The 54,980-nt window shown below is 60.6% G+C and carries 60 protein-coding genes, 1 tRNA gene and 1 pseudogene (2 of these 62 cut by a window edge); 38 read left to right on the top strand and 24 right to left on the bottom strand.

All coding sequences use genetic code 11. From position 1 onward, the window contains the following. The 4 genes in view from JMN22_RS16260 to JMN22_RS16245 are tightly spaced (at most 55 nt apart) and all read right to left on the bottom strand, a layout consistent with a single transcriptional unit that may run on beyond the window. Positions 1-938: the 5' portion of an AbrB family transcriptional regulator gene (locus tag JMN22_RS16260; RefSeq protein WP_198797131.1), read on the bottom strand. The gene continues 106 nt to the left of window position 1, outside the view; 938 of the gene's 1,044 nt are visible here — the first part of the coding sequence; the start codon lies at positions 936-938; its stop codon lies off the left edge, out of view. Then, on the bottom strand, positions 931-2,445 hold the full coding sequence (locus tag JMN22_RS16255; protein ID WP_198797132.1) for a tripartite tricarboxylate transporter permease: 1,515 nt from the start codon (positions 2,443-2,445) through the stop codon (positions 931-933). Before JMN22_RS16255 ends, JMN22_RS16260 begins: the two co-directional genes overlap by 8 nt. Position 2,446: 1 nt before the next feature. Continuing rightward, on the bottom strand, positions 2,447-2,908 hold the full coding sequence (locus tag JMN22_RS16250; protein ID WP_039593305.1) for a tripartite tricarboxylate transporter TctB family protein: 462 nt from the start codon (positions 2,906-2,908) through the stop codon (positions 2,447-2,449). A 55-nt stretch (positions 2,909-2,963) separates the two neighbouring features. Then, positions 2,964-3,956, bottom strand: a complete 993-nt coding sequence (locus JMN22_RS16245; protein WP_198797133.1) for a Bug family tripartite tricarboxylate transporter substrate binding protein — start codon at positions 3,954-3,956, stop codon at positions 2,964-2,966. Between the two features lie 454 nt (positions 3,957-4,410). On the opposite strand from JMN22_RS16245, the gene JMN22_RS16240 reads away from it, so the two are divergent. Further along, the gene (locus tag JMN22_RS16240) at positions 4,411-5,082 is read left to right on the top strand and encodes a response regulator (RefSeq protein WP_030138298.1); all 672 of its coding nucleotides are present in this window, start codon (positions 4,411-4,413) and stop codon (positions 5,080-5,082) included. Next, a complete protein-coding gene (locus JMN22_RS16235) occupies positions 5,075-6,466 on the top strand; it encodes a sensor histidine kinase (RefSeq protein WP_030138297.1) in 1,392 nt (463 codons plus the stop codon). Before JMN22_RS16240 ends, JMN22_RS16235 begins: the two co-directional genes overlap by 8 nt. 62 nt (positions 6,467-6,528) lie before the next feature. On the opposite strand, the gene JMN22_RS16230 is transcribed toward JMN22_RS16235, so the two are convergent. Both JMN22_RS16230 and ygfZ read right to left on the bottom strand, forming a co-directional pair. Beyond that, positions 6,529-7,350 carry an HDOD domain-containing protein gene (locus JMN22_RS16230; protein ID WP_198797134.1) on the bottom strand — a complete coding sequence of 274 codons (822 nt, stop codon included), beginning with the start codon at positions 7,348-7,350 and terminating at the stop codon, positions 6,529-6,531. Between the two features lie 36 nt (positions 7,351-7,386). Next, entirely contained in the window at positions 7,387-8,328 is a 942-nt protein-coding gene (gene ygfZ, locus JMN22_RS16225) for a CAF17-like 4Fe-4S cluster assembly/insertion protein YgfZ (protein WP_198797135.1), read from the bottom strand. 149 nt (positions 8,329-8,477) lie between these two features. On the opposite strand from ygfZ, the gene JMN22_RS16220 reads away from it, so the two are divergent. Continuing rightward, a complete protein-coding gene (locus JMN22_RS16220; RefSeq protein WP_003184348.1) occupies positions 8,478-8,732 on the top strand; it encodes an FAD assembly factor SdhE in 255 nt (84 codons plus the stop codon). Next, positions 8,716-9,168, top strand: coding sequence for a protein YgfX (locus JMN22_RS16215; RefSeq protein WP_198797136.1), 453 nt, complete (start codon positions 8,716-8,718; stop codon positions 9,166-9,168). Before JMN22_RS16220 ends, JMN22_RS16215 begins: the two co-directional genes overlap by 17 nt. Here the strand turns inward: JMN22_RS16215 and nadB are convergent. Further along, positions 9,137-10,753 (bottom strand): L-aspartate oxidase, encoded by a 1,617-nt coding sequence (gene nadB, locus JMN22_RS16210; protein WP_030138293.1) that lies wholly within the window; start codon positions 10,751-10,753, stop codon positions 9,137-9,139. The genes JMN22_RS16215 and nadB overlap by 32 nt on opposite strands. A gap of 557 nt (positions 10,754-11,310) precedes the next feature. Between nadB and rpoE the strand changes: the two genes are divergently transcribed. From rpoE to JMN22_RS16190, 4 genes are all read left to right on the top strand, one after another. Further along, positions 11,311-11,892: an RNA polymerase sigma factor RpoE gene (gene rpoE / locus JMN22_RS16205; RefSeq protein ID WP_003172477.1), complete on the top strand. Its 582-nt coding sequence runs from the start codon at positions 11,311-11,313 to the stop codon at positions 11,890-11,892. 30 nt (positions 11,893-11,922) lie between these two features. Beyond that, positions 11,923-12,510: a sigma-E factor negative regulatory protein gene (locus tag JMN22_RS16200; protein ID WP_198797137.1), complete on the top strand. Its 588-nt coding sequence runs from the start codon at positions 11,923-11,925 to the stop codon at positions 12,508-12,510. Positions 12,511-12,518: 8 nt separating this feature from the next. Then, positions 12,519-13,466: a MucB/RseB C-terminal domain-containing protein gene (locus JMN22_RS16195; protein ID WP_198797138.1), complete on the top strand. Its 948-nt coding sequence runs from the start codon at positions 12,519-12,521 to the stop codon at positions 13,464-13,466. A 230-nt stretch (positions 13,467-13,696) separates the two neighbouring features. Further along, positions 13,697-15,127 carry a DegQ family serine endoprotease gene (locus JMN22_RS16190; RefSeq protein ID WP_030141216.1) on the top strand — a complete coding sequence of 477 codons (1,431 nt, stop codon included), beginning with the start codon at positions 13,697-13,699 and terminating at the stop codon, positions 15,125-15,127. 59 nt (positions 15,128-15,186) lie between these two features. On the opposite strand, the gene JMN22_RS16185 is transcribed toward JMN22_RS16190, so the two are convergent. Continuing rightward, positions 15,187-16,620: a M48 family metalloprotease gene (locus tag JMN22_RS16185; protein ID WP_198797139.1), complete on the bottom strand. Its 1,434-nt coding sequence runs from the start codon at positions 16,618-16,620 to the stop codon at positions 15,187-15,189. A 98-nt stretch (positions 16,621-16,718) separates the two neighbouring features. Between JMN22_RS16185 and JMN22_RS16180 the strand changes: the two genes are divergently transcribed. Continuing rightward, complete coding sequence (locus JMN22_RS16180) at positions 16,719-16,958, top strand: sulfurtransferase TusA family protein (protein ID WP_030141215.1); 240 nt, start codon at positions 16,719-16,721, stop codon at positions 16,956-16,958. A gap of 30 nt (positions 16,959-16,988) precedes the next feature. Further along, a complete protein-coding gene (locus JMN22_RS16175) occupies positions 16,989-18,059 on the top strand; it encodes an AI-2E family transporter (RefSeq protein WP_198797140.1) in 1,071 nt (356 codons plus the stop codon). Between the two features lie 129 nt (positions 18,060-18,188). On the opposite strand, the gene JMN22_RS16170 is transcribed toward JMN22_RS16175, so the two are convergent. Together JMN22_RS16170 and JMN22_RS16165 are read right to left on the bottom strand one after the other, a co-directional pair. Next, positions 18,189-18,662, bottom strand: a complete 474-nt coding sequence (locus JMN22_RS16170) for a peroxiredoxin (RefSeq protein WP_030141213.1) — start codon at positions 18,660-18,662, stop codon at positions 18,189-18,191. A 10-nt stretch (positions 18,663-18,672) separates the two neighbouring features. Continuing rightward, positions 18,673-19,233 (bottom strand): glycine cleavage system protein R, encoded by a 561-nt coding sequence (locus tag JMN22_RS16165; protein ID WP_030141212.1) that lies wholly within the window; start codon positions 19,231-19,233, stop codon positions 18,673-18,675. 316 nt (positions 19,234-19,549) lie between these two features. Here JMN22_RS16165 and dapA point away from each other — a divergent pair, with 316 nt between their 5' ends. From dapA to JMN22_RS16130, 7 genes are all read left to right on the top strand, one after another. Further along, positions 19,550-20,428, top strand: coding sequence for a 4-hydroxy-tetrahydrodipicolinate synthase (gene dapA, locus JMN22_RS16160; protein ID WP_198797141.1), 879 nt, complete (start codon positions 19,550-19,552; stop codon positions 20,426-20,428). Positions 20,429-20,445: 17 nt separating this feature from the next. Next, positions 20,446-21,561, top strand: a complete 1,116-nt coding sequence (gene bamC, locus JMN22_RS16155) for an outer membrane protein assembly factor BamC (RefSeq protein ID WP_030141210.1) — start codon at positions 20,446-20,448, stop codon at positions 21,559-21,561. 4 nt (positions 21,562-21,565) lie between these two features. Further along, entirely contained in the window at positions 21,566-22,324 is a 759-nt protein-coding gene (locus JMN22_RS16150) for an MBL fold metallo-hydrolase (RefSeq protein ID WP_198797142.1), read from the top strand. A gap of 28 nt (positions 22,325-22,352) precedes the next feature. Beyond that, positions 22,353-23,066 (top strand): phosphoribosylaminoimidazolesuccinocarboxamide synthase, encoded by a 714-nt coding sequence (purC, locus tag JMN22_RS16145; protein WP_198797143.1) that lies wholly within the window; start codon positions 22,353-22,355, stop codon positions 23,064-23,066. 83 nt (positions 23,067-23,149) lie between these two features. Next, positions 23,150-23,239: transfer RNA gene (locus JMN22_RS16140), tRNA-Ser, on the top strand. A gap of 466 nt (positions 23,240-23,705) precedes the next feature. Further along, positions 23,706-23,906, top strand: coding sequence for a hypothetical protein (locus JMN22_RS16135; protein ID WP_053182737.1), 201 nt, complete (start codon positions 23,706-23,708; stop codon positions 23,904-23,906). A 2-nt stretch (positions 23,907-23,908) separates the two neighbouring features. Continuing rightward, positions 23,909-24,418: a type II toxin-antitoxin system YhaV family toxin gene (locus tag JMN22_RS16130; protein WP_198797144.1), complete on the top strand. Its 510-nt coding sequence runs from the start codon at positions 23,909-23,911 to the stop codon at positions 24,416-24,418. Between the two features lie 701 nt (positions 24,419-25,119). On the opposite strand, the gene JMN22_RS26545 is transcribed toward JMN22_RS16130, so the two are convergent. After that, positions 25,120-25,386: a hypothetical protein gene (locus JMN22_RS26545; RefSeq protein WP_041475780.1), complete on the bottom strand. Its 267-nt coding sequence runs from the start codon at positions 25,384-25,386 to the stop codon at positions 25,120-25,122. A gap of 344 nt (positions 25,387-25,730) precedes the next feature. Between JMN22_RS26545 and JMN22_RS26865 the strand changes: the two are divergent. The 3 genes and pseudogenes from JMN22_RS26865 to JMN22_RS16120 form a co-directional block, all read left to right on the top strand. After that, positions 25,731-26,507, top strand: a pseudogene (locus tag JMN22_RS26865) (MCP four helix bundle domain-containing protein); the annotation flags it as partial. A 69-nt stretch (positions 26,508-26,576) separates the two neighbouring features. After that, positions 26,577-27,365 (top strand): methyl-accepting chemotaxis protein, encoded by a 789-nt coding sequence (locus JMN22_RS26860; RefSeq protein ID WP_407683930.1) that lies wholly within the window; start codon positions 26,577-26,579, stop codon positions 27,363-27,365. Between the two features lie 13 nt (positions 27,366-27,378). Then, a complete protein-coding gene (locus tag JMN22_RS16120; RefSeq protein ID WP_198797146.1) occupies positions 27,379-28,125 on the top strand; it encodes a phytanoyl-CoA dioxygenase family protein in 747 nt (248 codons plus the stop codon). 11 nt (positions 28,126-28,136) lie between these two features. Here JMN22_RS16120 and JMN22_RS16115 read toward each other — a convergent pair whose 3' ends face one another. The 3 genes from JMN22_RS16115 to JMN22_RS16105 all read right to left on the bottom strand — a co-directional run bounded on the left by JMN22_RS16115 (position 28,137) and on the right by JMN22_RS16105 (position 29,668). Next, positions 28,137-28,505: a cupin domain-containing protein gene (locus JMN22_RS16115; RefSeq protein ID WP_030141203.1), complete on the bottom strand. Its 369-nt coding sequence runs from the start codon at positions 28,503-28,505 to the stop codon at positions 28,137-28,139. Positions 28,506-28,607: 102 nt separating this feature from the next. Continuing rightward, a complete protein-coding gene (locus tag JMN22_RS16110) occupies positions 28,608-29,414 on the bottom strand; it encodes an AraC family transcriptional regulator (protein WP_198797147.1) in 807 nt (268 codons plus the stop codon). Positions 29,415-29,476: 62 nt separating this feature from the next. Beyond that, positions 29,477-29,668, bottom strand: a complete 192-nt coding sequence (locus tag JMN22_RS16105) for a YegP family protein (RefSeq protein ID WP_030141201.1) — start codon at positions 29,666-29,668, stop codon at positions 29,477-29,479. Positions 29,669-29,832: 164 nt separating this feature from the next. On the opposite strand from JMN22_RS16105, the gene JMN22_RS16100 reads away from it, so the two are divergent. Both JMN22_RS16100 and JMN22_RS16095 read left to right on the top strand, forming a co-directional pair. Beyond that, on the top strand, positions 29,833-30,768 hold the full coding sequence (locus JMN22_RS16100; RefSeq protein ID WP_198797148.1) for a LysR substrate-binding domain-containing protein: 936 nt from the start codon (positions 29,833-29,835) through the stop codon (positions 30,766-30,768). A gap of 72 nt (positions 30,769-30,840) precedes the next feature. Beyond that, the gene (locus JMN22_RS16095; protein ID WP_030141199.1) at positions 30,841-31,206 is read left to right on the top strand and encodes a 5-carboxymethyl-2-hydroxymuconate Delta-isomerase; all 366 of its coding nucleotides are present in this window, start codon (positions 30,841-30,843) and stop codon (positions 31,204-31,206) included. Between the two features lie 3 nt (positions 31,207-31,209). Here JMN22_RS16095 and JMN22_RS16090 read toward each other — a convergent pair whose 3' ends face one another. Continuing rightward, positions 31,210-32,127 carry a LysR family transcriptional regulator gene (locus tag JMN22_RS16090; RefSeq protein WP_198797149.1) on the bottom strand — a complete coding sequence of 306 codons (918 nt, stop codon included), beginning with the start codon at positions 32,125-32,127 and terminating at the stop codon, positions 31,210-31,212. Positions 32,128-32,597: 470 nt separating this feature from the next. Here JMN22_RS16090 and JMN22_RS16085 point away from each other — a divergent pair, with 470 nt between their 5' ends. From JMN22_RS16085 to JMN22_RS16060, 6 genes are all read left to right on the top strand, one after another. After that, positions 32,598-33,980 (top strand): glutamine synthetase family protein, encoded by a 1,383-nt coding sequence (locus JMN22_RS16085; protein ID WP_198797150.1) that lies wholly within the window; start codon positions 32,598-32,600, stop codon positions 33,978-33,980. A gap of 165 nt (positions 33,981-34,145) precedes the next feature. Further along, positions 34,146-35,795, top strand: coding sequence for a phosphoethanolamine transferase (locus JMN22_RS16080; protein WP_198797151.1), 1,650 nt, complete (start codon positions 34,146-34,148; stop codon positions 35,793-35,795). 69 nt (positions 35,796-35,864) lie between these two features. Next, positions 35,865-36,506 (top strand): class I SAM-dependent methyltransferase, encoded by a 642-nt coding sequence (locus tag JMN22_RS16075; protein ID WP_198797152.1) that lies wholly within the window; start codon positions 35,865-35,867, stop codon positions 36,504-36,506. A 121-nt stretch (positions 36,507-36,627) separates the two neighbouring features. Beyond that, positions 36,628-37,761 (top strand): ribonuclease D, encoded by a 1,134-nt coding sequence (rnd, locus tag JMN22_RS16070; RefSeq protein WP_030141194.1) that lies wholly within the window; start codon positions 36,628-36,630, stop codon positions 37,759-37,761. Beyond that, complete coding sequence (locus JMN22_RS16065; protein WP_030141193.1) at positions 37,758-38,051, top strand: YcgL domain-containing protein; 294 nt, start codon at positions 37,758-37,760, stop codon at positions 38,049-38,051. The genes rnd and JMN22_RS16065 overlap by 4 nt, the downstream gene beginning before the upstream one ends. A gap of 119 nt (positions 38,052-38,170) precedes the next feature. Then, on the top strand, positions 38,171-39,103 hold the full coding sequence (locus JMN22_RS16060) for a D-2-hydroxyacid dehydrogenase (RefSeq protein WP_030141192.1): 933 nt from the start codon (positions 38,171-38,173) through the stop codon (positions 39,101-39,103). Positions 39,104-39,301: 198 nt separating this feature from the next. Here JMN22_RS16060 and JMN22_RS16055 read toward each other — a convergent pair whose 3' ends face one another. Continuing rightward, positions 39,302-39,895 carry a nitroreductase family protein gene (locus JMN22_RS16055; protein ID WP_030141191.1) on the bottom strand — a complete coding sequence of 198 codons (594 nt, stop codon included), beginning with the start codon at positions 39,893-39,895 and terminating at the stop codon, positions 39,302-39,304. 159 nt (positions 39,896-40,054) lie between these two features. On the opposite strand from JMN22_RS16055, the gene JMN22_RS16050 reads away from it, so the two are divergent. After that, entirely contained in the window at positions 40,055-40,504 is a 450-nt protein-coding gene (locus JMN22_RS16050) for a YcgN family cysteine cluster protein (protein ID WP_030141190.1), read from the top strand. A gap of 31 nt (positions 40,505-40,535) precedes the next feature. Beyond that, positions 40,536-41,765, top strand: coding sequence for a hypothetical protein (locus tag JMN22_RS16045; RefSeq protein WP_198797153.1), 1,230 nt, complete (start codon positions 40,536-40,538; stop codon positions 41,763-41,765). 121 nt (positions 41,766-41,886) lie between these two features. Here the strand turns inward: JMN22_RS16045 and JMN22_RS16040 are convergent, their stop codons facing one another. Together JMN22_RS16040 and JMN22_RS16035 are read right to left on the bottom strand one after the other, a co-directional pair. Further along, positions 41,887-42,264 carry a YgaP family membrane protein gene (locus JMN22_RS16040; RefSeq protein WP_198797154.1) on the bottom strand — a complete coding sequence of 126 codons (378 nt, stop codon included), beginning with the start codon at positions 42,262-42,264 and terminating at the stop codon, positions 41,887-41,889. A gap of 77 nt (positions 42,265-42,341) precedes the next feature. Beyond that, on the bottom strand, positions 42,342-42,812 hold the full coding sequence (locus tag JMN22_RS16035; RefSeq protein WP_030141187.1) for an RNA methyltransferase: 471 nt from the start codon (positions 42,810-42,812) through the stop codon (positions 42,342-42,344). Between the two features lie 240 nt (positions 42,813-43,052). On the opposite strand from JMN22_RS16035, the gene JMN22_RS16030 reads away from it, so the two are divergent. Next, positions 43,053-43,385 (top strand): DUF2790 domain-containing protein, encoded by a 333-nt coding sequence (locus JMN22_RS16030; RefSeq protein ID WP_198797155.1) that lies wholly within the window; start codon positions 43,053-43,055, stop codon positions 43,383-43,385. Positions 43,386-43,462: 77 nt separating this feature from the next. Here JMN22_RS16030 and JMN22_RS16025 read toward each other — a convergent pair whose 3' ends face one another. The 4 genes from JMN22_RS16025 to JMN22_RS16010 form a co-directional block, all read right to left on the bottom strand. Continuing rightward, positions 43,463-45,616 carry a copper-transporting P-type ATPase gene (locus JMN22_RS16025; RefSeq protein WP_198797156.1) on the bottom strand — a complete coding sequence of 718 codons (2,154 nt, stop codon included), beginning with the start codon at positions 45,614-45,616 and terminating at the stop codon, positions 43,463-43,465. Positions 45,617-45,618: 2 nt separating this feature from the next. Then, positions 45,619-45,870 (bottom strand): DUF2933 domain-containing protein, encoded by a 252-nt coding sequence (locus JMN22_RS16020; RefSeq protein WP_198797157.1) that lies wholly within the window; start codon positions 45,868-45,870, stop codon positions 45,619-45,621. Between the two features lie 264 nt (positions 45,871-46,134). Then, a complete protein-coding gene (locus tag JMN22_RS16015) occupies positions 46,135-46,509 on the bottom strand; it encodes a YajD family HNH nuclease (protein ID WP_003184246.1) in 375 nt (124 codons plus the stop codon). Positions 46,510-46,558: 49 nt separating this feature from the next. After that, positions 46,559-47,245, bottom strand: a complete 687-nt coding sequence (locus tag JMN22_RS16010) for a spermidine synthase (protein WP_181286703.1) — start codon at positions 47,243-47,245, stop codon at positions 46,559-46,561. Positions 47,246-47,321: 76 nt separating this feature from the next. On the opposite strand from JMN22_RS16010, the gene JMN22_RS16005 reads away from it, so the two are divergent. Beyond that, the gene (locus JMN22_RS16005) at positions 47,322-47,606 is read left to right on the top strand and encodes a hypothetical protein (RefSeq protein ID WP_198797158.1); all 285 of its coding nucleotides are present in this window, start codon (positions 47,322-47,324) and stop codon (positions 47,604-47,606) included. 140 nt (positions 47,607-47,746) lie between these two features. Here the strand turns inward: JMN22_RS16005 and JMN22_RS16000 are convergent, their stop codons facing one another. Both JMN22_RS16000 and JMN22_RS15995 read right to left on the bottom strand, forming a co-directional pair. Then, on the bottom strand, positions 47,747-48,220 hold the full coding sequence (locus tag JMN22_RS16000; protein WP_030141184.1) for a cyclic nucleotide-binding domain-containing protein: 474 nt from the start codon (positions 48,218-48,220) through the stop codon (positions 47,747-47,749). A 219-nt stretch (positions 48,221-48,439) separates the two neighbouring features. After that, positions 48,440-50,494: a S9 family peptidase gene (locus JMN22_RS15995; RefSeq protein WP_198797159.1), complete on the bottom strand. Its 2,055-nt coding sequence runs from the start codon at positions 50,492-50,494 to the stop codon at positions 48,440-48,442. Positions 50,495-50,652: 158 nt separating this feature from the next. Here JMN22_RS15995 and JMN22_RS15990 point away from each other — a divergent pair, with 158 nt between their 5' ends. The 6 genes from JMN22_RS15990 to pxpB all read left to right on the top strand — a co-directional run. Continuing rightward, the gene (locus JMN22_RS15990; protein ID WP_030141182.1) at positions 50,653-51,147 is read left to right on the top strand and encodes a hypothetical protein; all 495 of its coding nucleotides are present in this window, start codon (positions 50,653-50,655) and stop codon (positions 51,145-51,147) included. 31 nt (positions 51,148-51,178) lie between these two features. Then, positions 51,179-51,955: a class II glutamine amidotransferase gene (locus JMN22_RS15985; protein ID WP_030141181.1), complete on the top strand. Its 777-nt coding sequence runs from the start codon at positions 51,179-51,181 to the stop codon at positions 51,953-51,955. A 12-nt stretch (positions 51,956-51,967) separates the two neighbouring features. Then, positions 51,968-52,510, top strand: coding sequence for a DUF2937 family protein (locus tag JMN22_RS15980; RefSeq protein WP_003184238.1), 543 nt, complete (start codon positions 51,968-51,970; stop codon positions 52,508-52,510). A 331-nt stretch (positions 52,511-52,841) separates the two neighbouring features. Beyond that, positions 52,842-54,128, top strand: a complete 1,287-nt coding sequence (locus tag JMN22_RS15975) for an MFS transporter (protein WP_198797160.1) — start codon at positions 52,842-52,844, stop codon at positions 54,126-54,128. Between the two features lie 63 nt (positions 54,129-54,191). Continuing rightward, positions 54,192-54,944, top strand: coding sequence for a 5-oxoprolinase subunit PxpA (locus tag JMN22_RS15970; protein ID WP_030141179.1), 753 nt, complete (start codon positions 54,192-54,194; stop codon positions 54,942-54,944). Further along, positions 54,941-54,980, top strand: the beginning of a protein-coding gene (pxpB, locus tag JMN22_RS15965; RefSeq protein WP_198797161.1) for a 5-oxoprolinase subunit PxpB. It continues 665 nt past the right edge of the window; 40 of the gene's 705 nt are visible here — the first part of the coding sequence; its start codon is at positions 54,941-54,943; its stop codon lies beyond the right edge, outside the window. The genes JMN22_RS15970 and pxpB overlap by 4 nt, the downstream gene beginning before the upstream one ends.

Raw genomic sequence — 54,980 nt, 5'->3', positions numbered from 1 at the left:
GACAATTGCAGCGTTTCCGCCGTCAGGCTCATTTCCGCGATGCCACCGGGCATCATGCCCAGTGTCAGCGAACGCAAGTCCAGTTGGGTCAAGGTGCTCAGGCCCAGGGCCGCAAGCGTTGCGATCAGCATCGTCAATACCGTGCCAACCAGCGTGCGCCCCATGAACGACGGTGCCCGACGGAAGAACTGCCGGTTGAAATGGCAGCCCAATCCGCTGCCGATCAACCACTGGCCGACCTGGCTGGCGCCGTGGGGCAGGCCGATGTGCAGATCCCAGCCAATGCTCACCGCCGCGCTGACCAGCAGGGGACCGAACAGCCATGGGTTGGGTTGGCGCAAGCGTTCCCAGATCCAGGCGAGCAGGGCGCCTGCCGGGAACAGGATCGCCAGCCACGACCAGTCCACCGTAGTGGCGTGTTGTACCGGGGTTCCATCGCCCAACAAGTACTTGAACGCGGCCGGCACGCACAGCACCACCACCAGGACCCGCAGGCTCTGGCCCGCGGCAACATGGCTGAGCATCGCACCGTTGCGGGCGCCGAGGTTGACCATTTCGCCGGAGCCGCCCGGCATGCTGGAGAAGAAAGCGGTGGCGCGGTCTTCGCCGGTGCGGCGCATCAGCCAGACACTCACCACGCTGGACGCGCTGGTGATCAGCGCGCCGAAGAAAATCAGGCCGAAGTGGCTCAGGACTTGTTCCATCACCACTGGCGTAAAGTGCAAACCGATGCCGATGCCCACCACCCATTGGCCGCATTTGCGGCCGCCGGGAATTTCCATCAATTGCCACGGTGTGAGGCAGCGCACCAGGATGATCGCCAACAGCGAGCCGACCATCCAGGGCAAGGGCCAGCCGATCAGGCTGGCCAGATAACCGCCGGCCAGACCGACCAGCGGTGTTCCCCACCATTGTCTGAAGGTTGTTGCCTCAGACATTGGCCAGGGCACGACGCTGGGCGCTGCGACGACGCCAGATTCGCAGCAGGGGCAGGAACAACATGATCGCCGTCAGGACCCAGCAACCGAAGGTGATCGGGCTGGACCAGAGGATTTCCAGCGCACCGTTGGAGATCGACAACGCACGACGCAGGTTCTGTTCCATCAGGCCGCCAAGGATGAAACCCAGCAGCACTGGCGAGAGCGGGAATTCCAACTTGCGCAGGATGTAGCCGAAGATCCCGATGCCGATCATCAGGAACAGGTCGAACGTGGTGGCATGCACCGCATAGACGCCGATCCCGGTGATGATTGCGATCACCGGCACCAGCGCCCAGTTCGGCACAGCCAGGATGCGGGTGAAGACGCGGATCATCGGGATGTTTAGGATCACCAGCATGACGTTGGCAATGAACAACGAGGCGATCAGGCCCCAGACGATGTCCGGTTGTTGTTGGAACAGCAGCGGGCCGGGTGTGATGTTGTACAGTGACAGCGCGCCGATCATCACCGCCGTGGTGCCCGAGCCGGGAACGCCGAGGGTCAGCATCGGCACGAGTGCGCCGCAGGCTGCGCCGCCGATGGCGGTTTCCGGCGCCGCGAGGCCGCGCTTGTCGCCCTGGCCGAACGTGCCGGTGGCACCGGCCATGCGTTTTTCAGTCATGTAGGCCACGGCACTGGCCAAGGTCGCACCGGCACCTGGCAAGACGCCCATGATGAAGCCGAGCACGCCGCAGCGCATGTTCACCCAGAACACCGAGGCCGCTTCCTTGACGTTGAACATCATCCGTCCGGTGGCTTTCACCGCTTCCTGGCCGCGGTGGGTTTTTTCCAGCAGCAACAGGATCTCGCTGATGGAGAACAGGCCCAGCACCAGCACGACGAACTGGATACCATCGGTCAAATGGATGTTGTCACCGGTGAAACGGTAGACGCCGCTGTTGGCATCAATGCCGACGCAGGACAGGAACAGGCCGATCAATGCCGCGATGAACGTCTTCAGCGGGCGATCGCCGGCCATGCCGCCCAGGCAGACGATGGCGAACACCATCAATACGAAATATTCCGCCGGTCCGAAGGCAATGGCCCATTTCGCCAGCAAGGGCGCAAACAGCACCATGCCGCAGGTGGCAATGAGCGCGCCGAGGAACGAACTCCACGCCGACAGTGACAACGCAACCCCGGCCAGGCCTTGGCGAGCCATTGGATAGCCGTCGAGCGTGGTCATTACAGTGGACGCTTCGCCCGGGATGTTGAGCAGGATCGAACTGATACGCCCGCCGTATTCACAGCCCAGGTAAACGGCCGCCAACAGGATCAACGCCGACTCCGGCGGCAGGCCCAGGGCAAAGGCAATCGGGATCAGCAGCGCCACGCCGTTGATCGGGCCCAGGCCCGGCAGCAGGCCAACGACAGTGCCGATCAGCGTGCCACTCAACGCGGTGACGAGGTTGTACGGGGTCAGTGCAACGCCAAAACCCTGGCCGAGATAATTCAGGGTATCCATATCAATTCTCCAGGACGTCGAGCAGGCCCAGGGGCAGCGGCACGTCCATCAGCTTGTCGAACAACAGATAAAGACCAATGGCCATCAGGCTGATGATCACCACGCTCGGTACCCAGCGGCCGCCATACAGGCGCGCCATCGGCACACCAGTGACAATGCTGGCGAGGATGAAGCCCAGGGGTTCGAAGGTCCCGGCGAAGACCAACAGCAACAACACGCAGATGCCGATTTTCTGCAGGGTTTCACGGTCCAGTTGCGGGTCGTCTTCACTGTGTACGACCGGCGTGGGGCGAAACAGCATGTACAGCAGCGCCAGCCCCATCAGCCCGAGTATCAGCAGGGGAAAGGCACGCGGGCCGACGGGTTCATAGGAAAAGGCTGCCTGATAAGGCCAAGCCATCAGCGCCAGGCCGATACAGGCCAGCAACAGCACTGCGGCAACAATACGTTGGATGACGAACATGACTAACTCCTGGGCGGCGCCGGCTGTGCCAGCGCCGCCGCGAGAACAGAGGCGATTACTGGATCAGGCCGAACTCTTTGGCCAGCATCTTGTAGTCGGCCACTTGTTTCTTCACGTAGGCGTCCAGCTCCGGGCCGGTCATGGCGAACGGGAACAGTTCGCGCTGATCGCGCAGCTTGGCGAACTCTTCGGAGGCCAGCAGTTTGTCGAAGGCGTTTTTCCACCAGGCGTATTCTTCATCGGTGACTTTCGGGCCGAGGTAGAAGCCACGTACCACCGGCCAGCGGATGTCGTAGCCCTGTTCCACGGCGGTCGGAATGTCTTTCATTTCCGGCTCGTCCAGGCGTTTGTCGGAGAACACGGCCAACAGACGCATGTCGCCACTCAGGATGTGTGGCATGGAGTCGGAGATGTCGGTACTGCCCACTTGGATATGACCGCCAAGCAGCGCGGTGGCGATTTCGCCGCCGCCTTCAAGGGCCACGTAGCGCAGTTTGCGCGGGTCGATACCGGCAGCCTTGGCGATCAATGCGGTCTGCATCCAGTCCTGGCTACCGACGGTGCCGCCGGAACCGATGACCACCGAGCCCGGGTCTTTCTTCAGGGCCTGTACCAAATCGTCGAGATTCTTGTAGGGCGAATCGCTTTTTACGGCGATGGCACCGTAGCTGGTGCCGACTGCAGCGAGCCAGCGCACGTTGGTTTCATCAAAACGGCCGAACTTGCCTTGCGCCAGGTTCAACAACGAACCGCTGGACCAGGCCACCAGCGTGCCGGCGTCGGCCGGACGCTGGGCCACCACCGCGTTGTAGGCCACCGCGCCGACACCGCCGGGCATGTAGGTCACACGCATCGGCTTGGTCAGCAGTTTTTCGTTGACCAGTGCGCTTTGTGCCAATTTGCAGGTCAGGTCGAAACCGCCACCCGGAGCGGCGGGTGCGATGCATTCCGGGCGCTTGGGTTCTTTGGAGGCGTCAGCGGCGAGCAACGGCCCCGCGAACACGAGGCATCCGACGGCCAGGGCTACTTTACGCAGTGATAGGTTCATTTTTGTCTCCACAGGAGTTGTTGTTGTTTGTTGCAAAAAATAGGGCCGAGGCCGGGCGAGGTTGGCCGGCACCGGTATTCACGGGTGCGGAAGATCGCGCTGCGCAGATGCATCCTGACGTCGATGAACATCGGCGCGGGCAACGGCACAGGAAAGGGTAGTCTGGTTGAGGCTGGAAAGACGGACGGGCATTGAAGCCTGAAGCTGTAGGGACAGCATGGTGGTGACTCCGCTTTATTGTTTTTATTCGGCGAAAACGCTTCGAGGCGTTTTTCGTTCGCGATCTGTTACGCGATCCACAGTCGTAACTGTTCGTTTCAGGACTCTAGCCGGCCAACCTTTCGCTAACCTTTCAATAGCTTTCAGGATGCTTTTTGGCTTCACAGTTGCGGATGCGGCTGTAAACTCCGCGCCAAAGAATGGCGTCGGCCATACCTTGAATCGAGGAAAAACCATGCGTGTTCTGCTCGTCGAAGATCATCTGCAGCTCGCCGAAAGTGTCGCCCAAGCCCTCAAGAGCACCGGTTTGACCGTGGACGTGCTGCATGACGGCGTGGCCGCCGACCTGGCGTTGGGCAGCGAGGAATACGCTGTGGTGGTCCTCGATGTCGGGCTGCCGCGCATGGACGGTTTCGAGGTGCTGGCGCGCCTGCGGGCCCGGGGCAAGACCACGCCGGTCCTGATGCTGACCGCTCGCAGCGACGTCAAGGACCGCGTCCATGGGCTGAATCTCGGGGCCGATGATTACCTGGCCAAGCCGTTCGAACTCACCGAACTGGAAGCCCGGGTCAAGGCATTGCTGCGCCGTAGCGTGTTGGGTGGCGAGCGCCAGCAGCGCTGCGGAGGATTGGTCTACGACCTGGACACCCGCCGCTTTACCCTCGACGATGAGTTGATGACGTTGACCTCTCGCGAGCAGGCTGTCCTGGAGGCTCTGATTGCCCGGCCCGGGCGGGTGATGAGCAAGGAGCAATTGGCAGCCCAGGTCTTCGGCCTGGACGAAGAGGCGAGCCCCGACGCCATCGAGATCTATGTGCATCGCTTGCGCAAGAAACTTGACGGCCACGCCGTGGCGATCGTGACATTCCGGGGGCTGGGCTACCTGTTGGAAACCCGTGATGCATAAGCCCGACAGCCTGCGCTGGCGGCTGCTGCGCAACCTGGCATCGCTGCTGGTGGTGCTGATGCTCGCCAGTGGCCTGAGCGCCTACTGGAATGGTCGCGAAGCCGCCGATACCGCCTATGACCGGACGCTGCTGGCCTCGGCCCGGACCATCGCCGCCGGTCTTTCGCAGCGAGACGGTACGCTCAGCGCGGACGTGCCTTACGTGGCCTTGGACACCTTCGCCTATGACAGCGCCGGACGTATCTACTACCAGGTCAACGACATCCACCAACAGCTGATTTCCGGTTACGAAAATCTCCCGGGTCCGCCGCCCGGCACGCCGCGCACTGACGATTATCCTGCATTGGCACGTTTCTACAACGCGCGTTACCAGGGCCAGGACGTGCGCGTGGTCAGCCTGCTGAAGGCCGTGAGCGAGCCGGAAATGAACGGCATGGCGGAGATCCGCGTGGCGGAAACCGAAGAAGCACGGATCAGCATGGCCCGGGGCCTGATGGCCGACACGCTATTGCGGCTGGGCATGCTGGCCGTCGGTGCATTATTGCTGGTGTGGTTCGCGGTCAGCGCCGCGTTGCGTCCGCTGGAGCGCCTGCGTACGGCGGTGGAAGAGCGTCAGCCAGACGACTTGCGGCCGCTTCCGTTGGTGGAGGTCCAGCATGAGTTGTGGCCCCTTGTCCGGGCGCTCAACCATTTCACCGAGCGCCTGCGTGGCCAATTCGAGCGGCAGGCGCAATTCATTGCCGATGCCGCCCATGAACTGCGCACGCCACTGGCCGCCCTCAAGGCACGCCTGGAGCTGGGCTTGCGTGCCAGCGAACCGGCGACCTGGCGTGAAACCCTGGAAACCGCGGCCCAGGGCACCGACCGCTTGACCCATCTGGCGAACCAGTTGCTGTCACTGGCGCGAGTGGAAAACGGCGCCCGGGCGATTGCCGAGGGCGGTGCGCAATTGCTCGACCTGAGCCAATTGGCCCGTGAGCTGGGCATGGCCATGGCCCCGCTGGCACATGCCCGTGGTGTCGCGTTGGCCCTGGAGGCCGACGAGCCGGTCTGGTTGCGGGGCGAGCCGACCTTATTGAACGAGCTGTTGAGCAATCTGGTGGATAACGCGCTGGCCCATACACCGTCGGGTGGCAACGTCATCCTGCGGGTCGTCGCGCCGGCGGTGCTGGAAGTCGAGGATGACGGTCCCGGTATTCCTGAGACTGAACGGGAACGAGTGTTCCAGCGCTTCTACCGGCGAAACCAGCAAGTGGCCGGCTCGGGCCTGGGGCTGGCGATCGTCGGGGAAATCTGCCGTGCGCATCTGGCGCAGATCAGCCTTCACGACGGTCAGGACGGTGGGCTGAAGGTACGGGTGAGTTTCATCCCTGGCTCAGAATAAGCCTGCGCTGAATGCTGTCGCCACGGGACTGATGCCAGGTTCAGGTTCGATGTCCGGGCTGTTCAGTAAAACATCGTCCGTGCTTCTTCAATGTCCGCGCACCGATCCTTATCGTCGAGGTCGATGCCCAGCTTCTTGATTGCCGGCACTCCAACCGCGTCGATCCGGCTCAGCGGGTGGTCGGTGTCCTTGTAGCAATACAGCGCGGCGACTTGCACCAGGTCGACATAATCGAGTTGTTTGGAGTCTCGGGTGAAATCCAGGTACAACCCCGGCAGCTTCACCAACCTTTCCGGAAATTCCCAGACACTGAGCAGCTTGTCGCCCAGCACCGGGTGAATCGTCTCGATGACGTGGTTGAGGCTGATGGGGTCCGACAGCAATTCATTATTGTCTTCGGCATACGTCAGGATCGGCAGGACGCCGATCTGATGGACCAATCCGCCCAAGGCCGCCTGATCAGGCTTGAGATGCGTGTAGCTGCGGCAGAGGGCGTAGCTGACACCCGCTATTTCCAGGCTCTTGCGCCAGACTTCGCGCATTTTCTGTTCCACGACCTCGGAGCGGGCATGGAAAATCTGCTCCATGACCAGGCCAATCGCCAGGTTGCTGCTGTAGTTGACGCCCAGCCGAGTGATTGCCGTGTGCAGGTCCGTCACTTCCTGCGTGGCGCGCAGCAACGGGCTGTTGACGACTTTTATCAGGCGCGCCGAGAGGGCGGTGTCACGGCCAATCACTTTGCTCAGGTTGCTGACGCTGATTTCCGGGTCTTCGGCGGCCCGGCGAATCTGCATGGCCACTTCCGGTAATGTTGGCAAGACCAGGTCATCATTATCGATGGCCGCCACCAAATCCCGCTGGACCTTATCCGCCAAATCGCTCATTTCGGTTCTCTAGGGTGTTGCGACAAAATGTTGCGATCAACGCTGGATTTCGCGGTCGCGGTCCAGTTCGTAAGGCAAGTCCAGCAATTGTAGCGCGGGTCCTTCCAAAGCACCGAGGTGCAAATTGCCATCTTCTGCCGCTTCGGCCTGCAATACTGCCAGCAGTTCAATGTTTCGCTCGGCACGGGCGGCAATGACGACCTCGCCGATCGAGCTGCCATGCGTAGGGGAAAACAGCGGGGTGCCAGGCTCCGGCAATTCAGCGGCGTCCAGTTCCAGGCGATACAGGCGACGCTTGAGTTTGCCGAGGTACTGCATGCGCGCGACGATTTCCTGGCCGGTGTAGCAACCTTTCTTGAAGCTCACGCCGCCTACGGCTTGCAGGTTGAGCATCTGCGGAATGAACAACTCGCGCGTGGCCGCCATGACCTGGCCGATTCCCGCGCGGACCTGACCCAGCAGCCAGCGGTTCAAGTCGCCTTCGGGCAGTTGCTCGCGCAGCTGCGTCAGCAGCGTATCGGCCTGTTCGGCGCGAACCCAGAGTTCAGCGCGGCCGGGGGAGACGCGAATAGCGATCAGCGATGGCTGGCGAACCACACTGTCGGTTTCGGCCGGCAGGTCGAGGCCCAGCCCGCTCAGCACGGTGTCCGCGTTTTCCAATCCGAAGCGAACCCATGCCGGGCTTTCATCGGTGAGTTTGGATTTGGAGAACACCGCGTATTTCTTCAGGTCCGCCAGTTGCGGCTCCAGAAGCTTCGTGGCCATGGCCATCAGTATGCCGTCGCCTTCGAGGACGATACGAAAGCTCGATTGCATCCGGCCTTTCTGGGTGCAACGGGCGCCCAGGCTGGCCTGGCTGTCGCTGAGGTAGTTGAGGTTGCAGGTCAATTGGCCTTGCAGGAATTTGCCGGCATCCACGCCGCGGACCGCGAGTACGCCTTCGTGGGACAGGGTGCAGAAAAATGCGGAATCAGCCATGGGTCATCGCAGGGTAAAAAGTCTGGTAGACATCATAAGGGGGCGCCCATGAAATGGGTAGTTCACAAAGGATTGACGGCGCCCGACCAAAGCCGTCTGTCACGCCACGGCGGGGCCTGTATACTTGCGCTCTATTTGAGGAGCGCTCCATGGTCGAAGATGTTGAACTGAATCGCCTCTACTGGCATAGCCGCCGCGGCATGCTTGAGCTTGACGTGCTGCTGGTGCCGTTCGTGAAAGAGGTCTACCCCCATCTTAACGAGGTCGATCGTGCCTGCTACGTCCGTCTGCTCGAGTGCGAGGATCAGGACATGTTCGGCTGGTTCATGGAGCGCAGTGAATCGGAAGACCCGGAACTGCAACGCATGGTCCGGATGATTCTGGATCGTGTCCAACCCAAGTAATCGCTTCGAATGCCGCTGGCAGGCCTCCGGGCAATTGCTGGCGGCGTACCTCGTGGCCCAGGCGTTCGCCCTGGGCTCGTTGCTGCTCCTGGCTGTCCCGTCCGGCTTCGCAGCCGTTGGCGTCATGCTGTGCCTGGGCCATGGCGCCTGGGTGTTGCCGCGACATTTGCTGCTGACCCATCGACAGGCCTTCCGTGGCTTGCGTCGCGATGCCGATGGTTGGCAGCTCTGGCGCGTCGATGGCGGCTGGCAGCCGGTGCAGTTGCGACCTGACAGCCTCGCATTACCGATGATCGTGGTGCTGCGCTTCCGCCTTAAGGGCGAGTGGCGGATCCGCTCGTTGTGCGTGCCCCGCGACGCGCTGGCGCCGGATGTCCACCGGCGCCTGCGGGTACGGCTGCGGTTCAGCCGGCGTAGGTGGGCGGCACCAGGATAGTATCCAGCGCCTCGGGCAGCAGGTTCGGATAATCAAGCGTGTAATGCAGGCCTCGGCTTTCCTTGCGCTCCATGGCCGAGCGAATCATCAGTTCGGCCACCTGCGCCAGGTTGCGCAGTTCAATCAGGTCGCGGCTGACTTTATAGTTGCTGTAGAACTCATCGATCTCGTCGAGCAGCAGGCGCACCCGGTGCTGCGCCCGTTGCAGGCGCTTGTTGGTGCGTACGATGCCGACGTAGTCCCACATGAAGCGCCGCAGTTCGTCCCAGTTGTGCGCGATGATCACGTCTTCGTCCGAGTCGGTGACCTGGCTGGCGTCCCACGAGGGCAGGGCGACCGGGATGGCGATCTGGGGTAATTGCTCGAGAATGTCAGCCGCCGCCGAGCGGGCATAGACGAAACATTCCAGCAGCGAGTTGCTGGCCATGCGGTTGGCGCCGTGCAGTCCGGTGAAGCTGGTTTCGCCGATGGCATACAGGCCAGGCACGTCCGTGCGGCCATGCTGGTCAACCATCACCCCGCCACAGGTATAGTGCGCTGCCGGTACCACCGGGATCGGCTGCTTGGTGATGTCGATGGAGAATTCCAGGCAGCGCTCGTAGACCGTCGGGAAATGGCTCTTGATGAACGCCTCGGGTTTATGGCTGATGTCCAGATAGACACAGTCGATGCCCAGGCGCTTCATTTCATGGTCGATGGCCCGCGCGACGATGTCCCGGGGTGCCAATTCGGCGCGAGGATCGAAGCGCTGCATGAAGCGTTCCCCGTTGGGGAGCTTCAGATGAGCACCTTCGCCACGCAGGGCTTCGGTCACCAGGAAGCTCTTGGCCTGCGGGTGATACAGGCAGGTAGGGTGGAATTGGTTGAATTCCAGGTTCGCCACCCGGCAGCCCGAGCGCCAGGCCATGGCAATGCCGTCACCACAGGCTCCGTCGGGGTTGCTGGTATAGAGATAGACTTTTGCCGCGCCACCGGAGGCCAGGATAACGAAGCGCGCACCGTAGGTGTCGACTTCTCCCGTGCCGCGGTTGAGCACATAGGCGCCCAGGCAGCGATCCCCCTCCAGGCCCAGGCGCTTCTCGGTAATCAGGTCGATCGCGACCCGTTGCTCCAGCAATTCGATGTTGGAGCGCTGCCGGGCCTGGGCCAACAGCGTCTTGAAAATGGCCGCGCCGGTTGCATCGGCGGCATGGATGATTCGCCGATGGCTGTGCCCGCCCTCGCGGGTCAGGTGGAACTCGAAGCCGCCATCTTCGGTGCCGGACTGTTCATCGCGAGTGAATGGCACGCCTTGGTCGATGAGCCACTGGATGGCTTCCTTGCTGTGCTCGACGGTGAAGCGCACCGCTTCCTGATTGCACAGCCCGCCGCCCGCGTTAAGTGTGTCATCGACGTGGGATTGGACGGTATCGGCGTCATCCAGCACGGCCGCCACGCCGCCCTGGGCCCAGAACGTCGAACCGTTGGCCAGGTCTCCCTTGCTCAGCACGGCGATGCGCAAATGTGCAGGCAGGGTCAAGGCCAGGCTCAACCCGGCGGCGCCGCTGCCGATTACCAGAACATCATGTTGGAACTGTTGGCTCATTCGAATGGTTTCCGCTTGAAGCGACCCGGGTCGGGGTTAGCGCCAGACACCGCTTCGACGGGTCAGGCAGCCACGCAGCCCACTAGTATATAGAGGGGGGGATCGGCACAATAGCCGGGCGTTCATGGCAATGTGAAACCAGGGTGACAGGAAAGCGATGCGCTTCGTCGGGTCAAGGTTTCGATGAATGTGCGACAACGCGGCCTTTTCGAGGACAGAACGCTGTTTATCTCGTCATGGTCGCCAAATCTTCGCGTTGAAGAGCGATAAATAGTGGGAACTTTTGCCAAGCGCATACGTTCAATAGACGGTTGTCTGCAGAAGGGAACAGCGTCGGGTTGGTGCAGGGATTCATCTGAATCCTCGTCCGACAGGCCCGGCGACAGATTATTCGCGCGGCCGGGGAATCTCGTGCTGCGTTTTTCGTGCGTGCCGGATCAGAGCGCGCCGGAAACTTGCTTTGAAGGGGGAGAACTTTTGCGAAAAGCCCGAGTCTATGTTTGCAAGCCCGGTCAATTGGTAATGCAAGCCTCCTTCGAGCTCATCGAGGAGTGTTCATGCTAACCCAGGAAGAGGATCAGCAGCTGGTCGAACGCGTTCAGCGCGGCGACAAGCGAGCTTTCGATCTGCTAGTGCTGAAATACCAGCACAAAATTCTCGGGTTGATCGTGCGTTTCGTGCACGACACCCATGAAGCCCAGGATGTTGCCCAGGAAGCCTTCATCAAGGCCTACCGCGCACTTGGAAATTTTCGCGGGGATAGCGCGTTTTACACGTGGCTTTACCGCATCGCCATTAACACGGCGAAAAACTATCTGGTTTCACGCGGCCGCCGGCCGCCGGATAGCGATGTGAGTTCCGAGGATGCCGAGTTCTACGATGGCGATCATGGCCTCAAGGACCTCGAGTCACCTGAACGTGCATTGCTGCGGGATGAGATTGAAGGCACCGTCCATCGAACCATCCAGCAACTGCCTGAAGATTTGCGTACGGCTTTAACTTTACGTGAATTCGACGGTCTGAGTTACGAGGACATTGCGAGCGTCATGCAGTGTCCGGTGGGTACCGTGCGCTCCCGGATCTTCCGCGCTCGGGAGGCCATCGATAAAGCCCTGCAACCGTTGTTGCAGGAAAACTGAGACAGCGGCGACAGCCAAGAGAGGAACGCCATGAGTCGTGAAGCCCTGCAGGAATCGCTGTCCGCAGTGATGGATAACGAAGCGGACGAATTGGAATTGCGTCGGGTATTGAATGCCTTTGACGATGTTGAAACCCGTGAGACCTGGGCTCGTTACCAGATCGCCCGGGCTGTCATGCACAAGGATCTGCTGCTTCCGCGTCTGGACATCGCTGCGGCGGTTTCTGCTGCACTGGCGGATGAAGCCGTACCGGCGAAAGCCTCCCGCGGACCATGGCGCAGCCTGGGCCGACTGGCTGTTGCCGCTTCGGTCACCGTTGCTGTGCTGGCGGGTATGCGTCTGTACAATCAGGATGAGATCGCTGGCGTACAAATGGCGCAGCAGTCCAACCAGCCAAGCCTGGCGACGCCACAGGTCAAAGGTCCTGCGGTTCTGGCCGGCTACAGCGAAAGTTCTGAAGCCGCAGGTCCCATGACTAACGGGGTTCTGCAAGGACAGCCAGGTTGGCACGATCAGCGTCTGCCCAACTATCTGCGCCAGCATGCCCAGCAAGCTGCGTTGAAAGGTACTGAAAGCGCTCTGCCATATGCTCGTGCGGCCAGTCTGGAAAACCGTTAAGGAGGACCATGCGCGCCATACCTCTCGTTTCGCTTCTGCTCGGTGGCTGGTGTGTGGCTCCAGCCTATGCCGGTGAAGCTCAGGACTGGCTCAATCGTCTGAGTCAGGCCGAGCAACAGCAGAGCTTCCAGGGCACTTTCGTTTACGAGCGTAACGGTAGTTTTTCTACCCATAACATTTGGCATCGCGTCCAGGATGGCAAAGTCCGCGAGCGGTTGCTCCAGCTCGACGGTTCGGCACAGGAGGTCATGCGCATTGATGGACATACTCAATGCGTCAGCGGCACCTTGATCGCCGGGCTGGGAAACACGCCTGATGGCACTGCACGTGCGCTCGATCCGCAAAAACTCAAGAATTGGTACGACCTTGCCGTCATTGGCAAGTCGCGCGTGGCCGGGCGTCAGGCTGTCATTGTCGCCCTGACCCCCAAAGACCAGCATCGCTATGGCTTCGAGCTGCATCTGGACAAAGAGACCGGTTTACCGCTCAAGTCCCTGTTGCTCAATGACAAGGGCCAATTGCTGGAACGCTTTCAGTTCACTCGACTGAGCACCTCCGAGCCTTCGGAAGGTGACCTGCAGGCCAGTGCCGAGTGCAAGGCTGTCGTTCAGGATTCCAATAAAGCTACCGCCGTGAAGACTACCTGGCATTCAGACTGGCTTCCGCCTGGTTTTGAACTTACAAGCAGCGTGGCACGCAATGATCCGGATACCAAGATCCAGGTCAACAGCCTCATGTACGACGACGGGCTCGCTCGTTTCTCGGTGTTCCTGGAACCGCTGAATGGCGCCACCGCAACCGACACTCGTACCCAACTGGGTCCGACGGCTGCTGTTTCTCGTCGGCTCACCACGCCCCAAGGCGAGATGATGGTCACGGTGGTAGGTGAGATTCCCATTGGCACGGCGGAACGGATCGCGCTGTCCATGCGCTCCGATGTCGCGGCAGCCCAATAGCACAGTGCTCAGGTGGCTCGATTGCGCAAGAGGCCGATGACGCCAAGGCGGATCGAAATGCCGAAACTTCCTGTCAGCATTTTCATTTGCAAAAAAACCAATTTTTTTCTATTAGGTCAGAGCCGCTCGGCTCTGGCCTTGTCTGTTTGCGGAACAATAATACCGGCGTATCGTTCTCCGGTAGTCCTTGCTCCATATCGCTTAACCATGCTCGTCGTAACGGGAGCCGTATGTCGATACCACGCTTGAAAACCTATCTTTCCATATTTGCCACCGTGCTGGTCCTCGGTCAGGCCGTTCCTGCCGTGGCAGTGGAATTACCGGACTTCACACAACTGGTCGAACAGGCTTCGCCCGCTGTCGTGAACATCAGTACCACACAGAAGCTGCCGGATCGCCGTGTCTCGGACCAGCAGATGCCAGACCTGGAAGGCCTGCCGCCGATGCTGCGCGAGTTCTTCGAGCGTGGGATGCCGCAGCAACCGCGTTCGCCGGGCGGCGGTCGCCAGCGTGAAGCCCAGTCCCTTGGATCGGGCTTCATCATTTCGCCTGACGGCTACATCCTGACCAACAACCATGTGATCGCCGATGCCGATGAGATCCTGGTGCGCCTGGCCGATCGCAGCGAGCTGAAGGCCAAGCTGATCGGCACCGACCCGCGCTCCGATGTGGCGCTTCTGAAAATCGACGGCAAGGACCTGCCGGTGCTCAAGCTGGGCAAATCCCAGGATCTGAAGGCTGGCCAGTGGGTCGTCGCCATCGGTTCGCCGTTCGGTTTCGACCACACTGTGACCCAAGGGATTGTCAGTGCTATCGGGCGTAGCCTGCCGAACGAAAACTATGTGCCTTTCATCCAGACCGACGTGCCGATCAACCCGGGCAATTCCGGTGGCCCGTTGTTCAACCTCAACGGTGAAGTGGTGGGCATCAACTCTCAGATCTATACCCGTTCGGGCGGTTTCATGGGCGTTTCGTTCGCCATTCCGATCGATGTCGCGATGGATGTATCCAACCAACTGAAAAGCGAGGGCAAGGTCAGCCGGGGTTGGCTGGGCGTGGTCATCCAGGAAGTGAACAAGGATCTGGCTGAGTCGTTCGGGCTGGAGAAACCCGCCGGTGCGTTGGTTGCGCAAATTCAAGAAGGTGGCCCGGCCGCCAAGGGTGGCTTGCAGGTGGGTGACGTGATCCTCAGCCTCAATGGCCAGCCAATCATCATGTCCGCCGACTTGCCACATCTGGTGGGCGCGCTCAAGGCTGGCGCCAAGGCCAACCTGGAAGTGATCCGCGAAGGAAAGCGCAAGAATGTCGAGCTGACTGTCGGCGCGATCCCGGAAGAGGGTAAAGAACTCGAATCGCAGCCCAAGTCCGGCGTCGAGCGCAGCAGCAATCGCCTCGGTGTGGCGGTGGTCGAGCTGACTGAAGAGCAGAAGCGCACCCTGGAGTTGCAAGGTGGTGTGGTGATCAAGGAAGTGCAGGACGGTCCTGCTGCCCTGATTGGCCTGCAACCAGGCGACATCATTACGCACCTGAACAACCAGGCCATCGGCTCCGCCAAGGAGTTCACCGACATCGCCAAGGCGCTGCCGAAGAACCGCTCGGTGTCGATGCGTGTCCTGCGTCAGGGGCGTGCAAGCTTCATCACCTTCAAGCTGGCCGAATAAGCCGAGCTGAAAAAAAACCGCCTCGAATCGAGGCGGTTTTTTTTATGTCTGATGGATATTCAACCCATCATGTCCTTGACCATCCGCTCTTGTTCCATGAGCTCCCGCTGCCGGGCATCGATGCGCGACGACAACGGGAAATTGCTCCCCGCGCGTCGTTTGGCGAAGTCCAGTTGTTGGATGGCCTGACGATAGTCTCCGACCAGCGCGAAGTACTCGGCGCGGGCCTGGTGCAAACCGATGATATTGCCCGACAAGCCACGCGTCTCCGCCACCATGTACCAGACGTCCGGATCGTCCGGACGACTCTTGAGCAGGGTCTCCAGCGCTTTTTCCGCATCGGCGGGACGATTCTGCTTGAGCAGCAGGTCGACACGGACCTGGTTGAGCGGGTAATTGCCCGGGTACTGGGCCAGCAGCCGGTCGACGCGAGATTGAGCGTCTGGCAGCTTGTTGCTGGTGATGTCCAGATCGACCTGGGCCAGGTTATAGATGATCTCGTTGGGTGATTTGGCCAGCAGCGGCTTGAGGTTTTCACGGGCCTCATTCAACTGGCCGCCCTTGACCTGGGCAATTGCCAGGCCATAGCGAGCCACGTCGTTCTTCGGGTTTTCGTCGAGCAGCGCGCGGAAGCGCTTGGCGGCCAGTCCCGGGGTTTCTTCATACGTCAACTGGACCCGCGCGCGGATCAGTTGATAGCGCATGCTGTCCTCGATGCCCCCCGGCTTGGCCTGTTCGGCACGGTTGCGGGTGTCGGCGATACGCGACTCGGTAACCGGGTGAGTCAGCAGGAACTCCGGGGGACGGGCGTCAAACCGGTACTGGCGCATCAGCCGTTCGAACATGGTCGGCATCGACCGTGGATCATAGCCGGCCTTTTCCAAGTTCTGGATGCCGATGCGGTCGGCCTCCTGCTCGTTCTGGCGCGAGAAGCGCCGTTGTTCCTGGATGGCGGCGGCCTGGGTCCCGGCGATGGCGGCAATCCCGGCATCGCCCCCGCCAGCGGCGGCGACCACGATGCCAGCCAGCAGCGCCGCCATCATTGGCACTTGCATACGCTGTTGGGCTTCCACGCCACGGGCGAAGTGGCGTTGCGACAAGTGCGCCAGTTCGTGGGCCATGACCGAGGCGTATTCCCCTTCGGTCTGCGCGTTGAGGAACAGGCCGCCGTTGACCCCGACGATCCCGCCGGGTGCGGCGAAGGCGTTGAGCTGTGGGCTGTTGATCAGAATGAATTCGAGGCGCCGGTCATTGACCTGGCTGGTTTCCACCAGCTTGTAGACGCTGGTTTCGACGTAATCCTTGAGCTGCGGGTCGTTGAGTTGCGAGACCTGGCTACGCAGCAGGGCCAGCCAGGCGCGACCCAACTGATGTTCCTGTTCCGGCGAGACGATGGCAGAACTGGCATCGCCAAGTGACGGCAGGTCGTCGGCGAAGCCCGGTGAGGCGAGCAGGCAAGCGAGCGTCAGCAGGGTGGGGCGCAGAAATGTCATGCACGGGGCCTTAGTCGACAAAGACCTTACTGTAGCCGGACAGCGTGTCCGGGACCAGATATTCTAGGCGGCTCGACGACCTGTTGCGGAGTGAAGCAATGACCGATGATGTAGCCCACGATGCCGAACTGGACGCCAGCGGCCTGAATTGCCCGTTGCCGTTGCTCAAGGCCAAGTTGGAACTCAATCGCCTAGCCAGCGGCGCCGTGCTCAAGGTAACCGCCACGGACGCGGGCTCCCAACGTGATTTCCGCACCTTTGCCCGATTGGCCGGTCATACGCTGCTGCGCGAAGAGGACGAGAACGGCGTCTACCGTTACTGGTTGCAAAAGGCCTGAAAGCCGACAGCCCTCCCATAAGGATTTTTAATGTTCAAAGTGTTACGCGACTGGATCCAGCGCTACTTCTCGGATGAAGAAGCCGTGGTGTTGGCGGTGCTGCTGTTCCTCGGATTCACCGCGGTCCTGACACTGGGCGGCATGCTCGCACCCGTGTTGGCGGGGATGGTGCTGGCGTACCTGATGCAAGGCCTGGTCACCACGCTGGAGCGTATGCGGCTGCCGGGTTCCTTGGCGGTGGGGCTGGTGTTCGCCTTGTTCATGGGGCTGCTGGTGGTGTTCCTGGTGGTGATCGTGCCCTTGCTCTGGCATCAGTTGGTGACGCTGTTCAACGAACTCCCAGGAATGCTCGCCAAGTGGCAATCGCTGCTGCTGTTACTGCCTGAACGCTATCCCCACCTGGTTTCGGATGAACAGGTGCTGCAGACGATCGAAGTGGTGCGCGGTGAGATCGGCAAGTTTGGCCAGTGGGCGCTGACGTTTTCCCTGTCCAGCTTGCCGCTGCTGGTAAACATCATGATCTATCTGGTGCTGGTGCCGATCCTGGTGTTTTTCTTTCTCAAGGACCGGGAAATGATCGGGCGCTGGGTCCGCGGTTATCTGCCGCGCGAACGAGCGCTGATCACTCGGGTTGCCCAGGAAATGAACCGACAGATCGCCAATTACATCCGCGGCAAGGTCATCGAGATCTTCATCTGTGGCGGCGTGACCTACATCGGCTTCGTCGCCCTGGGCCTCAACTACGCAGCGTTGCTGGCCTTGCTGGTGGGTATTTCCGTGGTGGTGCCTTACGTCGGCACCGTGGTCGTGACGGTACCGGTGGCGCTGATTGCACTGTTCCAGTGGGGCTGGAGCGATCAGTTCATCTACCTGATGGCGGTCTACGGAATCATCCAGACGCTGGATGGCAATGTGCTGGTGCCGCTGCTGTTTTCCGAGGCGGTGAACCTGCATCCGGTGGCGATCATCTGTGCGGTGCTGTTGTTTGGCGGGTTGTGGGGGTTCTGGGGGGTGTTCTTCGCGATTCCCCTGGCGACGCTGTTCAAGGCGGTGCTGGATGCGTGGCCGAGCAAGGAACCGATGGTGGCGCCGTTGTTGTGACTTGAATATGAAGTAATGCTTAAGGCCTCATCGCGAGCAAGCTCGCTCCCACAGGGATTTGATTTAACGACACAAATCCAGTGTGGGAGCGAGCTTGCTCGCGATAGCGCCAGTACAGGCAACGAGATTTCAGGCCTTGTTAAGCACCTGAGCCGCCGCCAACACCGCATCCACATGCCCCGGCACTTTCACGCCGCGCCATTCCTGGCGCAGCACGCCATCCTTGTCGATCAGGAATGTGCTGCGGTCAACGCCCAGGTATTCCTTGCCGTATAGCTTCTTCAACTTGATCACATCGAACAACTGGCAAACCGCTTCGTCCTTGTCGCTGATCAGCTCGAAGGGGAATTCCTGCTTGCACTTGAAGTTTTCGTGGGACTTGAGGCTGTCCCGGGAGACGCCGAACACTTCGGTATTGGCGGCCTGGAATTGTGCGTACTGATCGCGGAACCCCTGGCCTTCGGTGGTGCAACCCGGGGTGCTGTCTTTCGGGTAGAAGTAAATGACTACCTGCTTGCCTTTCAGGGCCGCGAGGCTGACGGTCTGCCCGCTGGTGGCGGGCGCTTGGAAATCGGTAACCGGCTGGTCGACGGCAACGGCCATGAACGCTTCCTTACATTGGGTTTTGTGGGCGCCACGGTTCGATCAGGGCATCCAGGTTCATCGCGTCGGCGAAATCCAGGAACTGATCGCGCAGCCAACTGATCTGGGTGCCGGCCGGCAGTGTCACGGTGAACGTAGCGTTGAGCATGGTGCCGCCGGTCTGCGGAGCCTGGTAGGTGTCGCAGGTCAGGTTCTCCAGCTCGACGTGATGGTCCATGAAGAACTGGCACAGCTCGTTGATGATGTCCGGGCGATAGGCCGAACTCACGTAGGCCACATAGGGCAGGGCCTGGGGACGGTTCTCCAGCGCTGCGCTGCGGACCACGTTGACGGTGAACGCATGCTTCTTGGCCAGCAAGGGCAGGCTGCCCTCCAGGCGGGCCAGGGCGTCCCAGCTGCCGGAGATTTCCAGCACGAGCGCGCTGCATTCGCCATGGCGAGTCAGGCGTGACGTCACGACGGCACAGCGATTCTCATGGCTGGCGCGGCACAGGACGTTAGTCAGCTCCATGGGGTTGGCGCCAAGGGCACTGATGACAAGGAATTGTTCGCGGACTGTGGGGGTGGACATGCAGCATTCCTAAAGCGATGAGCGGTCGATACGTTTCAGCTCGGCGCGGTGACAGCCTTGGGAAACCGAACGGTTCAAGCCCTGTGCCTGGAGGGGACAATGCGTTGCGGGGCAACACAAATACCCCCGGGACAAACGCAGGATCGGGGCTTGGAGCGACGGAAACGGAAGCTGGAAACCGGCGTATGAGCTTATCAGTACCGATCAAAGCCTGAAGGGTAGCGAAAACCATCGCCAAGGGGAATGGGAGTTCGCTTGTACAAGCATCTTGGCGCCAGTACCATTACCGCTCTCTTTTTCCGGCAGGAGCGGTTTCATGATTGCGGGCAGTATGGTGGCACTGGTCACTCCCATGGATGCACAAGGGCGTCTTGACTGGGACAGCCTCAGCAAACTCGTGGACTTCCACCTCAAGAACGGCACCCATGCCATCGTCGCAGTCGGTACTACCGGCGAGTCGGCAACCCTTGATGTTGAAGAACACATCGCCGTGATCAAAGCCGTGGTCAAACAGGTTGCCGGGCGCATTCCGGTCATCGCCGGCACGGGCGCCAACTCGACCCGCGAAGCCGTCGAGCTGACCCGCAACGCCAAGGAAGCCGGGGCCGATGCCTGCCTGCTGGTCGTTCCGTACTACAACAAGCCGACCCAGGAAGGCTTGTACCAGCACTTCAAGCACATTGCCGACGCCGTCGACATCCCGCAGATCCTCTATAACGTTCCCGGCCGCACCTCCTGCGACATGCAGGCCGAGACTGTGATCCGCCTGTCCACCGTGCCGAACATCATCGGCATCAAGGAAGCCACCGGCGACCTGAAGCGCGCCAAGGCCATCCTCGATGGCGTGGACAAGAATTTCCTCGTGCTGTCCGGTGATGATCCGACCGCCGTCGAGCTGATCCTGATGGGTGGCAAGGGCAACATTTCCGTCACCGCCAACGTTGCCCCGCGCGAAATGGCCGACCTCTGCGAGGCTGCGCTGAACGGCGACGCCGAGACCGCTCGGGCACTGAACGAAAAACTGATGCCGCTGCACAGGGACCTGTTCATCGAAGCCAACCCGATCCCGGTGAAGTTTGCCCTGGTCGAAATGGGCCTGATGCATGAAGGCATCCGCCTGCCACTGACCTGGCTGAGCACCCCTTGTCACGAAACGCTGCGGCAGGCCATGCGCCAGTCCGGCGTCCTGGTTTAATTGAGGAAGTACAACGCATGAAGCGAATGGCCGGACTTTCCGCACTTGCCTTGATTATCTCCAGCACCAGTGGCTGCGGATGGATCTGGGGGCCGGAAGGTTACTTCCGCGACCGTGGTAGCGATTACCTGCAAGCGCAACAGACTGCACCGATGCAACTGCCGCCGGACGTCAGCGTCGCCAAGCGCCTGGATCCGCTGCTGCCGATCCCGCGCAACGTCGCCGACGACAGCGTCAAGGGCGAATACGTTGTCCCGCGTCCACAGCCGCTGTCGGCCGTAGCCGATGCCAGCGACTACACCCTGCAGAAGAGCGGTGATTCCAGCTGGGTCATGGGCCAGCATCCACCGGCCGAAGTCTGGCCCGTGGCAATCCAGTTCTTCCAGGACAACGGTTTCCGCCTGGACGAACAGCGCCCACAGACGGGCGAATTCACCACCACCTGGCAGCGTTCCGATGAACTGTCCGCCGCCATGGCCAAGCGTCTGAGTGGCGCCGGTGTTGCAGCCGACAGCGAAACCCGCGTGCGTGTGCGGATCGAGCCAGGCGTGCAACGCAACACCAGTGAGATCTACGTGGTCAGCGCCGAGCGTCCCGCCGGCAGCACCGCCGACGTGGCGTTCACCAACCGTTCGGTCAACACCGGCCTCGACGCCGCGCTGGTGGACGACATGCTCGCGAGCATGAGCCGTACCGCTGAGCAGGGCGGCTCGGTTTCGATGCTCGCCACCCGCGACTACGACACGCCAAGTCGCGTCAGCCTGAGCGAAGACGGCAGCGGCAACCCGGTGCTCAACGTCGGCTCCGACCTCGACCGCGCCTGGTCGAGCGTGGGTCGTGCGTTGGAGCAGGGCGAATGGCGCGTTGAGGACATCAACCGCAGCCTGGGCCTGTACTACATCAACTTGGCTGAAAAAGCCGAGAAGAAAGACGAGAAACCTGGCTTCTTCAGTGGCTTGTTCGGCAGCACGCCGGACAAGGAAGAAATCGAAGCCCGTGCCGAGCGTTACCAGGTTCGCCTGAGCAAGGTCGGCGACAACGTCCAGGTCACCGTCGAGAAAAACATCAACACCGTGGCGCCGGCCGACGTGGCTCGCAAGGTGTTGGGCGTGATTCAGGACAACCTGGGCTGATCCGATGCGTTTTGCCGTTCTCGGCAGCGGTAGCCAGGGGAACGGCACGCTGATAGCCAGTGCTGGCACGTACGTGCTGGTCGATTGTGGTTTCTCCCTGCGGGAAACCGAGAAGCGCCTGTTGCGCCTGGGTGTGCACCCGGCGCAACTGAGCGCGATATTGGTGACCCACGAACATGCCGACCACGTGCATGGCGTGGGTTTGCTGTCTCGGCGCTACAATCTGCCGGTGTACCTGAGTCGTGGCACGCTGGAAGGCCTGCGCAAGCCCATCGAGCCAGCCGGTTTCGTGGCCGGTGGCGAACAACTGCGAATCGGTGTGCTGGATATCAATGTGGTCAGCGTGGCACACGATGCCCGGGAGCCGACGCAGTATGTCTTCAGCGACGGCGAGCGGCGCTTCGGATTGCTCACCGACCTGGGTTCGTATTGCGACAGGGTGATGGACAGTTACCGGGATCTCGATGCATTGATGATCGAATCCAACCACTGCCGGGACATGCTGGCGCGTGGGTTCTACCCTTACTTTCTCAAGCAGCGGGTAGGCGGGGAACACGGACATTTGAACAACCACCAGGCGGCGTACCTGGTGGCCGAGTTGGGCTGGCAAGGCCTGCAACACCTGGTCCTGGCCCATCTGAGCAGCAAGAACAACCTGCCGCAGCTGGCCCGGCAATGTTTTGTCGACACCCTCGGGTGCGACCCGGACTGGCTGCAACTGGCCGATCAAGATTCAGGGCTCGACTGGCGACATATCGCCTAGCCCATCTACTTAGCAAGCGGAGCCCATCATGGAAAAACGTGAAGAACTCTACCGCGGCAAAGCCAAGTCGGTTTACAAGACCGACGACGCTGACCGCTTGATCCTGCTGTTTCGCAACGACACCTCGGCGTTCGACGGCAAGCGCATCGAACAGCTGGACCGCAAGGGCATGGTGAACAACAAGTTCAACGCCTTCATCATGCAGAAGCTCGAAGCCGCCGGCGTACCGACCCAGTTCGACAAACTGCTGGGCGACAACGAATGCCTGGTCAAGAAGCTGGACATGATCCCGGTCGAGTGCGTCGTGCGTAACTACGCCGCCGGCAGCCTGGTCAAGCGCCTGGGCGTGGAAGAGGGCATGAAGCTCAACCCCTACACCTTCGAGCTGTTCCTGAAGGACGACGCCAAGGGCGACCCGTTCATCAACGAATCCCACGTCGTGGCGTTCGGGTGGGGCACCGCCGAGCAACTGGCGCGCATGAAGGAGTTGTCCCTCAAGGTCAACGACGTGCTGACCAAGCTGTTCGACGACGCCGGTCTGCTGCTGGTGGACTTCAAGCTTGAATTCGGGGTGTTCAGCGACGGCTCCATCGTCCTGGGCGACGAGTTCAGCCCGGACGGCTGCCGCCTCTGGGACAAGGCCACCAAGAAGAAGATGGACAAGGACCGCTTCCGCCAAGGCCTCGGTGACGTCATCGAAGCCTACGAAGAAGTCGCCCAACGCCTGGGTGTACCGCTGTAATCGACGCAAGCATCTGATAGCACGGAAAAAATTTCGCTCGGGGGTTCGCTTCCGGCGAATGTGCTGGTATGATGCGCGCCACTGGAGAGATGCCGGAGTGGCCGAACGGGACGGATTCGAAATCCGTTGTACTGGCGACAGTACCTAGGGTTCAAATCCCTATCTCTCCGCCATATTTAAAGGCCCCGAGCGCTTAATCGCCTCGGGGTTTTTTGTATTTGGGGGAATGAGGGTGGATGTCATTCCCCAACCATGCTGGAATCTTCCTCGACTCCGCCCAGACACCGCCTTGGTCTTTTCTGTTGCACAGGTGGTATAGCCGCCCGTCAGAAAACAAGTGTATTCGATGGGCCACGGCTTGATCGTGCGAGACTTGTCTTGCGGCACAGAGGCACGCAAGTCGACGTCTGATATGACATTTTCGCCTTGTCTGGTCATTCGAACGGGCTTCGCCATCTGTTACATCATCAGGCTTCCTTTATTCGGCTTTGATGGTGTTAAATGCACTCCTCGTGAACCATAGTGATCTACAGTGATCCTACAGAGGGCACGGAAATGCCCCGTTAGGCCATGCTCGCCATGAAGCGTTCAGGCCATGTCCTGTTGAAAGTGCAGGAAAATTTGCAATGGAGAGAGGTCATGTCTAAAGGCAATGTCGTCTCGTTTACCGACAGAAAGGCGGAGATTCAAGCAGGTATCGAGTTCCTTGATCTGCTTGACAGGGATATCAAGGAAAATCCTGAAGGTATCCAGCCTATCCCTCGCGGCCTGCTGCAGCGAATTCAAGCAATTCGCAATCAGGCGGACGATAATCGTCGTCGCGAGCTTCAAGAAGGCTAAGCGTGACTGAAAGCACGATTCATATCGAAAACGGGTGGGCACTTTATGCTCACCCGTTATTTATTGCGCGCCTCGAAGAAATCACTGCCGCTGTTGAGAGGGCGATGGCTAAGGACCCGGAAGGCTTTCACCATCTTCCGGTCTACAAGCTTTTCGATGCGGTGAGCGCGAATATCCTAATCAATGTTCCGTCCGATCCGACCCACCCCTGCTATCGTCAGGGGAATACGCTAGGGCGTGACTTTAAGCATTGGTTTCGAGTGAAGAAGCAAGGGATACCTCCACGGTATCGCCTGTTTTTTCAGTTCAGATCCGAGGCGCCGATGACCATCATCTATGCGTGGCTCAATGATGAGAGAACGTTGAGGAAGGATGGTGATAAAAATGATGTGTATGCAGTTTTTACCGCAATGCTCCTAAACGGAAAAATGCCTAATTCCTACACCGACCTCATCGCGGCTTGCGACGTCTTGGAATATGGAAATTCTACGACAGGAACGGAGGAAAAATAAAATCATCCGTTCCCCATAAAAGCCCGGCGTATCCGCTGGGCTTTTTCGTTTCTGGGGTTTTGTGGCGTACGGGAGCGTAGCGTTATGGATTACGCGATAGTACCGCGAGCGTGAGTTTCGGGGCAGGGATTGTCTGACCTATGATGCGCCGTGGGGGATAGATCACGATTTTGTTGTCAAAGATGACCGGTATCTCGCCGTACACTTCGTAGTTATAAAGGTGTGCGGCAAAATTTACGGCTCTCGCTTCTTCAAAAGGGGCGCGAATTTAACGGTTGGCATCCAGAACTACTTTTTAGTAGCAAGCTTGCCAGTGATCACAAATCTATCGAACACGTTCTGACCATCACTTGCAGCTTGTCGAACGTCAAGAAATGTCAGCTCTTCGTGAGTGGCTTTCCTGTGAGTTTTCTTGATTTTTTTGGTAGCCATCGGAGTCTCCGAGGTATGTGTATTCATGCTGATCAGCTTGTGTGACTAATCGAGTCCGGGCAAACCGGAGGTTTCGTGTTATCGAACCATGCTCGTTTCGACAAGATGGACCCTGAGGGCTGATGCCTGTCAGTTAGGCGTAGATCCTGTGGGAGCAAAGCTTGCTCGCGATATCGGTCGAGTCGCCAATATTGTTACCGGCTGGCTTACCGCAATCGCGAGCAAGCTTTGCTCCCATAGCTGTGCTGTTCAACTGATTGGCATCACCTCTAGGCCGGCTCTGCGTCCAAGCGTCGGGCAATGACATCGAGCACGTCGCAACCATCCCTCAAGGAGATGCAGCACAGCTGTGCAAAGTCCTGGAGGACCACTGAGTCGCTCGGAATGTCCCCTCGCATTGCGAGGTTCTCTAAAAGCTGGGTGACAGCGCGGATTCTATAGCCCGCCGTGTCAAGCAGGATGTGCAACGGTGCGGAGGTATCGACGAAAAGGGGTTGATCGTCGGCATTACTAGTAAGAGCCATGTATCTGTTCATTTCAAACTCCGTTTGATTGAAGGCCTTCTTACCATTTGTAATCGAGTCGCCAAACCCAAGCCGCTCTTACGAACGACGCCTCGGACTATAAAGGCTTACCGTTAAAATCATCAATCAGACGACGCGTAAGAACATTCCTAGAATTATGTGGGCGGAAAATGTCAGAAAATTTCCCCAAAACACTGATGTCCCTCCGATCATTTTCACCCGGTCCAATCCCTCCGCGACCTGCCTAACCACAGTCTTCCCCATACCCAAAGCTTTGTAACAATCAGACTAATGGTCTATAGCTCAACACAAGGCTGCCGATAGGCAGGTAATCCCCCCGTGTAAGGAATGACACCATGCTGCGGTTCTTCGCCGACTTGGGCTTTCGCTGGAAAATCACTCTCCCGATAGCCTTCCTGGCTGTGTTGTTGGTCCTGATGGGGGGCGCGGGGATGCGCGGCATCGGTCAGGTGACCGAATCCAGCACACAATTGACCAAACGTTATCTGCCGGCGATCAGCCTGTTGCTCAATGCCGATCGTGATCTTTACCAAGCCTTCGTGGCCGAGCGCAGCTTGTTGGACGGTCATGCAAGCGAGCATCTGCAAGCGCTGAGCACCAGTCACAGCGAGAATGCGAAGCAGGCTTACGACCGAGTGCAGAAGTATGCCGCGATGCAGCCCGGTGCCGAGGCGCAGGCGTTGGTCGGTCAGTTCAATGACAGCTTCGGCAAATGGGTGCAGGTTTCGCGGCGGGTCATTGAGCAGTCGGTAGGCGATCCGCAAGGTGCCAGCGCCCTGAGCTTTGGTGAAAGTGAGCGCCTCTTCGAAACCATGCGCGACTCCATTGACAAGCTGGGTGATCTGGAAGATGCGGCATCACTTCGCGAAGGCGATGCGGCGATTGAAAACGGCGAGGCCGTCGGCGTGCAGCAGGGGGCGATTCTGTTGATCGGCCTGCTCGGGTGCGTCTTGGTGTTGGTTGCCCTGCCAATGGTCGTGTTGAGCCCGATGCGCCGGCTGCTGCATCGCGTCGAGCAGATTGCCGAGGGTGGCGGTGATCTGAAAGGGCGCCTCGAGGTACGCTCGGCCGATGAGTTGGGCCAGCTCAGCGGTGCGTTCAACCGTTTTCTCGACAAGCTGCAGCCGTTGATCGCCGAGGTTGGGCGGGTGACCGGCGAGGTGGATTCTGCAGCGCGGGCCATGGCCGATATGGCCGCGACCAACGATCGGTTGATCAGCAGCGAGCACGCGGCGCTCGATCAGGTCAGTACCGCCGCTACCCAGATGAGCGCGGCGGTGCATGAGGTTGCGCATAACGCGGTGAGTGCTTCGGACGCCGCGCAACAGGCGAGCAGTCAGTCTCGCGACGGCACCGCAGTCGTCAGCAGCACCATCGATTCGATCCGCCAGTTGGCCCAGGAAGTCGAAAGCGCCTCGGGCACGATCGAGGCGTTGGCCCAGGAAACTTCCAGCATCGGTGCTGTGCTCGAAGTGATTCGTGGCATTGCCGAGCAGACCAACCTGTTGGCACTGAACGCTGCAATCGAAGCCGCACGGGCCGGTGAGCAGGGCCGTGGGTTTGCCGTTGTGGCCGATGAGGTGAGGGCGCTCGCGGCTCGTACCCAGGACTCGACCAAGGACATCCAGGTTCGCATCGAGCGGTTGCAGAGCGGTGTCGCCAAGGCTGTGCAAGCGATGCAGGTCGGCAGTAGCAAGGCTCGCGACAGTGTTGAGCGCGCCGCGGGTGTCGACCAGGTCCTCAGCGGCACAGGTGGTTCGATCCAGCGAATCAACGACATGGCCGCGCAAATCGCCAACGCCTGTGAAGAGCAAAGCAGCGTCACCGAGGAAATAGCCCGCAATATTTCCGACATCCGTGATCTGTCCAACGAAGCGGCGGCCAATTCCGCCCAGAGCATGCACGCCAGCCAGCAGCTTTCCAGCCTGTCGAGAAACCTCGCAGAGCTGACCGGCCGCTTCCGCACCTGAAGCAGGTGGTGTCGTGTCGACTGACGACCTCCTGCGAGCCCTGCATCAGGACGGTTTTGTCCTGATGCCCGGCGTGTTGGATGCCGCGCAAGTCGCTGACGTGCGTCGTACTATCGACCAGCTGAAACCCCAAAATTGGGATTACAGCGGCGTCATCGATCATTACAAATGCGTGTTCAATCGGGATCCGTTCTGGTTGCCGTATTTGGAAGTGAGCGGGGTGATCGAACTCGCCGAAGCGGCTTTGGGCGACGATTGCCACATCATCGGCCAGACGGCCTGGCGCTGCCATCCCGGTTTTGTCGGCGCGCCATTGCATCTGGATTACCTGCCGATGGAGCTGCCGCCGGCCCTGTTGGCTGATCCCGGTTTTGAACTGCCGATGCAGGTGTTCACCGCGCAGTTTTACCTCGATGACATCGACGCTGACCTGAGCCCGACACAGGTGATTCCCGGCAGCCACAAGGCGGGCCGTGCACCAGCGGCGGGTGAGACGCAGTGGCATGGGCGTCCGGCGCAGCCAGTGTTGTGTCGGGCGGGCGATGTTCTGGTACTGCGCAGCGAGTTATGGCACGCCGGCAGCGACAACCGGACCGTCGACCGCACACGGTACATGCTCCAGGTGCATTACGGTCGACGGATGGTCGCGCAAAAGTTCTCGCCCTATCTGCACTGGCAGTTCAATCCCGTCGTGCTCGCCGCCGCGACGCCTCGCCAGCGGCGGCTGCTCGGTGATCATCAGGAGGCGGAGTACGACTGAGCCAGGCCCGGTCAGATCCAGACGTCATTGACCGCCGTTCGCTCGTTGGTTTCTTCACCGGTATTGATGACGCCGCGAGGCTCGATCAACAAGAGTTTCACTTCCCGCTCGGCACTCGGTTTGTGCTCGACGCCTTTCTTGACGACATACATCTCGCCCGGGCCAATCATGACGGCGCCGTCGCGAAAATCGATACGCAGCTCACCGTCCAGCACGATGAAGGTTTCATCGGTATCGGCGTGGGTGTGCCAGATGAAATCGCCTTCGAGCCGGGCGATCTTGAACTGGTAGTCGTTCATTTCGGCGATGACTTTGGGCGCCCATTGCTCGGCGAACAGCGCGTATTTCTGAGCGAAGTTAATGGGGGAGTACTGATTCATCGGGGCATGCTCCTCAACTGGAAAAGATGAGCACTACGTTACGGCCTGGGGCAGGGCGGGTATTGGATGATCGTGCAGCTTTTGCAGGGTGACCCAGGGGCTTCAGCGCAGCATTTTCAGCCAGCGCGCCGGTGAAATGCCGAAGGCCTGGGTGTGCAGCCGGGTCATGTGGCTCTGGTCGAAAAAACCACAGGCCAGGGCTGCTTCGCTCAATGGCAGGCCCTGCAATACCAGGCGCCGGGCTTCGTTCAATCGGCGCTGGGTGATGTAGCGATAGGGGCTGGTGCCGTACAGGGCGCGGAAATCCCGTGACAGGCTCCAGCGATCCCGGCCGCTGGCCTCGACCAGATCGTCCAGGGTAATCGGCTGGCCAAGGGCATCATGGATGAACAGGCGCGCACGCTCCGCTGCGGGGTAGTCCAGCAGCCGGCGTCCGCGTCGGCGACCCGCCGCGACGGCGAGCGCCTGGGCCACATCATAGATGGCGTCGTCTTCCTCCAGTGGGTCGAGGCGATGCTCCAGTGTATTGAGCAACCTGCGGGTCGCGATGTTGAGCCGGGGATCGTTCGACAGTCCGCCCTCGATGAAGGGCAAAGGCCTGCCACCCAGCACTTGCTGGATCAGGGACGGTTCGATGTAGGACATCCGGTAATGAAAGCCATCGCGGGTGCCTGCTTCGCCGTCATGAACCTCATCGGGGTGCAGCACGATGGTTCCACCAGGCTGGCTATGACGTTTACTGTGCCGGTAGTTGAAGCTCTGGACGCCGGACAGGGTGAAGCCGATGGCGTAGGTGTCATGCCGGTGGGCGCTGTAGCCGTGACCACTGAAATAGGCCTCGATGCGCTCCAGTTTCCCCGATTCAGGCGCACGCACCAGCCAGTCGCTACGGTTATTCGATTGAGCCATGGGCGCGACCTCTCGCTGTTCGCTGCATACGATACTTCAGGATGGTCGGCCCGTGGACGGCTTCAGATTTCTTTTACAGGTGTCTCGCCGTGCGCGCTCTTGATCAACCCGATGACGTGCAGGCAGTCAGCCTTGTTCACGTAGGATTCACCGCTGGCGAGGGTTTCATGATTGCCGGCCCTCAAGCGCCAGCGCCACTGGCCTTGTCCGGTGCTTGGGGTTCCTCGGGTCTGTCGATAGATTTCAAAATACATCGGTTCGCTCCATGCGATTTATTCGTTCAGGACATGTTCTGTACATGTCGTCGCAAGCCTAGCCAAGCTGATAATTTTCGCTAATGGGAATACGTTTCCAATGATTGTGAGATATTTCAGAAAATTGCAGCGCCTGCCTCACCGACTGGAACCAGGAGCAATGGATGAACCGCAACGAATTGCGCAAGGCCGACATCAACCTGATGGTGGTTTTTGAAACGCTGATGCTCGAGCGTAACGTGACGCGGGCTGCGGAAAAACTGTTCCTTGGCCAACCGACCATCAGCTCGGCCCTCAATCGCCTCAGGGCAATGTTCAACGACCCGTTGTTCATCCGCGTCGGGCACCGCATGGAGCCGACGGCGCGGGCCGAGGAAATCATCCAGCACCTGTCGCCGGCACTGGACTCGCTGTCGGTGGCGCTGAGTCTGTCCCATGATTTCGACCCCGCCAACAGCACCATGACATTCCGCATCGGCCTGTCGGACGACGTGGAATTCGGCCTGCTACCGCCGCTGTTGCGCAGCCTGCGCCAGGAAGCACCCAACGTCGTGTTCGTGGTGCAGCACGTCGATTACTGGCGCATTCCCGACTTGCTTGCCTCAGGCGACATCACGGTTGGCATCAGTCAGACCCGAGGGCTGCCGGCCAATGCCAAGCGCAAGCTGCTGCGGCACATCCGGGCCCGCGTGCTGCGGGCCGATGCCTCGGAAACACCGCTGACCCTGGATGAATACTGCGCGCGGCCCCAGGTGCTGGTTTCCCATACGGCCAACATTGCCGGCCTGGCTGACGAATGGCTGGCCGAAATCGGCCGCAAGCGCCACGTGGTGCTGTCGGTGCCACAGTACAGCGCCTTGCCGGCGTTGCTGGCCGGCACTGATCTGATCGCCAGCCTGCCGGACTACACCGCCACGGCCATGGCCGCTTCCGGCCAATTGTTCTGTGAACCTTTTCCCTTCGAGACGCCGACGGTGGATTTGTCCATGGTTTGGTTGAGCCACGTCGACAATGACCCGGCCGAGCGGTGGCTGAGGTCGCGGTTGGAGGCGTTCATGAGCGAACGGATGCCGCTGGCAGACGAAACAAAACCTGCCTGACCTGACCCAGTCGAGGTATCGTTGCGACAGCTGTCACCCCACCCTCGCTTTTTCGAATCGGAGTCGAAACACATGCCTCACCTGCACATGGAATACACCGCCAACCTGACCGCGCTGAACGCCGATGTCGCACTGCTGCGCCTGAACAACGCGCTGGTGGCCTCCGGTCAGTTCGCGGCTGAGCACGACATCAAGAGCCGTGCAGTGAAGATCGATACATTTCGGGTCGGCACCGGCATCGGTGAGCGCGGGTTCGTGCATTTGAAACTGGCCTTGTTGAGTGGCCGCTCGGCGGAGATCAAGAAGCAGTTGGCCGACAATCTGCTGGCCGTGCTCCACGACCTGGGACCTTGGCCCGCCGGTGTCAGTGTGCAGTTGTGCGTGGAACTCCTCGACATTGATCGTGGCCCTTATGCCAAGGCTGCCATCGGTCTTTAAGCTTCAGTGCCCAAGGCAAGCCTCGATGACCTGCTCACGCAACCAGATGTTGGCGCTGTCCTGATCGGCGCCCAGGCTCCATTGCATGTCCAGGGTAAAACCAGGCAAGCCTTCAGGCGCGTCGTAGTGATGAATACCCGCGTCATTGGCGAGCAGTTGCTGGATGCGGCGGGGCAGGGTGAGGATGAAATCGGTACCCGCGATCATCTTCAGCGCCGCACCGTAACTGTTGGCGCGCGCGGCGATCTGGCGTTGCTGCGCCTGCATCGCCAGCCAGCCGTCGATCATGTTGCTGGACGAAGCCCAGGGTGTCGGAAAAACGTGCCGGCGCTGTAGGAATGTCTCTAGATTCAGCGGCGGCGCGGCCCGTTTATCCACGACACAGACCAGATCGTCGTCCAGCAGTGGCCTGGATTTCAGGTCGGCATGATTGCTGTGGAAATTCGGGCCGAAGCAGATCACCAGGTCCAGGCTGCCATTGCGCAGGGCTTCGACGGGAATGTCCGTTTCGAGCTTGCTCACGTTCACCGTCACCGGCAACTCGGCGTGATCGAAACCCCGCAGCAGTCGCGGCAGGATCAGCTGTTCGAAGTATTCGGGGGCGCAAATATCGAAGGTGATGGCCTGACGCCTTGGATCGAAGGTTGGCGACCCGGCATGACACTGGTTGATTCGCTGCAGGATGGCGCGCACATGCTCGTACATCCCCTCGGCTTTATAGGTCGGGCGCATGCCGGCACGGCTGTTGATAAACAGTTCATCTTCGAAACAGGCACGCAGTTTCTTCAGGCAATAACTGACGGTCGACTGACTGACACACAATGCTTCGGACACGCCGGTGACGCTGCCTTGTTCATACACGGCGCTAAACACCATGAGGTCCTGCATGTCGAGCTTTCTGAGGGCGTTACTGTTCAGCATCCGTTCTGTCTCGCAGTGTCCTTGCGCGGATCTTGCGCAAACCAGGCGGATGATCCTAGCGGAACGAGAGGAAGAGGAGAATGTTGCCCACGGCGTCATTCGTTTGCTTATGTTTAGCTCGCCCTGATCCAAGCTCCATCAAATCCAGGTTTAATGGTCCGTGGGGGCCGTGGGACGCTTGCCGGATACTGTCCCTGTGATGCGCTCATGAACGGTTGGCCCTTGGTGCTCCGATACCTTTCATCCGCCGCGGTCGATCCGCTCGGCAGGACTACGCCCGTCATACCTCCATTCCTCAGTGCGCTGCCGTCCGAGCTGGCCTTCTGGGCCTTCTGGGCCTTGTGGCACTGTCGCCACGCGCGTCCTCCGGATTCCCGTATTTCCTGTTGATCAAACACCGTGTTCGTCGCCGACGAGCACAGACCGACGGCGCCTGGTCGCCCGTCCGACATGGAAATACGAGCCTTCTCATGAGCCTTGCCAAAAAAACTTTCGCGCCCGTGCAGCACGCCCAGGCGTTCCTCGATCAGAACCCCGATATCGAACTCTTCGAGCTGTTCATCCTCGATAACAACGGCGTGCCACGGGGCAAGTTATTGCACCGGGACGAGTTGCTGGCGGTCTATGAAAACGGTCGGCCGCTGCCCAGCACCATGCTCGGGCTGACCCTCAATGGCGACGATGTGGAAAATTCAGGGTTGGTGTGGGATGTCGGCGACATCGATTGCCGTGCCTACCCCCTAAGCGGCAGCTTGCAACGCATGCCGTGGCGGTTGATTCCCACCGCCGCCGTGCAGGTCGGCATGCATCCCGAAGAAGGAATGCCTGCGGCGGTCGCCGACCCGCGCCTTCTGCTCAGCCGGGTGATCGACGCCTTGCAGGCCGACGGTTATTACCCGGTGATGGCGGCGGAGCTGGAGTTTTACCTGTTGGATGCCCAGCGCGACAGCCAAGGCCGGCCGCAACCGGCGCGTGACGCTGACGGTGGCAGGCCACGGGCCACACAAGTCTATGGTTTGCGCGAGCTGGAGCAGATCGAGCCGTTCCTGGCCGACCTGTATGCCGCTTGCAAACTGCAAGGCATTCCGGCCCGAACCGCTATTTCGGAATACGCACCGGGGCAGGTCGAAATCACCCTTGAACACCGCGCCGATGCCTTGCAAGCCATGGATGAGGCGGTGCGCTACAAGCGCCTGGTCAAGGGCGTGGCGCATAAACACGGCATGGCGGCGTGTTTCATGGCCAAGCCATTCGAGCATCTGGCGGGCTCCGGCATGCACATGCACGTCAGCCTGGCGGACCGGGACGGGCGCAACCTGTTTGCCAGCGAAGCCGCCGACGGCACGCTGCTGCTGCGTCACGCGGTAGGGGGAATGCTCGATACGCTGCTGGATTCGCTCTTGCTGTTCTGCCCGAACGCCAACTCCTACCGTCGATTCCAGAGCAACAGCTATGCGCCACTGGCACCGACCTGGGGCGTGGACAATCGCACCGTCAGCCTGAGGGTGCCTGGCGGCCCGGCGTTCTCGCGACACATCGAGCACCGCGTCTGCGGCGCCGATGCCAACCCTTATCTGGCCGCCGCCGCGATATTGGCCGGGATTCACCGCGGCATACGGCAACAGCGTGATCCCGGCGCGCCAGTCGAAGGCAATGGTTACGCCCAGGCGACCGAGTTGCTGCCCACCGACTGGCTTACAGCCTTGAATGCGCTTGAGGCCTCGCCGTGGGCACGAGAAGCGTTTGGTGGCGAGTTTCTCGGTGTCTACCTGGCGGTCAAACGCGCCGAATATCGTCAATTCATGGGGGAGGTAGGCGAGCAAGATTGGCGCTGGTATCTGAACCAAGCCTGACGACGGTTTTTAGAACGTTCTTTAAATAATTATTTACTGGCAACTTTTTCACGAAAAATTGATGGTGGGCAGCCTAAAGTTTGTGTTGCCGTAGGAAATGAATTTTTCACATTTGCCTGCGGCACTTTCTTTTAAAAGAGCAACTTCAGGAAGCCTCCAATCATCATGCTGACTATTAAAGCCGTGCGCCCCGAGTGGGTGACGCTGGTCGCCAGTGCCTTTTTGTTAGTGGGTTTCAACTTTATTCTCTGGCAGCACCTGCTTGTGATTACTGCGGCGGATGGCCGCGGCCTGCTGCTGTGCCTGGCATTTGCCGTAATCGTGTTCTGCGCGTTCAACCTGGTGTTGACGTTGTTGGCGTTCCGCCCGGTGCTCAAGCCGTTGTTAATGTTGTTATTCATGATCAGCGCGGGCGTGGCGTATTTCATGGCCCAGTACGGGGTCTTGATGGATGCCGGCATGTTGCGAAATTTCGCCGAAACCAATGCCACGGAAGTTCGCGATCTATTGTCGTTGAAGTTGTTCGTCTACATTGGTTTGTTAGGTGTCTTGCCTTCCTGGTTATTGTTCAAGACGCCGATTAGTTATCGCCGCTGGCCGAGGGAGTTGTTGAGCAAGTTGCTGGTCGGCGTGGCCTCGGTTGCGGTGCTCGGCGCGGTGGCCATGATCAATTATCAAGGGCTGTCTTCGTTGTTTCGCAACCACCATGAACTGCATCTGATGGTGGTGCCGAGCAACTACATCGGGGCGTCGTTCGGTTATTTGCGCGAGCAAGTCGCGTCGGCCAAGCAACCGTTCATCACGTTGGGCGAGGATGCTAGCCGCAACCCGGCCTGGCAAACCCATGCACGAAAATCACTCACTGTCCTGGTGGTCGGGGAAAGCGCTCGCGCCGAGAACTTCGGCATTCTCGGCTATCACCGCGACACCACGCCGCAACTGGACAAGGAGGCCGGCCTGATCGCTTTCACCGACGTGCATTCCTGCGGGACCGAGACGGCCGTGTCAGTGCCGTGCATGTTTTCCAACATGGGCCGCAAGAACTACGACGCCAGCAAGGCCAAGAATGAAGAGGGGCTGCTGGATGTGCTCAAGCGCGCCGGGCTGGAAGTGATCTGGCGGGACAATCAGTCCGGCTGCAAAGGCACCTGCGATCGGGTCACGTTGCAGGACGTCAGTAATCTCAAGGATCCGTCCCTGTGCGCCAATAGCGAGTGCCGCGACGAAATCCTGCTCCAGGGCTTGCAACATTTCATCGACACCCTCGATAAGGACACCGTGCTGGTGTTGCACCAGATGGGCAGTCATGGGCCGGAATATTTCAAGCGCTACCCGAAGGAATACGAGCATTTCACCCCGGTGTGCGAAAGCAATGCGCTGAACAATTGCAGCCGCGAGAGCATCGTCAACGGCTACGACAACACGCTGGTTTACACCGATCACGTGCTGTCGATGTTGATCGATTTGCTGCGAGCCAACCAGGACAAGGTCGACACCGCCATGCTGTACCTGTCGGACCACGGCGAGTCCCTGGGCGAATACAACCTGTTCCTCCATGGCACGCCCTACATGCTGGCCCCTGAGCAGCAGAAGCATGTGGCAATGCTGGCCTGGTTTTCCGACAGTTATCAGAAGTCCTTCTCGGTCGATACGCATTGCCTGCAAATGAGTCGGGACAAACCCTTGAGCCAGGACAACCTGTTTCATTCGATGCTCGGGCTGCTGGAAGTCAACAGCAAGGTCTACAACCAGGACTTGGACATGTTCGCCAGTTGCCGCAGCGCAGTGATCGATGGGGTGTTGGCCAGGGAATAATCTTCCTACACCTTTTTTTCACGTAGCCCTGTTTAACCTGTCGTCCAACCTTTTCCGTGAGCCGAGAGTATGCCCGGGCAATCCCCCTCCACCGTCGAGCTTGAGTTCGCCAGGCAGCATGACCAGGAGCATGCGCAAATCTGCTGTCAGCCGACGCCTCGGCGGCTGCGGCTGACTTTCTGGCGTGATGAGCAACTGGTACGCAACGCCTTGAAGGTGGCCGGTGAGCCTGGGTTGGTACTGGACGTCGCGTGTGGGGCGGGGCGGTTCTGGCCGGTGTTGGGCGAACATGCCAACCGGGTGATCCTGGCGGCGGACCCGTCGCCGGATACGCTCGATCATGCCCGCAGCCACCATGGCGGTGCGCTGCTCCAGCGGATCAAGACTTTTCCCAGCTCGGCGTTCACCCTTGGGCTGTCGGCGAACGCGGTGGATTGCATTTTCTGTCTGCAATTGTTTATGCACATCCAGGCCAGCGAACATCGCCTGGCTTTGCTGCGGGAATTCCACCGGGTCAGCCGGGACACGGTGATCGTGTCAGTGCAGGTCGAGGGACGCCTCAAGCTCGGCCACGCCTCACAACGAAACCTCACCGACAAGGCCTGCGTCGAAGCCGAGTTTCTCGCGGCCGGTTTCAGTGTGGTGTGGCATCAGGATTTCCTGCCCGGCCTGGCGTTTAAACGGGTGTATGTATTACGTAAGGCCGGATAACTGCAGATGTAGGACTATTCTTGCGTTTGCGCAGGCGATTTCTCTCAAGCTCTTGCTCCGTAGATGCTCGCAATCGCCGACGGCGATATATACTGCGCGCCATTCTTCAAGGGAGAGCCGTGTGGCCATCGATATTCATTGGATTCGCGACAACGATAGCCTCGGTCGGTTTTGCGCCGAATGGCAACAGTTGCCGTTCGTCGCCCTCGACACCGAATTCATGCGGGTCGACACCTTTTATCCCATTGCCGGCCTGCTGCAGATCGGTGATGGCAAAAGTGCGTACCTGATCGACCCCTTGACCATCGACGATTGGAAGCCCTTGGCCGCGCTGCTGGAAAACCCGGCGGTGCTCAAGGTATTGCACGCCTGCAGCGAAGACCTTGAAGTCTTGCTGCGCCTGACAGGCAGCTTGCCCGCGCCGCTGTTCGACACGCAATTGGCCGCCGCCTACCTGAACCTGGGTTTCTCCATGGGTTATTCGCGGTTGGTGCAGGAAGTGCTGGGCATCGAATTGCCCAAGGGCGAGACCCGTTCCGACTGGTTGCAGCGGCCCCTGTCCGAAACCCAGATCAGCTATGCCGCCGAGGATGCCGTGCATCTTGCGGAAGTTTTCGTACAACTGCGGCCGAAGCTGTCCGACGAAAAATACAGCTGGGTCCTGGAGGATGGCGCCGAACTGGTGGCCAACCTGCGCCGCGAAGTCGACCCGTACGAGGTGTACCGCGAGGCCAAGCTGGCCTGGAAACTGTCCCGGGCGCAATTGGCCGTGCTGCGCGAGCTGTGCGCCTGGCGTGAGCGCGAGGCGCGCGCCCGTGACCTGCCGCGCAACCGCATCATTCGCGAGCATTCGCTATGGCCCCTGGCCCGCACGCAGCCGGATAACCTCGGTGCGCTGGCGAAGATCGAAGACATGCACCCGCGTACCGTGCGCCAGGACGGTGAATTCCTGCTCGACCTGATCAAGCGTGCGGGCAGCGTGCCACCTGAACAATGGCCGGCCGCAGTGCCCGAACCGCTGCCGATCGAGGCCTCGGCGCTGGTCAAGCGGCTCAAGGCGCTGGGGCAGGCTGAAGCCGAGCGCCTGGGCATTGCCCCGGAACTGATGCTGCGCAAGAAAACCCTCGAGGCCCTGATCAAGAGCGGCTTTCCCGAGGGGCCTTACCAATTGCCCGATTCGCTGCGTGGCTGGCGCCGCGAGTTGATGGGCCAGGCATTGCTCGACAGCCTGGCCACCGCCGGAGAACAGCCTTGAAACGTATCTGCTCCATCTACCGCAGCTCGAAGAAAAACGAAATGTACCTCTACGTGCTCAAGAGCGAGGCATTGGCCCGCGTGCCCGAGCCGTTGATGGCCGCGTTCGGCAAGGCCATCCATGCCTTCGACCTGGTATTGAGCCCGGAGCGGCAACTGTCCCGGGAGGACATCAACAAGGTGCTGGAAAACCTCGACACCCAGGGCTATCACTTGCAGATGCCTCCGGCTGAAGACGAGTACATCGAGCATCTGCCCGAAGAGTTGCTGCGACGCAACGACCCGGTCTGATACTTCGGGGCGCCCGTCCTGGGGCCTCTTGAATATTGAAATGATTATTGGCGATGGGCCGCATGGATGGAGCAACACTCTGTCAGCGGCCGTCTGCACTGTTTGGAAAGGTTTGATTCATGCGCGTTCTGATTGCCGAACACGACCACGCGGTCTATGCCCAGCTCTTGCGTCAGGCTGCACCCGACATCGAGGTGCTGACCAGCGGCGATTCCGCCGAGCTGTCGCGGCTGGCCACTGACTGCCCGGTCTGGCTCGGCCAGCCTGACCTGTTGGCGACCCTGTTGCGTCAAGGTCACCGGCCCCGTTGGTTGCAATCGACCTGGGCGGGCATCACGCCGCTGCTGGCCGAGGGCCTGACGCGCGATTATCGCTTGACCCGCGCAGTCGGCATATTCGGCCAGGTGATGGCCGAATATGTGCTCACCTACATGTTGGGGCATGAACGCGAAGTCCTGGCGCGGTTGGTCAGCCAGGTGGAGCGCAAGTGGGACAACCGCCAAGGGCAAAGCCTGGCGGGGCGCAAGGTGTTGATCGTCGGCACTGGCGATATCGGCCAGCGGGTGGCGCAGTTCCTGGTGCCGTTTGGCGTGCAGTTGTACGGCATCGCCAGTGAAGCCCGTGAGTTGGCGCCGTTTATCGAGGTGGGGGCGCTGAAGGACTTGCCGCGCCTGGTGGGCGAAGCGGACTACGTGATCAACCTGCTGCCGAATACGCCGGATACCCATGACATCTACGACGCGGCGCTGTTCAAGCAATTCAAGCCCAGCGGGTTGTTCATCAACGTCGGCCGTGGCGTGGCGGTGGTGGACGCGGACCTGGTGCAAGCCTTGAAGGAAGGGCATCTGGCCGGCGCGGTGATCGACGTGTGTCGCCAGGAGCCGTTGCCGCAGCGTCATCCGTTCTGGACGGCCTGGGGCCTGCTGTTGACCGGCCACAGCTCGGCACCAACCTCGCCGCCGATGATGGTGCAGTTGTTCCTGGAAAACCTGCGCGCCTACCAGGCTGGTGAAGCGCTGCGTGGGGAAGTGGATTTCGCCCGAGGTTACTGAAGCCCAACTTTCCTAAAGGCTTATGAGCCATTGTGGCGAGGGAGCTTGCTCCCGCTGGGCTGCGCAGCAGCCCCAAAACCATTCAACAAGATGCATCAGGCAACGGCTGAATTTTTACGACTGCTGCGCAGCCGAGCGGGAGCAAGCTCCCTCGACACGGGTTCGGTTTCACATTTAAGTAGGCACCGTAGCTCTGCTTTACAGGGTGAAATCACCCTCGGCCACCAACTCACTCAACGGCCGGCGCGGGCTTGGGACTTCGCGGGCCTGGAGATAGTCGGCCAGCGTCGATTTGTCTCCCAGCTTGCCGATCGCCACGGCGGCATGCAGGGCGTAGCCGTCCGGGATCTTCAATTCCTTGCGGGTCAGTTCCTGGTCGAAGCCGGCCATGCCATGGGTATGCCAGCCGCTGAGGCTCGCTTGCAACGCCAGGTGACCCCAGGCCGCGCCCGTGTCGAAGGTATGGCACTGGGCCGGGGTTTCTTCCGTGGCGCCGGGCACTGCGAAGGTGGTTTTCGAGGCGATGATCACCAGGGCCGAGGCGTGTTGGGCCCAGCCACGGTTGAACTCGTTGAGCAGGCCCAGGTAACGCTCCCAGTTCGGCGTGTCGCGACGAGCGTACAGGAAGCGCCACGGTTGCGAGTTGTACGCCGAAGGAGCCCAGCGCGCGGCTTCAAAAAAGCTCAGCAAGGTTTCTTCGGCAATGCTCTCGCCAGTGAAGGCGCGGGGCGACCAGCGCTCGATGAATTGAGGATGGATGGTGTAATCGGCGATGCGGGAATTGGCGCTCATGGGCTCACCTTGGCTGGGTTCGGAAACGTGATCAAGCAACCTACGTCCCGGCGTCCGGCCTGACAAGTCCCTTCTACCGAGCGTCGCCAATGCTTGGCCTCGGGAGGTCGCGGCACTAGACTGTCGGCCTTTTCACCACATGATGTTGATGCTTGAGCCATGGCCGCCAAAGTCGAACCGTTCTGGATACGCAAAACCCTCGATCAGCTCGATCCACAAGAGTGGGAATCGCTGTGCGACGGCTGCGGCCTGTGCTGCCTGCAAAAGCTCGAGGATGAAGACGACAACACCGTCTATTACACGCGTATCGCCTGCAAATTGCTGGACCTGAAAACCTGCCAGTGCACCGACTACGCCCATCGCCGCGACTTCGTCCCCGACTGCATCCAGCTCACGCCGGGCAAGGCCGATCAGTTCAAATGGCTGCCGCCGACCTGCGGCTATCGCCTGGTCAGCGAGGGCAAGGACCTGCCGCTGTGGCACCACCTGGTCTGTGGTGATCGCGACGCCGTGCACCACGAACGCATTTCCCAATCCGGGCGCATGCTGGCCGAAGGCAGCGTGGCCGAAGAAGACTGGGAAGATCACCTGATCTTTCGCGCGGGCTGAACACAAGGCATCGCATCACCAGGGAGCGCCCATGGCTGCAGGATTGAAACGGTTGCTGGCGGCGGGGCTGCTGGCGGTGTGCGGGCCGCTGTGGGCAGCACAGAAAGTCGATCTGGATTACCACGTTCACCTGTTGCCGCAGAGCGACCAGGCTGAAGTGCGCCTGACCCTCGCGCGGGGCTCGGCGGTGCGCAGCCTGGACTTTGACTTGGGCGATGAAGGCCGCTACAGCGATTTCAAGGCGGACGGCCAATGGCAGCTCACGCCTGGCAAGGCATCGCGGGGCGTTTGGCGTCCCGCCGCCGACAAGGCGAGCCTGACCTACCGCGTGCGCATCAGCGAATCACGCAAGAACGGCTCTTTTGAAACCCGCATGACGTCCGCCTGGGCGCTGCTGCGCGGCGATGACCTGGTGCCGCCGGCGAAGCTGGACCAGCAGGACGGCATCGAGTTGGTATCTCGCCTGGCGTTCGAACTGCCCAACGGCTGGAAAAGCATCGAGACGCCTTGGCCGCGTATCGGCAAGCAACGCTTTCGTATCGATAACCCCTCGCGCTTGTTCGATCGCCCCACGGGCTGGATGCTCGCCGGCAAACTCGGCAGTCGCCGCACGCGCCTGGGCGAGACCGAAGTGACAGTGGCTTCGCCCCTGGGCCAGGGCATGCGGCGGATGGATGTGCTGACGCTGCTGACGTTTGTCTGGCCGCAGGTGCAGGCAGTGGTGCCGCGTCATCCGGCCAAACTGCTGATCGTCGGCGCCGGGGATCCGATGTGGCGTGGCGTCCTGGCGGGCCACGAATCGATTTACCTGCACAGCCGCCCGCCGTTGGTCAGCGAACGGGGCAGCAGTCCGTTGTTGCGGGAGTTGATGCAGATGCTGGTGCGCATCAACGATCAGGATCGCAGTGACTGGATCAGCGAAGGATTGAATGAGTACTACGCCATCGAACTGTTGCGCCGCGCCGGCGGCATGAGCGACGAGCGCTATCAGGCCCTGAATGCTCGTCTCGCCCGGGACAGCAAGGGTGTCACGACCTTGCGCGGCGACCAGGTGAGCCCGGCGATGGTTGCCAAGGCGGTGCTGTTGCTGCAAGAACTGGATCGGGAGATTCGCCTGAAGACCCGCAACAAGCGCTCCCTCGATGACGTGCTGCAAGGGGCGATGCGCCTGGAAACGGTGGATACCGGGGAGTTTGTGCAGCTCAGCGAAAGTATCCTGGGTGAGGGCTCTACAGTGTTGGATACCCGGTTACTTCATTAATACCGCTTTCGTCGGAACGCCGCCCGGAGCAAGCTCGCTCCCACAGGGCTCTTGTGAACACCACAAATCCAATGTGGGAGCGAGCTTGCTCGCGATGAGGGCATCAGCGGCACTGCAAAAATCAGAGCCCAGCCCTAGGTGAACTCAACGAATCATTCCCCGTCACTGTAGCCGTGCCAGTCGCCGCCTCGGCATTGGTCTTCATGCGGCTCAGTTCGTCGCCGGCCTGCTCGATGCGGGCGCGGGCGTCATGCAGATGTTGGCGATTTTTTTCCAGCAGGCTTTTCGCCGAACAATGCCCGGTGATGCCGCGAGCCAGGGCCATGCCACCGATTGCCAGTTGCGCCAGGCCGATCACACCGCCACGGCGCAAGCCCTTGCCCATCATCAGGACCCCACCGGCCAATGAACCGATGCGCTCCCAACCGTGCACGTTCTGCGGGCCGCGGGATTGGAAAGGGGTGGTATCCACCGGCCCGAACGGATTGTTATCGCTCATGATCTGTCTCCAGTGTGGGGAATTGTATAAAGCTGACTGCCAGAGCGAATCCGTCGTTCCATGGAATTTCCCGCCGGTCAGCGGAATTGCGGACCCGAGCGCGTGTTGTTGCCTTTGGCCATGCGGTCGTACAACACGACATTGACCGTGGCCGCCAGGTTCATGCAGCCGTTGGTGGGGATGTAGATCACGTCTTCGCACCAGTCGCGGATGTCTTTGTCCAGCGAACCGTCCTCGGGGCCGAAGATATACAGCGCTCGGTCCGGGTGGGTGTATTCGGGCAGCGGGCGGGCGCCTTCCACGAGCTCGACGGCCACCGGCACGCAGCCCAGGGGCAGGATCTTCTTCAAGTCGTCGATGCCGATCAGCGGAATGTCGTAATGGACCTTCTTGGTGTCGGTGACGAAGTCGGCGGCGCGTTCATAGCGCTTGCCGGTGTAGAACACCGACGCCACGCCGTAACAGCCGGCGGCACGCATGACCGAACCGACGTTTTCCGGCGACTTGGGGTTGAACAGACCGATGCAGCTGTAGCGTTTGTTGGCCACGGACGGGGTGCCTTTGGGAAAAGGCGCGATTATACGGGGAATGGGGGGGCGTGGTCAGGTTCGAGATGTGTGGTGTCTGGTTGATCGCCATCACGAGTGAGTTCGATCCCACATTGGATTCCTGGGTGGCTGATGGTCGGCAGCCTGTCACTAACCTGACCGATTGGTAACGTCCCCGCCAGCGTTGTGAAAGGCCCCGGTCGATAAGGTTGGCCTGACAAATAACTGCCGGAGTTCCTCATGAAAATTCTTGATGCCTTGCTCGCCGTTTCGATCCTGTCCGTTTCTTCCCTTGCCTTCGCCGAAGGAGGGGGCGACCGGGTTTATGGCCAGATGATTCGGAACAACGAAAACGCCATGGCGCGATACGCCGCCGAAAACGGAAAAGCCGCCGCCGAGATCGTTCATTACGAATACGGCATGAAGCTCGACGTAAAAAAAGTGGTGAGTATGACTCCGGCCAATAAAGGCTGCGGCGTCGGGCCGTCGCGCATGACTTACGAAGACTCGAACGGCAAGCTCAATACCGTGGAGTACAGGCTCCTGGGTGAAAACTGCCCGAATGGTGGCTGATTACCGTCTCGTTTGCTCTCCTTTGGTCTTGAGACGGTCAGGCGCCCTGGTGGCGCCTGTTTTTATTCTTCGAATTATTACGCCGGTGCGTTACGCAACCTCAGCGCATTGAACACCACCGATGCCGAACTGATGCTCATGGCGACGGCGGCGACCATCGGTGAGAGCAAATGACCGGTCAATGGATACAGCAGGCCGGCAGCCAAGGGAATGCCCATCGCGTTATAAACAAAGGCAAACCCGAGGTTCTGGCGCATGTTCCTGACGGTTGCCACCGACAGGGTGCGGGCCCGCAAAATGCCCATCAAGTCGCCTTTTACCAATGTCAGCTGAGCGCTGTTCATCGCGACGTCGGTGCCGGTGCCCATCGCAATCCCAACGTGTGCACGGGCCAGGGCGGGGGCGTCGTTGATGCCATCGCCAACCATCGCGACTTGACGGCCATATTGCTGAAGATCCGCCACCAAACGCTCCTTGTCTTCGGGCTTGACTTCCCCATGCACCTCTTCGATGTCCAGCTCCTTGGCCACGGCGCGTGCGGTGGTGAGGCCGTCGCCCGTGGCCATGATGATTTTAATGCCGTGGGCCTTGAGCTGGCGGATTGCCTCCCCGGCGGTTGGCTTGATCGGGTCCGATACGGCCAGCAATCCGGCCAGCGCACCGTCGACCGCGAGATAAACGATACTGATGCCTTGCGAGCGCAACTGTTCGGCTTGTTGCTGCAGCGACGTGACACCCACATGGGCCGTTCTCATCAGGACACTGTTGCCCAAATGCAGCCGTTTGCCATCCACCAGGCCACTGACACCAATGCCGCTGCCGGAGTCAAATGCGTCGGGCTTGATCAGGTCAAGGTTTTCTTTCCGGGCCTGTTCGACGATGGCCTGGGCCAGGGGATGTTCACTGCCCTGATCAAGGCTCGCTGCCCAGAGTAATACTTGGCGAGTGTCGAAGCCTTGAGTGGTCTGGACACTGTGAAACACCGGGCGCCCTTCTGTCAGGGTGCCGGTCTTGTCGACGATCAGCGTGTCGATCTTGCACAGATTCTCGATGGCGCCGGCGTCGCGGAATAACACCCCCATGCCGGCCGCCTTGCCGGTGGACACCATGATAGACATCGGGGTAGCGAGCCCCAACGCGCAAGGGCAAGCAATAATCAGCACGGCAACGGCATTGATCAGGCCAAAGATCCAACCGCGCTCCATGCCTGACAATCCCCAGCCGACAAATGTCAGTGCGGCGACGGCGATTACCGCCATCACGAAATAACCGGCGATTAAATCCGCCAATCGCTGCAGAGGGGCCTTGGAGCGCTGGGCCTGGGCTACCATCTGGACGATCTGCGATAACACGGTTTCGGCGCCGACTTTCTGCGCGATCATTACCAGGCTGCCATGGGTATTGATCGTCGCACCGATCAGGCTGTCACCGACGTGCTTGCTCACCGGTACCGGTTCGCCCGTGAGCATGGATTCGTCTACGGCGCTTTCGCCTTCGAGCACTGAACCATCTACCGGCACTTTTTCACCCGGTCTGATTCTCAGCCGATCGCCCTGGTGCACGTGGGCGAGGGGGACGTCATGCTCTTGGCCATCGGCGCTGATCCGGCGGGCGGTCTTGGGTGAAAGGCCGAGCAGCGATTTGATGGCGGCGCTCGTTTGTGAGCGTGCCTTGAGTTCAAGCATTTGCCCGAGCAAGGTAAGGGAAATGATGACCGCGGCGGCTTCGAAGTAAACGCCGATACGTCCTTCCTTCATGAATGTGGAGGGAAACATGCCAGGCCAAAACGTTGCGCAAACGCTGTACAGATAGGCTGCTGAAGTGCCCAGGCTGATAAGCGTCCACATGTTCGGGTTGCGTTGGCGAACCGACGCCAATCCCCGGCTGAAGAACGGCCAACCCGCCCACAGCACCACTGGGGTGCCCAACAGGAATTCGACAAGATTCTGAGTGTTGGCATGAAACAGTGAAAAGGAATGGCCGGCCATGGCGAGCACGGTCACGATCACCGTCAGTGGCAGGCTCCACCAGAAGCGCCGGCTCAGTTGCTTGAGTTCGGCATTGTCCTCTTCCCCCTCTATCGGCAGCACAGGCTCCAGCGTCATGCCGCACTTGGGACAACTGCCTGGACCAGGCTGGCGTATTTCGGGGTGCATGGGACAGGTGTATTCGGTTGTGATGCCTTCGGCTACTGAGATGCGGTGGTGTGCATGATCGGTGGTGTGTGGCATGGCTAGCGCCCCTGCGGATCCCTTGGTTTATGCGGCGACTCGCTGTGTTGCCCATGCCTGCCATGATTGTGTCCAAACACGTGCATCAATGGACATGCCAGAAGGATCAAGTAAGGCCAGTTGGCCGAAATGTGACCAAAGTGCTCCCGCACCAGATAGAACAGGCCGATCGCCAATAACATGATCAAGACAACGCCGGTCTTGTTCTTCCAGAAGGGCCTTGGACCGTCGCTTGGATGCTCGTGGTCGTTCATGGAATGCTCCCATCGGCCTGGCGAGTCGCCGCGACCTGTCATTGGAGAATGGATAAAGCGTGAGCCGGAGGATTGGCGTCCGTCAGGTTTGGTTTGCTTGGCCCGGAAAAAGACAAGTAGCGGCATGCTAAAGGCGTGAAGCTGTCAGCGACCTGACGCACGAATTGCAGTTTTGTCAGGTCGGGCGACAGAAAAGCGACATGGATGGGGCGGGAGCCGTGGCTGGAAAGGCGTTTTCCTGGCCACGGACTGGACTGGGCGGCACTACTCGTCTTTTTTCATCAACCCCGCCAACGCGGCGAACGGGTTGTGGGTCGCCTTGGCGATCTTCGGCGTGCTCAGGGAGCCGTCGCCAAAATATTGCTGGTCGGTATAGCGCGAGTGCTCATTGTCGTGGCAATACAAGCACAGCAGCTCCCAGTTGGAGCCGTCCTGTGGGTTGTTGTCGTGGTTGTGGTCGCGGTGGTGAACGGTCAGTTCGCTCAGGCGCTTGCCGGAAAACTCACGGGCGCAGCGGCCGCAGACGTGGGGGTACATTTTCAGGGCTTTGTCGCGATAGCCCATCTCCCGGTCGCGCTGGGCGTCGGCGAGGATGCGGTCCAGCTTGGCGGTGTTGGACGGTGGGGTGGACGAACTCATGGGTTCACCTTTGTAGAAAAGACTGAATGACGGTTGGACAGAGTTTAGCTCAGCCCTTGAGTTTCTCGGCAATCCAGATGGTGTGGCGGGTGCCTTTGTTGCCATGGGCGAACACCTGCACCTCTTCGGCCTTGAAGCCGGCCTTCTTCAACTTGTCGGAAAACTGCCGGTCGGCGCTGGCCGACCACACCGCCAGGACGCCTTTAGGCCGCAGGGCCTTGGCGCACGCCGCCAGGCCTCCTGCCGAATACAGCCAACTGTTAGCTTTCTGGGTCAGGCCTTCCGGGCCGTTGTCGACATCGAGCATGATCGCGTCGAACCCCTGGGGCTCGGCTTGCAGCACCTTGGCGACGTCTTCCATGCGGATCACCGTGCGAGGGTCCGACAGCGGCCGTCCGGCCTTTTCACCCAAGGGGCCGCGATTCCACTCCACCACGCCTGGCACGAGTTCGGCCACTACCACTTCGGCATTCTTGCCCAGGTGCTTGAGGGCGGAGGCGAGGGTGAAACCCATGCCGAGTCCGCCGATCAACACGCGCGAGCCAGGGCGACCGGCGACCTTGCGGCAGGGAATCTCGGCCAAGGCGTCTTCGGAACCGTGCATGCGGGTGTTCATCAGCTGCCCGCCGTCGCCGCCCTGGATCTTGATCACGAAATCTTCGCCGTACTCGAACAGGCACAGGGCGCCGCCGTTGTCAGGGATAGGCGTGGTGTCGAGCAGAACAAAACGTTTCATGGAAATCTCATGGGGAAGGAGCAGACCGGCCCGGCAGGGGCTAGCCTGAAAGCAGACAATAGCCACGGAGCCATTGATGAAGTGCATCATTCTAACGGCCATTGCCCTGGCGGCGCTCTCGATAAGTTGCGCCCAGGCCCAGCAGCCGACGATTCCGGTCAGCCCGCCCAGCATCCCGGGGGCGCCGGGCACCGCCACGCCCATGCCCTATCCGCCGGTGACGCCTAGCGGAGTGCCCAAGGTGGCACCCGGAAACGGCCCGCCCCTGTTACCGCCCATCGAAATGCCCAGGCCGCCGAAGGACCAGCCGATACCGGGTATGGAGCCGAAGCCGCCGAAGGTCAAGTCGCCGGGGGGGTAGGACGCCCACACAATGCAATAACCTGTGGGAGCGAGCTTGCTCGCGATAGCGGTGTATCAGTCAACATTGATACTGGCTGAACTGACGCTATCGCGAGCAAGCTCGCTCCCACAGAGGGCTCCGGCTAGGTTTAATGGTGGTCAGACCTGCTGCGACAACAGCTGCCCATCCGCCATGCGCAGGCGCTTGGACAGGGAGACGGCGAGGGCGCGGATGATCTTGGCGGCGATCTTGGGCGCGTCGTTGAGCATTTTCTCCAGGGAATCCTTGCCCAGGTTCAGCAGTTGGCAATCGGTGGCGGCGATGCAACTGGCCGAGCGTCGTTCGCCGTCGAGCACGGCCATTTCGCCGAAGGCCCGGCCGCTGCGCAGCGTGGCGATGGTCACTGGCTGGCCGTCGGGACCGGTCTTCTGCACGGCCACTTGGCCGGTATGAAGGATGCACATGAAGCTGCCGGCATCACCTTCACGGAAAATCGCCTCGCCCTGGGCGATGGTGCTGATGCTGAAGTAACCCGACGCGGCGGCAAAGTCGACGGGCAGCAATTGGTCGAACAGACCGCAGTCCATCAGCCAGTCGCGGATTTCTTTGTTCAGTAAGGTCGGTTCTGACATGTCGTCACGGTCTTTTCTTGTCGTTTTCTGCGATTTTTTGGATTGTTTTGAGTGTAGGCGAACCCCTGTGGGAGCGAGCTTGCTCGCGATAGCGGCGTATCAGTCGACAACCATGTGGCTGAACTGGCGCCATCGCGAGCAAGCTCGCTCCCACATTGGGACAGCGTCATGTCTGAGCCTTGCGCATGCAGCTAAGACCCGGCCATCCTCCAGAGTTCCTCAGACCATCCCCAAAACCTTCAACACAAACGCATATTCGAGTGCTACGTCACGCAATCCCTGGTAACGACCGCTCATGCCGCCATGGCCGGCGCCCAGTTCGGTCTTGAGCAGCAGGGGATTGTCATCGGTCTTGGTGGCCCGTAGCTTCGCGACCCACTTGGCCGCTTCCCAATACTGCACGCGGCTGTCGTTGTAGCCGGCGATCACCAGCATGGCCGGGTACGCCTGGGCGCGGACGTTTTCGTACGGGGCGTAGGCCCTGATCCGATCATAGACGTCCGGCTCCTCGGGATTACCCCATTCGTCGTATTCGGTCACGGTCAACGGCAGCTCGGGGTCGAGCATGGTGTTGAGCACATCGACGAACGGCACTTCTGCGATCGCGACCTTGAACAGTTCCGGGCGCTGGTTGAGCACCGCGCCAATCAACAACCCGCCGGCACTGCCGCCGCTGATCGCCAACTGGTCGGCGGTGGTCAAGCCTTTGGCGATCAAGTGCTCGGCGCAGGCAATGAAGTCGCTGAAAGTGTTGTGCTTGTGCTCTTGCTTACCGGCGCGATACCAGGCTTCACCCAGTTCACCGCCACCACGCACATGGGCGATGGCAAACGCCACGCCGCGGTCCAGCAGGCTCAGCCGCGAATGGGAAAACCACGGGTCGAGGCTTTCGCCATAGGCGCCGTAGCCGTACAGGTACAGCGGCACGGGTTTGCCGAGGGATTCTCGCTTGACCACCAGGCTGATGGGCACCTGCGTGCCGTCCGGCGCGCTGGCCCAGAGTCGTTGGCTGACATAGGCATCGGCATCGAACGGACCCAGCACCGGGGTTTGCTTGAGCACGACCTGATCGCCGCTGGCCAAGTCCAATTGGCGGATCTGCGCCGGGCGATTCAGTGCCTCGTAGCGCAGGCGGATGCGCTCACTGACAAACTCCAGGCTGTTCTGTACGTGTAGGCTGTAGGCCGCGTCTGGCAATTGCACCCGATATTTCGGCACACCTTGTGGGTGAACTTCGATGATCGGCAGGCCGCCTTCGCGCAGGCTCAAGGTCATGGCCGTGGCGTTCAGGCTCAGGCCGTCGATCATCACCGTGTCGCTGTGGGGGATCAGGTTTTGCCAGTCAGCCTCGATCGGCGCCTCACCTGTGTCGGCCGCCTGGTACAACGCGAAGTTGATGCCGTCGCGGTTGCTGCGGATGAACCAGGTCCATTCGCCGTCGAGCAAGCCGTGATCGACGTCGTATTCATGGTCCTCTACCCGTGGCGCCACGCAGGTAAACGGCTGCTGCGGTTGCGTCGCGTCGAGCACCCAGACTTCGCTGGTGGTCTTGCTGCCCAGGGACAGGATCAGTTGGCGCTCCGAGCTTGAACGGTAGCAATGCAGGAAAAAACGCCCGTCCGGCTCGTGGAACACCTCTTCGGCGGCGGTGCCGTCCAAGCGATAGCGGAACAGCTTATGGGGGCGATGGGTCTCGTCCAGTTCGCCAAAGAACAGCGTCAGGCTGTCGTTGGCCCAGGTCATGCTGCCATCGCAGTTTTCGAAGGACAGTTCGCTGACCTTGTCGTTGGACAGTTCCTTGACGAACAGCGTGTAGATCTCATCGCCCGTGGTGTCCAGGCTGTAGGCCAGGCGCTGGTGATCCGGGCTGATGCTGAACGCGCCCAGGGCAAAGAACCCACCGCCGGCCAGGGCGTTCGGGTCCAGCAGCAGCTGTTCACGGCTTTCATCGACGGTCAGGCTGTCATCGGCCGGACGCGGGCAGCGGTAGTGGCGCGGATATTCGTCGCCGGCCGTGGTGCGGGTGTAATACAAATAGGGCCCCCAGGGTGAGGGCAAGGACAGGTCGGTCTCGAGGATCCGCCCTTTGATTTCCTGGAACAGCGTTTCGCGCAGTTCGGTCTGGTCGGCGAGCACTGCTTCCTGATAGCTGTTTTCAGCCTTGAGGTATTCGAGCACGGCATCGGTGTCGCGCTCCTGCAGCCAGGCATACGGGTCGACGCCGGGGTCCTTGCGGGCAATCGGGGCATCGCAAATTTGGGCAGATAGGGGCATGGAAAAACTCTCGAGCGTGATACGAAAAGGGACAAGTGGCCTGCTGGGTCGGTTCGGTCGCCGAGCTGGAAATTTGACCGCATCAGTCTGCTGCAGAAGCCGGGGCAGCCTGACGAGCGAAAAGCCGTTACTATAAGCGCCTCTTTGCCTGCCTTGCCATGGACACCATGACCGAGAACGACTATCTGATTGCCTGGGGCTTGTACGCCTTTGCCGCCCTGGGCTGCCTCCTGGTTTGGATGCGCATGACCCGCTTCATGTGGCGCTGGTTGCGCGAGCCGCTGCGGCTGCTGATGGCGGTGCTGCTGTTCAGCCCCACTATCGTGGACCCGGTGAAGGAAAAATTTGCCCCGGCGCTGGCCATCGCCGCCCTGGACGTGTTGTTCAAGGTTGGTAACAACGTCTGGCGCGCGGCGTCCGATCTGCTCATGTACGGCATGATCGCCTTCGGCCTTTATCTGATTTTCGTGCTGATCCGCTTCCCCATCGAGCGCGCTGCCAACGCTCGCAGGGAGCGGGCGGCCGCCGCGAAAGCCGCCGCCGCTGCGGAGCCTGATGACGAGCCACCGTTCGGTGTGGCCGGTGACGACCGTTACGGTCGGCCACCCGTGCCGAGCAATCCCCAGCGTTCGCGAATCGAACCACGCCTGTAGCCGGGCTGCCCAATCAATCGAGGGTCCGAGCATGTGTGAGTTATTGGGCATGAGCGCCAATGTGCCGACCGACATCGTGTTCAGCTTCACCGGGCTGATGCAGCGGGGCGGCAAGACCGGGCCGCACCGTGACGGCTGGGGCATCGCGTTCTATGAAGGCCGTGGCCTGCGCCTGTTCCAGGACCCGGCCGCGAGCAGCGAGTCGGAAGTGGCGAACCTGGTGCAGCGTTATCCGATCAAGAGCGAAGTGGTCATCGGGCACATCCGCCAGGCCAACGTCGGCAAGGTCTGCCTGTCCAATACACACCCGTTCGTGCGCGAATTGTGGGGCCGCAACTGGTGTTTCGCCCACAACGGCCAACTCGCCGATTTCCAGCCGGGCGTGAGCTTCTACCGCCCGGTGGGCGATACCGACAGCGAAGCGGCGTTCTGTGATTTGCTCAACCGTGTGCGCCAGGCCTTTCCCGAGCCAGTGGAAGTGGAGCAATTGTTGCCTTCGTTGATCGCCGCTTGCAGCGAATACCGTAGCAAGGGTGTTTTCAATTGCCTGCTCAGCGATGGCGACTGGCTGTTCTGCTATTGCTCGACCAAACTGGCCCAGATCACCCGGCGCGCGCCGTTTGGCCCGGCGCGGCTCAAGGATGTCGACGTCATCGTGGATTTCCAGGCTGAAACCACCCCCAACGATGTGGTCACCGTGATCGCCACCGAACCCTTGACCGAAAACGAAACCTGGACCCGCTACGAACCGGGTCAATGGAGCCTGTGGCGACGCGGTGAATGCGTCAGCCATGGCCGCACCGAATAAGGACGTCACGTTATGTTGCTCAGTTATCTACGGCTGGTGTTGTTCGCGGTGGGCCTGCTGGTCGGGGTCCAGGTGCCGGGCTTCATCAATGATTACGCCAAGCGGGTCGAGGCGCACCTGATCGAGGCGCAAACCGGCCTGCAAGGTTTCCAGGGCACCGCCAATCAATTCTTCAAGGGTGACATGCAGGCCCTGGTGGCCCATTACCGCGCCAGCGAAGATCCGATCTTTCGCAGCGACGCCGACAGCCTGAACACCTTGCTCGTGCGCCAGCAGGCCTTGGACAAGCAGTTTCAGGCGATGCAAGGCCCGTGGTACATCCGCTTGTTGCAGGTGGCGCTGGCGGCCGATCCGGATATTCGCAAGGAAACCTGGAACGGCTACAGCTACCAGATCCTGCTGACTCCCGAAGCGATGATCTGGGGCATCAGCGGCGCGATGTTGCTGTCGTTCGGCCTGGAATGCCTGTTCCGCCTGATCGACTGGGTGGTGCTGGGCGGCAAGCGCTTGCGCCAGAGCCGGCCGATCGAAGAGCGTGACCTGCGCGGGCTCTGACTCGATGGTTCAGTGAGCTTCCTGTGGCGAGGGAGCTTGCTCCCGCTGGGCTGCGGAGCGGCCCCAACAAGGCCACCTCCTGTATCAAGCAGGACTACCAAATGGGGCCGCTTCGCAGCCCAGCGGGGATAAATCCCCTCGCCACAACTGTGTTTATTCAGTTCTGGCAGTGTCATTTCCTGCGCTCTCTGCCCACCCAATCAAATTTTTCTTATGACCCGGCCAAGGTTTTATTCGTTGGACGCGATCAGCTGCGCGCTCAAGAATCGGGGCAACGGTCTCCACGTCTGCGTCGTCGAGACTCACAACAATAAAACCGTGGAGAACCACCATGAGTGCACCCGACACGCTCGGCGTCCCCCAACCCCAGGCCCGTTCCGGTCCGTTCGATTGGTACCGCAACATCAACCAGCAGGAACGTCGCACCTTCTGGAGCTGCAAGATCGGTTACGCCCTGGACGGCATGGACACGCAAATGCTCAGCTTCGTGGTGCCGACCCTGATTGCGATGTGGGGTATCACCACCGGACAGGCCGGGTTGATCCACACCAGCACCCTGATCGCCTCGGCCCTGGGCGGCTGGGTCGCCGGCATTCTCTCGGACCGCATCGGTCGGGTGCGCACGTTGCAACTGACGGTGCTGTGGTTCGCCTTCTTTACCTTCCTGTGCGGCTTTGCCCAGAACTATGAACAGCTGCTGATCGCCCGCACCTTGATGGGCTTCGGTTTCGGCGGCGAATGGACCGCTGGCGCGGTGTTGATGGGCGAGGTGATCCGTGCCAAGGACCGCGGCAAGGCGGTGGGCATGGTGCAGTCGGGCTGGGCGCTGGGCTGGGGCATGACGGCGATTCTGTATGCGCTGCTGTTCTCGGTGTTGCCACCGGAAGACGCCTGGCGTGCCTTGTTCATCCTGGGCATCGTGCCGGCCGTGTTCGTGATTTTCGTTCGCCGGTTGGTCAAGGATCCGGAAGTCTACAACCAGACCAAGGCCCGCCTGACGCCAGAAAATCCGGCGAAGTTCTACGAGATCTTTGCCCCCGGCATCCTCTTCACCACCCTTCGTGCTTCGCTGCTGACCACCGGCGCCCTGGGCGGCTACTACGCCATCACGTCCTGGTTGCCGACCTTCCTCAAGAACGAGCGTGGCCTGAGCGTCCTGAGTACCGGTGGCTACCTGGCGATGGTCATCGTCGGTTCTTACGTGGGTTACGTGATCAGCGCGTACTTGAGCGACATCCTCGGTCGCAAGAAAAACTTCGTCCTGTTCGCCGTGGGTTCGTTCACCATCGTATTGCTGTACACCCAAGTGCCGGTGAGCAACAACGTGATGCTTTGGCTGGGCTTTCCCCTGGGCTTCTTCGCCTCGGGGATGTTCAGCGGCATGGGCTCGTTCCTCACCGAACTGTTTCCGACCCGCATCCGGGGTTCAGGGCAGGGGTTCTGCTACAACATCGGCCGGGCAGTGGCGGCGTTGTTCCCGTTGTTGATCGGTATCCTGAGCCAGAAGGTGCCGTTGAGTGTCGGCATCGGGGCGTTCGCGGCGGTGTCCTACGGCGTGGTGATCCTGGCGGCCCTGAGCCTGCCGGAAACCCAAGGCAAGCAGTTGGAAGCCGAGTAACTGATAACCTGTGGGATGCAAATCCCACGGTCAAAGAAGAAAGAGCCTACAGGAGCGTTCACCGTGAACCGCCTGCTATTGAATTGCGATATCGGCGAAAGCTTCGGCAGCTGGACCATGGGTCTGGACGCCGAGGTGATGCCCTTCATCGATTGCGCCAACATCGCCTGCGGCTTCCATGCCGGCGACCCGAGCATCATGCGCAAGACCGTCAGCCTGGCCCTGAGCCACGGCGTGCGGATCGGCGCGCACCCGGCCTATCAGGACCTGGCGGGCTTCGGCCGACGTTCCATGGCCTATGGCGCCCAGGAACTGCAGGATCTGCTGCATTATCAGATCGGCGCCCTCGACGGCATCTGCCGTGCCCAGGGTGGGCGCGTCAGCTACGTCAAGCCCCACGGCGCAATGTACAACGACATGATGGCCAACCCGGCGCAACTGCGCGCCGTGATCCAGGCCGTCGCCGCCTATGACCGCCAATTGCCGCTGATGCTGATGGCGACCCGTGACAACGGCGCCGCCCAGGCCCTGGGCGACGAGTACGGCGTGACCCTGTGGTTCGAAGCGTTTGCCGACCGGGCCTACGATAACGCCGGCCGCCTGGTCTCGCGGCAAGCGCCGGGCGCGGTGCATCACGATCCCGAAACCATCATTGGGCAGGCCCTGACGATCGCTCGCGGCGACGCGTTGACTGCCAACGACGGCAGCGCCTTGCACCTGAAGGCCAACACCTTGTGCGTGCACGGCGACAACGCCAGTTCGGTGGCCGCCGTGCAACGCATCCGCGAAGCCTTGGACCGGCAGAGCGCGCCATGAAACCACATGTGGAAGTGGTGGCGGTGGATTGCCTGA

This window comes from Pseudomonas sp. HB05 (genome assembly GCF_016756915.1).
GTDB lineage: Bacteria > Pseudomonadota > Gammaproteobacteria > Pseudomonadales > Pseudomonadaceae > Aquipseudomonas > Aquipseudomonas alvandae.
The sequence above is the reverse complement of the archived record's forward strand: the minus strand, read 5'-3'. Positions and strand labels throughout refer to the sequence as shown.

Bases quoted from the DNA above. Each gene is read 5' to 3' on its own strand.
- JMN22_RS16220 (WP_003184348.1), top strand. From the start codon at position 8,478: ATGGTCGAAGATGTTGAACTGAATCGCCTCTACTGGCATAGCCGCCGC.
- JMN22_RS16110 (WP_198797147.1), bottom strand. From the start codon at position 29,414: ATGGCTCAATCGAATAACCGTAGCGACTGGCTGGTGCGTGCGCCTGAA.
- JMN22_RS15975 (WP_198797160.1), top strand. From the start codon at position 52,842: ATGAGTGCACCCGACACGCTCGGCGTCCCCCAACCCCAGGCCCGTTCC.
- JMN22_RS16030 (WP_198797155.1), top strand. From the start codon at position 43,053: ATGAAAATTCTTGATGCCTTGCTCGCCGTTTCGATCCTGTCCGTTTCT.
- JMN22_RS16045 (WP_198797153.1), top strand. From the start codon at position 40,536: ATGGCTGCAGGATTGAAACGGTTGCTGGCGGCGGGGCTGCTGGCGGTG.
- JMN22_RS16020 (WP_198797157.1), bottom strand. From the start codon at position 45,870: ATGAACGACCACGAGCATCCAAGCGACGGTCCAAGGCCCTTCTGGAAG.
- JMN22_RS16060 (WP_030141192.1), top strand. From the start codon at position 38,171: ATGCGCGTTCTGATTGCCGAACACGACCACGCGGTCTATGCCCAGCTC.
- JMN22_RS15985 (WP_030141181.1), top strand. From the start codon at position 51,179: ATGTGTGAGTTATTGGGCATGAGCGCCAATGTGCCGACCGACATCGTG.
- JMN22_RS26545 (WP_041475780.1), bottom strand. From the start codon at position 25,386: ATGAACAGATACATGGCTCTTACTAGTAATGCCGACGATCAACCCCTT.
- JMN22_RS16235 (WP_030138297.1), top strand. From the start codon at position 5,075: ATGCATAAGCCCGACAGCCTGCGCTGGCGGCTGCTGCGCAACCTGGCA.
- JMN22_RS16090 (WP_198797149.1), bottom strand. From the start codon at position 32,127: ATGCTGAACAGTAACGCCCTCAGAAAGCTCGACATGCAGGACCTCATG.
- JMN22_RS16195 (WP_198797138.1), top strand. From the start codon at position 12,519: ATGCGCGCCATACCTCTCGTTTCGCTTCTGCTCGGTGGCTGGTGTGTG.
- JMN22_RS16080 (WP_198797151.1), top strand. From the start codon at position 34,146: ATGCTGACTATTAAAGCCGTGCGCCCCGAGTGGGTGACGCTGGTCGCC.
- JMN22_RS16190 (WP_030141216.1), top strand. From the start codon at position 13,697: ATGTCGATACCACGCTTGAAAACCTATCTTTCCATATTTGCCACCGTG.
- JMN22_RS16255 (WP_198797132.1), bottom strand. From the start codon at position 2,445: ATGGATACCCTGAATTATCTCGGCCAGGGTTTTGGCGTTGCACTGACC.
- JMN22_RS16015 (WP_003184246.1), bottom strand. From the start codon at position 46,509: ATGAGTTCGTCCACCCCACCGTCCAACACCGCCAAGCTGGACCGCATC.
- bamC (WP_030141210.1), top strand. From the start codon at position 20,446: ATGAAGCGAATGGCCGGACTTTCCGCACTTGCCTTGATTATCTCCAGC.
- JMN22_RS16040 (WP_198797154.1), bottom strand. From the start codon at position 42,264: ATGAGCGATAACAATCCGTTCGGGCCGGTGGATACCACCCCTTTCCAA.
- JMN22_RS16100 (WP_198797148.1), top strand. From the start codon at position 29,833: ATGAACCGCAACGAATTGCGCAAGGCCGACATCAACCTGATGGTGGTT.
- dapA (WP_198797141.1), top strand. From the start codon at position 19,550: ATGATTGCGGGCAGTATGGTGGCACTGGTCACTCCCATGGATGCACAA.
- ygfZ (WP_198797135.1), bottom strand. From the start codon at position 8,328: ATGGCTGATTCCGCATTTTTCTGCACCCTGTCCCACGAAGGCGTACTC.
- JMN22_RS16000 (WP_030141184.1), bottom strand. From the start codon at position 48,220: ATGTCAGAACCGACCTTACTGAACAAAGAAATCCGCGACTGGCTGATG.
- JMN22_RS16085 (WP_198797150.1), top strand. From the start codon at position 32,598: ATGAGCCTTGCCAAAAAAACTTTCGCGCCCGTGCAGCACGCCCAGGCG.
- JMN22_RS16185 (WP_198797139.1), bottom strand. From the start codon at position 16,620: ATGACATTTCTGCGCCCCACCCTGCTGACGCTCGCTTGCCTGCTCGCC.
- rpoE (WP_003172477.1), top strand. From the start codon at position 11,311: ATGCTAACCCAGGAAGAGGATCAGCAGCTGGTCGAACGCGTTCAGCGC.
- JMN22_RS15980 (WP_003184238.1), top strand. From the start codon at position 51,968: ATGTTGCTCAGTTATCTACGGCTGGTGTTGTTCGCGGTGGGCCTGCTG.
- JMN22_RS16150 (WP_198797142.1), top strand. From the start codon at position 21,566: ATGCGTTTTGCCGTTCTCGGCAGCGGTAGCCAGGGGAACGGCACGCTG.
- JMN22_RS16055 (WP_030141191.1), bottom strand. From the start codon at position 39,895: ATGAGCGCCAATTCCCGCATCGCCGATTACACCATCCATCCTCAATTC.
- JMN22_RS16250 (WP_039593305.1), bottom strand. From the start codon at position 2,908: ATGTTCGTCATCCAACGTATTGTTGCCGCAGTGCTGTTGCTGGCCTGT.
- JMN22_RS16180 (WP_030141215.1), top strand. From the start codon at position 16,719: ATGACCGATGATGTAGCCCACGATGCCGAACTGGACGCCAGCGGCCTG.
- JMN22_RS16095 (WP_030141199.1), top strand. From the start codon at position 30,841: ATGCCTCACCTGCACATGGAATACACCGCCAACCTGACCGCGCTGAAC.
- JMN22_RS16010 (WP_181286703.1), bottom strand. From the start codon at position 47,245: ATGAAACGTTTTGTTCTGCTCGACACCACGCCTATCCCTGACAACGGC.
- JMN22_RS16115 (WP_030141203.1), bottom strand. From the start codon at position 28,505: ATGAATCAGTACTCCCCCATTAACTTCGCTCAGAAATACGCGCTGTTC.
- JMN22_RS16025 (WP_198797156.1), bottom strand. From the start codon at position 45,616: ATGCCACACACCACCGATCATGCACACCACCGCATCTCAGTAGCCGAA.
- nadB (WP_030138293.1), bottom strand. From the start codon at position 10,753: ATGAGCCAACAGTTCCAACATGATGTTCTGGTAATCGGCAGCGGCGCC.
- JMN22_RS15990 (WP_030141182.1), top strand. From the start codon at position 50,653: ATGGACACCATGACCGAGAACGACTATCTGATTGCCTGGGGCTTGTAC.
- JMN22_RS26860 (WP_407683930.1), top strand. From the start codon at position 26,577: ATGGCCGATATGGCCGCGACCAACGATCGGTTGATCAGCAGCGAGCAC.
- JMN22_RS15995 (WP_198797159.1), bottom strand. From the start codon at position 50,494: ATGCCCCTATCTGCCCAAATTTGCGATGCCCCGATTGCCCGCAAGGAC.
- JMN22_RS16075 (WP_198797152.1), top strand. From the start codon at position 35,865: ATGCCCGGGCAATCCCCCTCCACCGTCGAGCTTGAGTTCGCCAGGCAG.
- JMN22_RS16245 (WP_198797133.1), bottom strand. From the start codon at position 3,956: ATGAACCTATCACTGCGTAAAGTAGCCCTGGCCGTCGGATGCCTCGTG.
- JMN22_RS16050 (WP_030141190.1), top strand. From the start codon at position 40,055: ATGGCCGCCAAAGTCGAACCGTTCTGGATACGCAAAACCCTCGATCAG.
- JMN22_RS16200 (WP_198797137.1), top strand. From the start codon at position 11,923: ATGAGTCGTGAAGCCCTGCAGGAATCGCTGTCCGCAGTGATGGATAAC.
- JMN22_RS16105 (WP_030141201.1), bottom strand. From the start codon at position 29,668: ATGTATTTTGAAATCTATCGACAGACCCGAGGAACCCCAAGCACCGGA.
- JMN22_RS16005 (WP_198797158.1), top strand. From the start codon at position 47,322: ATGAAGTGCATCATTCTAACGGCCATTGCCCTGGCGGCGCTCTCGATA.
- purC (WP_198797143.1), top strand. From the start codon at position 22,353: ATGGAAAAACGTGAAGAACTCTACCGCGGCAAAGCCAAGTCGGTTTAC.
- JMN22_RS16170 (WP_030141213.1), bottom strand. From the start codon at position 18,662: ATGGCCGTTGCCGTCGACCAGCCGGTTACCGATTTCCAAGCGCCCGCC.
- JMN22_RS16135 (WP_053182737.1), top strand. From the start codon at position 23,706: ATGTCTAAAGGCAATGTCGTCTCGTTTACCGACAGAAAGGCGGAGATT.
- JMN22_RS16240 (WP_030138298.1), top strand. From the start codon at position 4,411: ATGCGTGTTCTGCTCGTCGAAGATCATCTGCAGCTCGCCGAAAGTGTC.
- JMN22_RS16175 (WP_198797140.1), top strand. From the start codon at position 16,989: ATGTTCAAAGTGTTACGCGACTGGATCCAGCGCTACTTCTCGGATGAA.
- JMN22_RS16230 (WP_198797134.1), bottom strand. From the start codon at position 7,350: ATGAGCGATTTGGCGGATAAGGTCCAGCGGGATTTGGTGGCGGCCATC.
- JMN22_RS16165 (WP_030141212.1), bottom strand. From the start codon at position 19,233: ATGTCCACCCCCACAGTCCGCGAACAATTCCTTGTCATCAGTGCCCTT.